The sequence below is a fragment of the Lactobacillus taiwanensis genome, assembly GCF_017894345.1.
Lineage (GTDB): Bacteria > Bacillota > Bacilli > Lactobacillales > Lactobacillaceae > Lactobacillus > Lactobacillus taiwanensis.
The window spans coordinates 692,057-749,727 of sequence record NZ_CP059276.1 but is presented as its reverse complement, the minus strand read 5'-3'; the positions used below and the strand labels follow the sequence as shown (position 1 = coordinate 749,727).

Genomic DNA, 57,671 nt, shown 5'->3' with positions numbered 1-57,671 from the left:
CCTCCTAAATTTCTTGACTTAAATAATATAGCATAAAGAAAAATATGTGTAAAGTGTTTTTCCTTAACAGCTAAAAATTATTTTGAACGATAGCGTTTGATATTTTTCATGCGCTTCTTTTTATTCTTCTTAAAGCGTTTATTCATTGAACGCATAGCCATTTTACCCATTGGTGAATTCATCCCTGGTAAGTTAGCCAATTCACCCATATCTCCCTTAGTCATCTTTTGCATCATTTCTTTTGATTGCTTAAATTGCTTAATCATACGATTAACTTCAGCAATTGATCTACCGGATCCAGCTGCAATTCTGCGTCTTCTGGATGGATTAAGAATATCAGGATTTTCACGCTCTTCTGGCGTCATTGAGTAAACAATCGCCTTAATATGAGCGATTTGCTTTTCAGGAATTTGAATATTCTTTAAGGCAGGATTATTTCCTAAACCTGGGATCATTTTAATAATCTGATCTAATGGTCCCATCTTTTGCACTTGATCCATTTGATCAATAAAATCATTAAAATCAAATGTATTTTCACGCATTTTCTCAGCCATCTTTTCGGCTTCTTTGGCATCATAATCTTGCTGTGCCTTTTCAATCAAGGTCAACATATCACCCATGCCTAAGATACGTGAAGCCATACGATCAGGGTGGAAGGTTAAAAGATCAGTTAATTTTTCTCCCTGACCAGTAAAGATGATTGGCAACCCAGTCACAGCGCGAATAGAAAGGGCTGCACCACCACGAGTATCCCCATCTAGCTTGGTTAAAATAATTCCAGTTAAATCTAAATCTTTGTTAAACCCTTCAGCAACTTGAGTAGCAGCTTGACCTGTCATAGCGTCTACAACAAGTAAAGTATTGTCTGGATGAGCGACCTCAGTTACACGCTTTAATTCATCCATCAATTGCTCATCAATTTCAAGACGACCAGCTGTATCGATTAAAACATAGTCATTTTTATTTTTGTCTGCTTCTTCAAGACCATGCTTAACAATTTCAGCAACATCTTGATTATCTTCACTATAAACAGGTACATCTAATTGTTGCCCAATTTGTTTTAATTGATCGACAGCTGCTGGACGATAAATGTCTCCCGCAATTAATAAAGGACGAGCCTTTTCGTTCTTCATCAAATAATTTGCAAGCTTACCAACCGTAGTAGTTTTACCAGTACCTTGTAAACCAACCATCATAATAATTGTTGGAATATGTGGAGACTTATTAAGAGAAACGGCTTCTTCTCCCATCATTTTTGTTAGTTCATCATCAACAATTTTAATGATTTGTTGTCCGGGATTTAAGCTATCTTGAACTTCCTTACCCAGAGCTTCTTTTTTAATCTTTTTAATAAAGTCTTTTACAACTTTAAAGTTAACATCTGCCTCTAATAAAGCTAAACGAATTTCACGGCTGGCGTCATTGATATCAGCCTCAGAAATTTTTCCTTTACCTGTTAAATTTTTTAATGCTTTTTGAAGTCTTTCACTCAAATTTTCAAAAGCCATGCTATTCTACTCCCATTTGTCTTAATAATTTTAAAAGTTCAATCTGAGCTCGATTAATTTTGCCATTTTCAAGGGCATATACAGCTTCAGTAATTTTTTCTTCTATTCTAGAATAATCACGCTTCATATGAAGTTTATCTTCATATTTTTCTAAAGCCTTGCTGCTACGTTTTAAGTTGTCGTAAACAGCCTGACGAGAGACATGGTGATTATCAGCAATTTCACCTAAAGAAAGATCATTATAATAATAATCTTCAAAATAATCTTGTTGTCCCTTAGTCAACAAAGAACCATAATAGGCAAATAAATCGCCTAATCTTTCGTTTCTTTCAAGTTCATCCATTTTTGTCTCACCTTGAACAAGTATAGCAAAAAAATCGCATTTCTAAAATGATAGGTCTGTACTTAATTATCTTTTAGAGTTGATTTTTTATAAAAAGAAGGTTAGGCAAACAAGTCGCCTAACCTTCTCTTTTTCTATAATCTATTTAAATTATAAGTTTGGATCCATCTTAAATGTTAACTTAGACATCTTAATTGCGTCTGTAAACATCTGACCCATTAATTCTTCACTGTCTCTCTGAGTATGAGCAACAGTCTTTTGATTTTCTTGAGTCAAGTAATCAGTTAATTTTTCTCCACTCAAATCTTTAGCGTTTTCGATAACTTCTTCAACACGTCCACGGTAGTATCTATTTAATTCTTCTAGGTACTTAGTATTAAGTTGAACAAATTGAGGATAATGACTTTCAACTAAAGCAGCAAGAGACTTGTAATACCACCAAGCATCTTCCTTATTATAAGTCATTGAAGTATTGTTAAATGAAGGATCCGTATCATTCATATTTGCAAAGAATGGAATGTAAGGGGTAAATGTTGGACCACCGATACATAACCACATAATACCTGCCATTTCTTCAGGAACATCACTTCTAATTTGTAAGATATGTGAGTTTTGAGTTCTATTTAAACCAATTGGACGATAGCGATGCTTTTCTTCTTCAGTTCCATGTCCAAATGGATCAAATGGCGTATCTTGATAGTGAGAACCAAGAGCATATTCAATATCTTCCTTAGCTAACTTCTTAGAAGCTTTTCTAATGAAAGGAATATCTGGATCTTCAGGCTCTTGTTCAATTTCTGGATTGAAAAGCTTTTGAATATACCATTGACGACTGGTATTGTAGTGACGATCTTGTTCAGTATAAGTTCCAAAAATATGACGGAAATTCCAACCTTCATGATCTGGATTCAAGTGATGTTCTTCAACAAATTCTTGAATTCCTTCACTCCACATAAAGTTATCTTGATCATCAAAGTTCACTTCTTGAATAGCTACGCGGTTACCAGTTGCAGCATAACAATCATCTGGAATACGTTGGGCAACCCAGTGGTGACCAGTAACAATTTCCATGTACCAAATTTCATCCTTATCACCGAATAAAACTGAGTTTCCTGCTGGAGAACCATATTTCTTAATTAAAGCACCAAGACGCTTAACACCATCTCTTGCAGAATCAATGTATGGTAAAACGACGGTTTGCATACAATCTTCATCCAAACCATCTTTAACCAATGGATCAAAGGCTAAAGTTCTTTCATTACCATAAGTTGATTCAGTACATGACATGGCAACATTCTTTTGGTTAATACCACTTTCGTCATAATAACCAAGTTTCTTATAGTCAACATTGGGAACAGCTGGTACTCTTTGAGCATCTTCTGGCAAATCCATTTCAAATTTATTAAGCCAAGATTTAATCTTACGTCCTTTTTCACCGTGAGCAGCCGGTTCAATGATGAACTTTTGAGGTGTAATTGCGCCAGCAGTATCATCATTACGTGAAATCATTACTGAGCCATCGATTGAGGCCTTTTTACCAACTAAAATAGTTGTACATGCACTTAAATGCTTCATATTTACTCCTTCTATAATTACTCGTAATTTTACCTACTATTAGATTATTCCTTGGAAGAGACCAATTGCAAATTTTTCTGCATCAAAGTCAGCTAAATCGTCAACCTTTTCTCCTAAACCGACTAATTTAACTGGTAAGTCCATTTCATTTCTAATTGCTAAAACTACTCCACCCTTAGAAGATCCGTCAAGTTTAGTTAAAACTAAACCAGTAAGTTTTGTTGTTTTATCAAAATCTTTAGCTTGAAGCAATGCATTTTGACCAGTTGAACCATCTAAAACTAAAAGTACTTCGTTTGGTTGATCGGGCAAGATTTTCTTTATCGTACGCTTTATCTTATCAAGCTCGCTCATCAAATTTACTTTATTTTGAAGTCGCCCAGCAGTATCAACTAATAAAAAGTCAATGCCATCTTCTTTAGCTTTTTTAACACCATCATAAACCACAGAAGCTGGATCAGCTTTTTCAGGACCCGTAATAACTTCAACGCCATCACGCTTGCCCCACTCTACTAATTGTTCAACAGCCCCCGCTCTGAAAGTATCAGCTGCTACCATCATAACGGATTTTCCTGAATCTTTAATTCTTTTAGCCAATTTACCGATTGTAGTAGTCTTACCTGCTCCATTGACTCCTACAAACAAATAGACGTTAGGTTTAGCTTCAGTATCATCTGCCAATTTAGCATCTTTACCTTCTCCGCCTTTATCGTAAATATCAACTAACTTTTCGACAATAACTTGTTTTAAGGCATCATGACTTTTGGCATTTTGTAATTTTGCCTCATCCCTCAAAGAATCAGTTAATTCTTCAGCAGTTTCAAAACCTACATCAGACTCAATTAGCAAATCTTCCAAATCATCAAAGAAATCTTCATCAACCGTTCTAAATTTAGCAAAGAATGCATTTAAACGAGCACCAAATGAATGATTGGTTTTTTCTAATCCTTTATCATATCTTTCTTGTTCGTCTTCTTCTGGTGCTTCTTCCTCAGTTACTTCTGCCGTAACACTTTCTTGATCATCTTGATCTTCAACTTCTGAATCAGATCCTTCTTCTATATCCTCTTCTTGTTCTTCAAATTCTTCTTCTGACTGATCTTCTACTTCTTCAGCGGGCTTTTCAGCTTCATTTTGTGTTTTTTCAAATGCACTACCGGCATCACTCCAACCAGGCGTTTCTTCTGATTCGGTATTTTCTTCGTCAGATTGATCTTCAGTTTCTGAATCGGGTATCTCTTCTGAATTTTTTTCAACATTTTCTGCTTCAGAAGGCTCTTTTGATTCTTGAGTCTCTTCATTTGATTTTTCAGTTAGTTCTTTTTCTTTATTCTCTTCTTGTTCTTCATCTTTATGACCAAAAAGAGATTTTTTAATTTTATCAAATAATCCCACTACTATTTCACTTCTTTCTTAATCTCATTTAATGATACTGACAGCACTTTCGAAATTCCAGATTCCTGCATTACAATTCCATACAAATTATCTGCTTTCTGCATCGTACCACGACGGTGAGTAATCACAATAAATTGAGTCTTCATATCATAATGATTTAAAAATTGAGCAAAACGATCAACATTGGTTTCATCCAAGGCCGCTTCTACTTCATCTAGAATACAGAAAGGCACTGGATTAACTTGCAACATTGCAAATAATAAAGTAATTGCAGTCAAAGCTCTTTCACCACCAGAAAGAAGTGTTAATTTTTGTGATTTCTTACCAGGTGGCTGAGCGATAATTTCAATTCCTGTTTCAAGTAAATTCTTGGGATCAGTAAGTTCTAATCTTGCATGTCCACCATCAAACATAATTGGGAAAATTTTAGCAAAGCTTTTTTCAATTTGATGGAACGTTGCACTGAAACGACTCTTTACTTCATCATCTAATTTCGACATTGATTCTTCAATATCTTTTCTTGCATTAAGCAAGTCTGTTTGTTGACCATTCAAGAAATCATAGCGTGTTTTTACATCTTCATATTCTTCAATAGAATTTAAGTTTACTTCACCAATATCTGCTAAAGACATCTTATGTAGATGAACTTCGCGCTCTAGCTTCCTACGTAAGTCTGTTGTATTTTGACCCTTAGATAATTGCAAAGCAGCTTCAAAGGTAAGGGAATACTCTTCACTTAAAGTTTTAAGTTTTTGATTAATTTGAGACTTCAGCTCTCCTAATTTAGCTGAATATTCTTCTTGCTCAGCAGCTGTATTCTTACGCAAATTATAGTTTCTTGTGGCAACTTGATCTAGATTATTTATCTGCGCATCAAATTTTCCTAAATCTTGATTTATTTCAGCAAGAGCCTTTTGCATTTGCTTTCTCTTTTCAGACAATCGAGAAACTTGTTCTTCAATCTCAGTTTCACTTTGTCCATTTTGAGACAATGTAAGGGCCTTAATTTTATTATCAATATCCTTTAAACGAGCATTAGTATTAGTTAATTGTTCCTCTAGCTCAGCCTTTTTTGCAGTAATATTTTCAAGCTTATTCTTAACAACAGCCAAATCAGAATTTAAGTTACTCAATTCATTTTGTAGCTTTTGATAAGCCTCATCAAAATCACTAAGATCATGTTTTAATTGATACATTTGTGTTCTCTGTTTTTGGGCTAATTCTTCAAGTTCTACTTTTTTAGCTTGTTGCTTTTCAAGGCGAGTTGATAGTTCTGCTTCTTCTTGCTTTTTTTCTAGTTGCGCTTTTTGTTGTAAATCATTTAATTGAGTTAAACGTTTTACTTCTTTCTCTTCATTTTCATACTTAATAGCTTGCTCGCTAATTTGTTGATTTAATGAGGTTAAATTACTCTTCTTAGTTTCTAGTTCTGCCTGCAATTCATTTAAGACTTGATTTAACTCATTCAAAATCTCTTGTAATTTAACAAACTTTTCTTTGCTTGCCTTAATTTGAGCAGTCAGCTTATCAATTTCTGCATTTGTTGCAAGTGGTGAATTATTTCTAGTATTTCTAGTTCCCCCAGTCATACTTCCGCCAGGACTGATAATATCACCATCTAAAGTCACAATTCGATAGTGACGACCAATTCTACGTTGCACGCGCAAAGCAGTATCAATTGTATCAACTACCAAAACATTTCCTAAAAGATAAGAAATAGCATTGGAAATATCGATATCCGTCTTTGCAGTAACGAGGTTTGCTGCTACGTCCTTAAATCCATCAATGCTTCGAAGAGACTTAATTGTTGAAGCAGCAATTTCATTATGTCGCAATCCATCTAAAGGTAAAAAAGTAGCTCTACCAGTACGAGTTTGCTTTAACAAATTAATCGCATCCCTAGCACTATTTTGATCAATCGTTACTAAATCTTGAACTCCGCCACCTAAAGCAGTTGATAATGCTGCTTCTAATTCGGCTGGGAATGAAATTAATTCACCAATAACCCCAACAATACCATGGAAATCACTTTGATGATTTAAAACATACTTAACTCCATAATAGTAACCTTCATGGCGATCTCTAATTCGCTTTAAACCTTCTACTTGAGCGGAAATTTGTTGAATATTATTACGTACTTGGAAATAGTTCTGCTCATTTTGATCTTTAAGTTTGCTCTTCTGTGCAATTTTTTGATCAAGGACTGATATTTCTTCATTTAATTTTTTACGTTTAAGTACTAAATCATGTCCTTGTTTTTTTAATTGGTCAAGAATTTGTTGAGACTCTGATAATTGCTCTTCAACCTCTTGCTGACGACTATCAGTTGACTTCTGATTACGAGTTAATTCATTTTTCAAATAAACAATTTCGTTATTATTGCTGGTTTGATCTTGTAAAGTTTGAATGTAATCAGAACGAACCTTCTCTAATTGATTATTTAACTGTTCTGGTCCCTGCTTCAATTCTTGCTTTAATTTTTTTTGTTTTTTCAAAAAATTAGCAAGTATTTTATTTTGACTAACCAAATCTTTTTCATTACTATCAAGTTGCTTCAAAAGATGTTTTTGACGTTCTTTTAATTCATCAGATTGAGCCGTATATTCCTTTTGCGTAGCAACATCATACTCACGAGATTGCTGATGCATTTGTAAATCAGTATTCAAAGCAGCAATTTTTTGCGTTAAAGCTAATAATTCTTGTTGTTTTTCATCTTTTTCTGCATGTCGCTTATTTGACTGCTTACGTTTTTCCTCTAAATCAGCTTGAGATTGTTTAACTTCATCATCAAGCTTATTTAAGATTCCTTGATTAGTAGCTGCTCTTTTAGCAACTGCTTTTTTTTCTTCATTTAAGCTTTCAATCTCTAAGCCTAGAAGCTGTTTCAACTTATGATCAAGTTGATCTTTTTGAAACTTATATTCTTTTGCTAATGAGCTTTGTTCATGAAGAGGCTCAATTCTACTCTCTAACTCCTTAACCAAGTCATTAATTCTAATTAAATTGGCATTAGTCTTATCTAACTGCTTCAAAGCAATCTCTTTTTGTTGCTTAAAATGAAGTACCCCAGCAGCTTCTTCAAAAATTCCCCGTCGTTGCTGCGGTTTAGAATTAAGAATTTCATCAACTTTACCCTGCGAAATTATTCCCAAGCTGTCAGATGACATTCCAGACTCAATAAAAAGTGTTTTGACATCTTTTAATCTAACTGGATGATGATTTAAAAGATAATCACTTTCGCCGTTACGCAAAATTTTTCTTGTAACTACAACTTCATCATCATCAGAGGCAAGTTGATGATCACGATTATCGAAAATCAGCTCAACTTCTGCATGATTCATCGGAGCACGCATTTGACTACCAGTGAAAATAACATCTTTCATATTTTCACCACGTAAAGACTTGGCAGACCCCTCACCCATTACCCAGCGAATTGCTTCTGTAATGTTACTTTTTCCACTACCATTTGGACCAACGATGCCAGTAATACCATTATTAAAGCTAATTGTCGTCTTATCAGCAAAAGACTTAAAACCATTTAAAACTAATTGTTGTAGTGGCACAGACTCACCTTTTCTTATTTATTTTTAGCTAATGCAGCTTGAGCCGCTTGCTGCTCTGCGGCTTTTTTATTACGTCCTTGTCCCTCTGAAACTTTTTCACCATTTACAAGTAGCTGAACTTTAAAAGATGGCTTTGATTCATCTTCGTCTATTACTTGATATTCAATCTTAACTGGTCCATTTACCTGCAAACGCTCCTGAAGTTCAGTTTTATAATCGGGTGAGGCATTAAAATCTCCTTCAGCAATTAATGGGTAAACTGTCAAATGTAAGAAGTGCTGTACTGCTGGCATTCCTTGATCCAAAAAAAGCGCACCATTAAAGGCTTCAAAGACATCCTCAAGAAGTGTCTTACGCTTTCTTGCCCCAGCTTTTTCTTCTCCCTTACCGAGATTAATTTCTGCTGGAAAACCACATTCGATGGCGAATTCAGAAAAACCTTCAGTTCTAACAATATTAGAACGCATTCTGGTTAACTCACCTTCATTTAATTTTGGAAAATGCCGATAAAGATAATCAGATACAGCTAGTTCAAGAACAGCATCCCCAAGAAATTCTAATTTTTCATAGTCCTTTCTACCAGGATGCTCATTAGCATACGAAGAATGCGTAAATGCATCTTCGAGTAATTTTTCATTATTAAATTTTATTCCATATTTTTCTTTTAAGTTTTGTTTAAAAGCTACTGAAACCATAGTTGCTTCCTTTCTTTAACTCTTTAATTATACCTATTTTATCCTATTAAAAAAAGATAAAGAAAAAGTGCGACCTCTTAAAATCGCACTTTAAATATTTTTATTTATTTTGTATAACCAACGTAGTACCAGTTAGGGAAACCGCCCCCATACTCCTAGCTGGTTCTGAAGAAAGTGACCAAGCACCAATGAACAATATCTACATCTTTAGAATCATGTTGAACTTTATCATAGAAAGAATTCATTTCCATTAAACGACCGCCAGTTAGCTTAACGTTTAATCCTAATTTCTTCCATTGTTAAATGTAGTTTTGAATGATCGGTTCTTGAACCTTGCTACCAGTCATGACCGCTAAATGAATAGTTAAAGGCTTTCCATTTGGTTGAACGCGGTATGTCCTTTCTTCTTGTAGCCAGCTTTATCTAACAATTCATTATCCTTTTTAATGTTATAAGTATATCCCTTAACATTCTTATCGAAGTAATCACCAAATTGCTTTGGAATTAAAGTAGAAATTCTAAATGAAAGACCTGATGAGTATCTCTTATAAACTTCGTCAACATTCATCCCATAGGCAATAGCTTGACGAAGAGCTTGATTATTCATCATAGCGTCTTTGTTCGTTACGTTTTCGCCCTTAGAGCCTTTAATATCTTGCCATTGAGAGTTACTTACTTGGGTGACATCAAATTTATTACTCTTAATTGATTGAGCAACTGAAGCTGGAGTAATTACGGAAGCTATAATTTTATCTAAGTGTGGTTTATCTTTATAGTAATGTTCGTTTGGAACCCAGGAAACTGATTGTCCACGAACCACTTTGCTTACCTTGTAAGGACCATAGAACAATGAATTCTTACGAACCTTATTGCTTGAAATAAGCTTATCAAGTGCAACATCTTTTAAGTAATGGTAAGGAGCAGCAGCTTCCCAAATATTGCTATTACCACTTTGTGTCATTCCAGGCTTCATTTCTTTAAAATGAAGTGCTACTGTACGACCATTTTCGCCATCTGGCATTTCAATCTCTGAAATAGTATCAGATTTTCCATCATGATATTCTTGCAAACCTTCAAGTTCAGCTAAGCTTGAAGTGTAAGGTTGAGAATGAGTTGCTTTATTAGTGATAATGTCATAAGTATATTCGTAGTCTTTTGCAACCAATGGCTGACCATCAGACCACTTAACTTTAGGATTAATAGTAACGGTTGCGGTTTTAGCATTCTTATCAATCTTAATATCTGGCGCTCCACCTTTTACATACTTCTAAGTATTGTTAGTTGATAATTCATCATTAAAAATATCTGTAAATGATGTATCGATAACTACAGCGACACTAACCTTACCACCATCTTTAATTGTTTTCTTAGGAGTTGACTCCTTAAAGTTAGGGTGACTACAGTTATTGCTGTTACTATTACCACAGGCTGCTAAAGTTAAGACTACACCTGAATTAATGTACCACTTAATTTGCCTTTCCTTATCGAATTTTCTCCAATAATATTGGGCAAGTTGATATATTTAATTTTAGCCCTGAAGCCGATTAAAACAAGTTGAACAAAAAACGATCGTCAAAATTGACGATCGTTTGAGAAAATTCATAAAATTATTATTTGGCAATTCCAACGTTGTACCAAAGACTGTTAGCAGCCGAAGGTTTTAATGAGTAACCAGTAATCTTACTGTTAACAGCCTTTACACTGTAACTGTTAGATACTGGAACGACATAAGCTTCATCATCCATGTATTTTTGCCATTCATGGAACTTCTTGACACGATAATTCGTATTAAATGCCTTTTCAGAATCCATTTCTTGAAGTAACTTAGTGTTCTTAGCAGTTACAAAGCGTGAGAAGTTATAAGGAGCCTTTACACTGTACAGGTCATTTGGTGATGGTTCTGATGATAATGACCATGCACCCATGAACATATCAACATCCTTAGAGTCGTTTTGAACCTTGTCGTAGAAGGAATTCATTTCCATCAAACGACCACCAGTTAACTTAACATTCAAGCCTAACTTCTTCCATTGTTGGATATAATTTTGAATGATTGGTTCTTGAGTAGAAGTACCAGTCATAGCAGCTAGCCGAATAGTTAAAGGTTTTCCATTTGGTTGAACACGGTATTTACCCTTCTTCTTGTAGCCAGCTTTATCAAGAATTTCGTTACCTTTCTTGATGTTATAGTCATATCCTTTAACATTCTTGTCGAAGTATTTACCAAATTGCTTTGGAATTAAAGTTGGGATATGGAAAGTCAATCCATTAGTATAACGTTTCGTTACAGCGGAAACATTCATACCATAAGCAATAGCTTGACGTAATGATTTATTGTTCATCTTGGAATCCTTATTCATTACGTTTTCGCCCTTAGCTGCATCCCACTTACCAACTTTAAAGCCTAAATAGTTATAACCAAGCGGAATATTTGCAATCCAGTTAACGTTATTAGTATTAGCTACATTCTTCCATTGCGAGTTAACAACCCCAGCAATATCATATTTGTGACTCTTAATAGCCTGAGAAGCTGAGTTAGGGTTCAAAACTTGAATTGTTACTTTATTTAATTTTGGTGTACCTCTCCAGTAGTACTTATTAGGTACAAATGTTACAGCTTGACCACGAACCACTTTGCTCATCTTATAAGGACCAAAGAATAGTGGATTCTTTCTTACTTGATCGGAGGATTGTAACTTATTAAATGGAACATCCTTTAAGTAGTGGTATGGAGCCGCAGCCTCCCAGAAATAACCGTTACCACTAAATTTCATACCCGGTTTCATTTCTTTAAAATGAAGTACTACAGTTCTACCATTATCACCATCAGGCATTTCAATACCAGAAATAGTGTTAGATTTTCCATCGTGATATTCGCTTAAACCAACAATATTTTGAAGTGATTCAGTATAGCGAGAAGACTTTGTTGCCTTATTAGCAATAATTTCGTAAGAATATTCAACATCCTTAGCAGTTACTTGCTTACCATCTGACCACTTTACACCCTTTTTAACAGTAATAGTGGCAGTTTTATTTTTATTATCTAATTTTAATGTAGCTGGACCCTTATCATTAATTTGATAAGTATCATTTGTATCAAATAATGCCTCATTAGCAGGTGCCATTGCATCGGTATCATTTTGAGTATCTGACAATTCATTTAAGAAAATACCGGTAAATGGTGTATCAGATTCAAGGGCTACACTAACAGTACCGCCTTTCTTGACGGCTTTCTTAGGAGTAGCTGACTTAAAGCTCTTAGTTGGGTTATCTACCTTAGAATTTGAATTATTACCACATGCTGCCAATGTTAAAGCAACACCAGAAAGTAAAGTTAAACTTCCAAATAGTTTGGCTTTCTTCATAGTTATATTCCTCCATCTATTTGGGACAAGTTGATGATTTAATAGTATCATCATCAAACTCCTAATACAACGCTTTTGCTCAATTAATTTTAATATTAATTTATTATATATAGTTGTAAATGCTGATTTCTAGCCTATATTAGAGCTTTTTAATTGCCATAAAAAACTTATTTCAGTAGAGCAAAAATTAAATTTATTCCCATTATTAAGCAAACAAAATTAATATATCAGCTGTATTTTGAGCAACATATACAAAAAAGCAACTCAATTATGAGTTGCTTTTTAATGTTCATACAATTAAATTTAATTTTCACGTTGACGAGCGTCTCCAGCTCTTTGAAGAGCACGACCAACATAGTTAATACTTAATGAGATGATTAATAATAAAATTGTTGCTGGTAACCACAACCATGGACGAGTAGTAACGTTAACTGGGTCATTAGCAAATCCAATTAAAGTACCAAGGGATGGTGTAGTGGTTGGCAATCCATATCCTAAGAAAGATAAAGTAGTTTCAATACCAATGTTACCCGCAATTGCTAATACCACCTCAATAATAATAGCAGAAGTAATGTTAGGTAAAACTTCACGGAAAATAATCGTTAAATTAGATGAACCAGAAGTTTTTGAAGCCAAAACATATTCACGCTCTCTTTGTGATAGAACGAAGGCACGGAAGTATCTAGCCGAGCCAGTCCATGCAAACATAGAAATTAACCATACTAATGTTCCTGCATTATAGTTAGGAATAACAGTAGTCAAAACAATGATAATTGGGAATTGTGGCAAAATTTGAATAAAGTCAACTATACGCATGATAATTGCATCAGTAACTCCACCGAAGTAGCCAGCAAATAATCCCACTAATAGTCCTACGCCTTCACAAATTACTGTAACAGCTAATCCAATTAGGATAGAGTTTCGTCCACCCATTATTAAGAGCTTCAAAATATCACGACCACCGTCATCAGTACCAAAGACGTGACCTGATTCGCCCCAAGCATAATATGCTTCAGCGATATTAATTTCTGTTACCTGACTCTTATTTAAGAATAATGAACCGACGAAAGTAAATAGTAAGATAGCAACGATAATACAAAATGAAACAAATGCTACCTTATCACGCCAAACCTCGCGAACAATAATCTTAAATCCAGATGGTGGTAGAGAGGTTTTAGCATTTTGATCTTTTTTCGATGTGTTTTTATCTTTAGCCATAATTTTCTACTCCTCCCTACTTAATCCGAATTCTTGGGTCAACAATACTCATGATAATATCTGACAACAAGTTACCAATTAAAGTTAACACACCAAACAACAAAATTAAAGCAGTTAAAGTACTATAGTCACGTTGTCCAATTGAATCTAGGAACAACTTACCCATCCCAGGGTAACTAAAGACTGATTCAATAACCATTGAGCCTGAAAGCAAACCAGTAATAGTGTTACCCAAAAATGCAGCGATTGGTAAGAGCGAGTTTCTTAAAATGTGTTTATTAAAGACAACATTTTCTGGAACCCCCTTACTACGAGCCGTTCTTACATAGTCTTCAACCTTATTATCAACAATACCAGTTCTTAAGTATTGAACAATTGCTGTAGTAGAGATTAAAGAACAAAGGATTGAAGGTAGAATCAAGTGATAGAACCTACTCCAGAAGTAAGCAAAAGTACCTGGGTTAACGTCTGCACTTACAGAACCAGAAATTGGGAACCAACCTAAAGTAAATCCGAATAGCCAAATACCTAAAATGTAGAAAACAAATGGAGGTACAGCATAAGTAATGTAGTTAAAAATTTGTACTCCGTGATCTTGCCATTCATCTTGGTGACGACCGGCTGTAACGCCTAATGGAATTGCAATTAAATAAGTTAAAACAACAGTCATTAAAGACAACCAAAAAGTGTTAACCGCACGGTCCCAAATCAAAGAAGTTACTGGCACCTTTTGAATATATGATTGACCTAAATCACCATGGAACATGTTTCCAAGCCAGCGAGTATATTGAACCCATACCGGATCATTCAATCCATATTCCTGTCTTAATCTTGCAATTTCCTTAGGGTCTGAATTCGGATTAATCATTCCAGTAAATGGGTCACCAGGCATCATTTTAGCCAAAATAAAGACTAGTAAACTCAAGATAAGTAACTGGGGGATCATAATCAGGATTCGACGTAAAACCGTTTTCCACATACCTATTCTCCCTCCTTCAATTCTTGTTGAATCATATCTTTAGGTAATGCAACGAAATGACGATCGCCAACTTTTTGAAGTGGTAATACACGACCATCTTTTTCATACCATTTATCTTGATCTTGCAAGAATTCTTTTTCTACGCGTTGACGGTCTTCCTTATGTTGTTCTCTATTTTCAACATCAACAACAGGAATTGCGGAAAGTAGACGTTTAGTATAAATATGCATTGGGTTCTTGTAAATTTGATCACGTTTACCAATTTCTACAAAACGTCCACGGTGCATAATAGCAATATCTTCTGACATGTGTTTTACAACACCTAAATCGTGAGAAATGAATAAGTATGCAATGTTATATTCCTGTTGAATATGCTTCATAAAGTTCAAAACTTGGGCTTGAACTGATAAGTCCAAAGCTGATGTTGGTTCGTCAGCCACGATTAATTTTGGATGAGTAGCAACGGCACGTGCAACCCCAATTCTTTGACGTTGACCACCAGAAAATTCATGTGGAAACTTGTAAATTGCATCACTAGGCATTCCAACAATATCCAAAAGTTCTTGAACTCTCTTTCTTTCTTCATCAGTAGTCAAGTTCTCGAAGTTTCTAATTGGTTCAGCAATAATGTCTTCAATACGTTTTCTAGGGTTCAAACTAGACATAGAATCCTGGAAAATCATTTGCACATCTTTATTGTAGTTAAGCTTTTTACGGTTAGATGCCTTAGTAACGTCAACACCTTTATACAAAATTTGACCGCTAGTTACTTTTTCAACACCAACAATTGCTTTACCAGTAGTTGACTTACCTGAGCCCGATTCACCAATTAAACCGTAAGTTTCCCCTTCTTTGATAGAAAGATTAATGCCATCAACGGCCTTAACATATCCAGTAACTCTATTCCAGAAGCCAGAACGAATTGGATAGTGAACTTTTAAATTTTTTATTTCGATTATTTCATCGGCCATAATTTCCTATCCTTTCTTTTCTTCATCTTGGAAATGGAAGCTTTGCCAGCAAGTACATCTTACAAAGTGTCCTGGTTCAACTTCATGAATCTTAGGATTCTCTTCATGAGCACTTGCAGGAATCCAAGGAATTCTTGCTGCAAATCTATCTCCAGTTCTCGGCATATTAACCAGTGAAGGAACTGTTCCATGAATCACATGAAGATCCTGACTTTCATCATCTGTTTGCGGCATAGAATGAAGAAGTGAACGAGTATATGGATGAAGTGGATTTTGAAAAATAGTCTTGACATCTGCTTTTTCAACAATTTGTCCAGCATACATAACTGCTACTTGATCAGCTGTTTCAGCCACAACACCCAAATCGTGAGTGATTAAGACAATTCCTGAGTGAGACTCTTTTTGAATTTCCTTAAGTAAATCTAAGATTTGTGCCTGAATAGTAACATCTAAAGCTGTAGTTGGTTCATCAGCAATAATAATTTCTGGCTTACATGCGATTGCAATCGCAATTACAACACGTTGACGTAAACCACCAGATAATTCATGTGGGTACATCTCATACATTTCTTCTGGACGAGGCATACCAACTTGGTTAAAGAGTTCAATTACACGTGCATGACGTGCCTTTTCATCCATATCTGTATGGTAGTAAAGTGTCTCAGCAACTTGATCTCCAACCTTCATTAAAGGATTAAGAGAAGCCAATGGATCTTGGAAGATCATTCCAATATTATTACCCCGAATTTTATTAAATAATGATTCGTTCAAATTAACTAAGTTCAATTCATTGTATAAGATATCTCCGGTTACTTTCGTATTTTTATGGTCATACAAACCAATAATGCTTGAAGCAATTGTACTTTTACCACAACCAGATTCACCAACAACTGCCAAAATCTCATTTCGTTTCAAAGTTAAGTTAATATCATCAGCGGCATCATAAAACTTACCATGCAAACGATATGCGGTATGCAAGTGTTCGATATCCAATAAAAGATCACTTTGCTTTTCCAAAGGCCATTCTCCTCTCAAACCTTACGACATTATTAAAAGTCAATTAGATTTTCAATTTAATGTCATTATTATAAACAAAAGATACTGCTATTTCAACAACTTTTATAAAAGTAAATGAAAAATGACAGTATCTTCTGAAATTTCAATGATTAAAATTTTAATTTTGGTGACTCTTAATGTATTCTACTGCTTCACCAACAGTTTGTAATTTTTCTGCGTCATCATCTGGAATTTCTGCTCCAAATGTATCTTCAAGATCCATTACTAACTCAACGAAATCAATTGAATCTGCATCTAAATCATTCTGAAAATTTAAGTCTTTAGTGATCTTATCACGATCAATACTAAAACGTTCTGAAATCATATCAGCGATTTTGTTAAAAATTTCCTCTTCGGTCATTTCTTTTAACCTCCAAAAAAGTTTAGTTTAATTCTAAGGCATTTTTATATTAAAGTCTAGCGAGATTTACTGAAGTATTTTTTGTATTCTCCAACTAAATCTTGGCTGAGCATTTTATCAATTTGCAATAATGTGTAGTAAATCGGACGGATATTAGATCTACCATGAGTTTTAACAACCGGAGCATTAACACCAAGTAACACAGCCCCACCATATCTTGCCGTGTCAAATCTCTTCTTTAAGGCAGTAAGCCCTGGTTTAGCTAGCAATGCACCAACTTTAGGACGCAAACCATTATTTAAAAGAGAGTCTTTAAGTAAGCGCAAAATAACGCCAGCCGTCCCCTCAATAGCTTTAAGCGTAGCATTTCCAGTAAAGCCATCGGTTACGATGATATCGGCTTTTCCTTCCATTAGATCGTTTCCTTCAACGTTACCAATAAAGTTAAGATTAGTTTCTTTAAGAAGCTTATAAGCTTCCTGGTGAAGAGGATCTCCTTTATCATCTTCTGCTCCATTGTTTAATAAAGCAACTGTTGGCTTATTAATATTTCTAACTTTTTCTGCATAAAAGTTAGCCATCTGAGCCCATTGGACCAAATATTCAGGCTTACTTTGTGCATTGGCACCAACATCGATAATATTGAATCCCTGTTCACTCTTAGCACTTGGGAGAGTTGGCATTAAAGCAGGACGCTCAACGCCTTTAATTCTACCAATAATGAAAATTCCGCACGCTAATAATGCTCCAGTATTTCCAAGTGAAAATAATGCATCAGCTTTTCCGGATTTCACGTAATTAGCCGCAACTACCATTGACGAGTCTTTTTTTCGTCTAATTGCTTTAACCGGTTCATCGCTATCGACAATAATTTCACTTGTTGCTATTATTTCTAAACGATCTTTTTTATCTTCGGGAATTAGACGCTTAATTTTTTCTTCATCCCCGAATAAAACAAATTTTGTATCCCTTAATTTCGGTTTTACTTTCAATACGGCATCTACAATGGCCTTAGGAGCATTTTCTCCGCCCATCGCATCAATTGCAATTGTTTTCATATTTACTCCGTCTAAACTTAATTATTATTCAAATCTTTCTTATATTTTAGCACTTCTTGTAAAAATGTATTTTCTGAGCTTTCCAGATTAGGATCAGCCTTAACTAAAATACGTGCTTCTTTTTGTGCAGTTACTAATGTATTATAGTCACTAACTACGTCTCCAACCTGAAATTGGGGTAAACCTGATTGAGCTTTTCCAAAAACGTCTCCTTCGCCACGTAATTTTAAATCTTCTTCTGCTAATTTAAAACCATTACTAGTCGACGTAATAATATTCATTCGCTTTTTGCCAATTTCAGTTTTAGGATCACTTATAAATACACAAAAACTTTGTGTTTGACCACGACCAATTCTTCCCCGAAGTTGATGTAATTGACTCAATCCAAAACGGTCAGCGTTAAAGATCACCATCATATTTGCATTAGGTACATCAACGCCAACTTCAATTACGCTCGTAGTAACTAGAACATCAATCTTTCCAGCAGCAAAACTATCCATAATTTTGTTTTTCTGATCGCCCTTCATTTGACCATGAAGCAAGACTACATTTTCATCCTTAAAATATTGGGCCAATCGCGCCTGTAAATCTTCAGCATTCTTTAAATCGCTTTTTTCGGATTCGCTAATTAGTGGTGTTACAACATAAATCTGAAAGCCCTTGTCTAATTGCGATCGCATTAAATCCAATACTTCTTTCAACTTACTAGAGGTTGCCCAAGAAGAAACGACTGGCTTACGTCCTTTAGGCAAGTGACGAATTTCTGAAACAGTCATATCACCATATACAGTTAAAGCTAAAGTTCGCGGAATTGGAGTTGCGGTCATCGCTAATACATCAGGTGTATCTCCTTTTGTAATCAGGGTATTTCTTTGATTAACACCAAAACGATGTTGCTCATCAATAATTATTAAGCCAAGATTTTTAAAATGGACATCCTTTTGAATTAAAGCATGCGTCCCAATGACAACATTAATTGTTCCATCAGCCAGTTCTCGGTAAATTTCTTTCTTTTCCAAATCTTTAGTATCACCTGTTAATAAGGCAACTCTAACTCCTAAAGGTCTCAACAATTCATCAACTTTAGCAAAATGTTGTTGTGCCAAAATTTCAGTTGGAACCATTAATGCAGCTTGATAACCAGCTGTTATTGCAGCATAAACTGCAAAAACTGCTACTACCGTTTTTCCGCTACCTACATCTCCTTGAAGCAATCTTCGCATTTGTCTTGGAGAATGTAAATCAGCAAAAATTTCATTAACTACCTTTTTTTGATCATTCGATAATTCAAAAGGAATAGTTTGAATCAACTCTTTTACAGCAGCTAAATCATATTTTTTAGCAACTCCCGGTACATCTTCATCTCTTTGAGATAAAAGCTGCGCTAATTGCACTTGAAAAAGAAAAAATTCTCTAAAAATTGCACTTCTACGAGCTATTTTGGCTTCGTTTCCATTTTTAGGATGATGCATCTTTTCAATCAAAACTTGATCAGAAAGCAGCCTATATTTTTCTCTCAAAGCTGCTGGAATAGTTTCTCCTACTTCATCTAGCACCTCATCTAAAGCAAGATCAATTAGCTTTTGCAGTTTACTTTGTTTTAAATGACGATTAACCGAATAAATAGGAGCAAAGCCAGAATCTTTCTTTTCAGCTACCATTTTAAAACCACTTAAGGCTTGCTTTGCTACCTGATATTTACCATAAACGGCAATCTCTTTGCCGATTTCGACTTTATCTTTTAACCAAGGTTGATTAAAAAAATTGACCATGATTATGTCATGATCAATTTTTATTTTGAAGCTGAGCCTTGTTTTTCGATAACCAAATCGGCTAACAAATGGAGCTGTTACCACTATTCCTTTTAATAAAACTTTTTGTCCGTCATCAATTTGATCAAGCGGAAGTGTCTCTAAGTCGTCATACCTAAAAGGAAAGTAAAACAGTAAATCATAAATTGTATTAATGCCCAAACTAGTTAAGGCAGCAGCAGTTTTAGCGCCTACTCCCTTTAACTTAGTCACTGGTTCAAATAACTTACTCTGCTTATTATTCATTTTTTATTCCACAGATATTAAGAAGTAATATACTGGTTGACCACCATCATGAATTTCAAATTCAAGATCATCATGATCAGCTTTAAGTTTCTTGACTACGGCATCTGCTTCTTTTCTAGTAGCGTCACTACCGTACATAATGGTAATGATCTCACTATCCTCATCTAGCATTTTTTCAATCATTGCCACTGTCGTATCAACTAAATCAGGATTATCAATCTTAATCGTACCATCCACAATACCAAGATAATCATCCTTCTTAACTTGGATATCATCAATTTTAGTATCACGAATTGCCTTAGTAACTTCACCAGATTTAACTGTATCTAAGTCTTCTGACATAGCTTCAACGTTTTCTTCTACTGATGCATCAGGATCAAAAGAAAGCATCGCAGTTAATCCTTGAGAAATAGTCTTAGTTGGCACAATTCCAACTGGAATATCACTAACTTCAGCAGCTTGTTTGGCAGCCATGATAATATTACCGTTATTTGGCAAAATAATGGCCTTTTTAGCGCCTGATTTAGTAATAGCGTCCATAATATCCTTAGTAGACGGATTCATAGTCTGACCACCAGAAATTATTCTATTTACGCCTTCACTCTTAAACAGCTCACGAATTCCATGACCAGAAGCAATGGCAATAACTGCGAAATCAACACTTTCTTCTTGTTCTTCGTTATTTTCTAAAATAGTTTCATGTTGAATACGCATATTATCAATTTTAATTTTACCTAGTTGACCAAACTTTTGACCATAAATAAAGACATCGCCAGGATGTTCTGTATGAACGTGAACCTTAGCTACTTCACCATCTGAAACAGCAAGAAGTGAATCACCAAGTTTAGAAAGATGTCCTCTAAATTGATCAAGATCAAACTTCTCTTTATTTGGAACATCTGCTGTTAAATCAACCATAATTTCTGTGCAGTAGCCGTTCTTAATATCACCAGTTGATAATTGAACTTGCGCAGCTTCAGCTTGATGGTGAGCAGCATTTATTAATTCATCCATTTCACCTTCATCAAGTTGATAGTCATTATTATCCTTTTCACCAAGTACTCCTTCTAAGAATCCTTGATAAATAAATACTAAACCTTGACCACCTGAATCAACTACACCAACTTGTTTTAAAACAGGCAATAAATCTGGGGTAGTCTTTAATGCTTTTTTAGCACCGTCAACTACAGCTCTCATTACTTCACTGATATCATCAGTTTCGTTAACCTTATTTTTACCTTCTTCAGCTGCAACTCTTGCAACAGTCAAAATTGTTCCTTCAACAGGCTTCATAACTGCCTTATAAGCTGTTGCAACACCATTTGAAAATGCATCAGCTAGATCTTGTGCAGTTAAAGTCTTTTTGCCTTCAGTAGCCTTATAAAAGCCTCTAAAGAGTTGAGAGGTAATAACACCACTGTTACCACGAGCTCCCATTAGCATTCCTTTTGAGAGACTTTCAGTTAAATCACCGACAGATTCACTAAGGTTTTCATTAACTGCCTTAGCTCCACTTTCGATGGTTAAGTTCATATTAGTTCCAGTATCACCATCAGGTACTGGGAAAACATTTAATTTATTCACAAATTCAGCATTTTTGCCCATGCGATGAGTTGCTGCACGAACCATATCTCTGAATTGATCACTATTAATTTCAGTTAAAACCACAATTAACTCCTCCAGATTGCATTATTCGTCTAGAATCTTTACACCTTGAACAATAACGTTTACAGATTTTGTTTTAATGCCTAAAAGATTTTCAAGATTGTATTTTACACTATCTTGGACATTGTGACTTACTTCCGAAATTTTTAGGCCATAACCCACAATAATATATACATCAACGACTATTTGATTATCATTAGTTTTAATTACAACACCACGTCGATAATTTTCGCGGTTTAAAATAGTATAAGCACCATCACGTAGAGCATTTTTTGAAGCCATTCCAACTACACCATAGTTAGAAGTTGCTGCTCCACCAACAATAGTAGCGATAACACTATTTGAAATATCAATTAAGCCATATTTTGTTTTAATTTTAACAGCCATCGTATTCCTCCATTAACGAAGAACAATTTTTTCTCAATTTATTTTAACACAGCATGCTTTTATATCAACAATGTTAGTTTTAAGAAATTCAAAAGACGTTATTGCACAAATACAAAAGCTGTGATAAATTAGATAAGTACTACAACACAAATAAAGGAGGGTTTAGCACAAATGGCAAAAGACATTATTACTGGCCGCAAGACGGTCTTTGGTAACAAGCGTTCAAAGGCTTTGAACTCCGTGCGGCGTTCATGGAAGCCAAACCTTCAAAAAGTTCGCATCCTTGTTGACGGTAAGCCAAAGCGTGTTTGGGTATCCGCTCGCGCTTTGAAATCCGGTAAGGTTAAACGTGCCTAATTAAGAAGTAAAAAAATAAAAGGGATCAAGATTTTTTCTTGATCCCTTTTATTTTTTATCTCGGCTATTAATTACGATTAATGTACCTGCCCTGCAACCAATTTCTATATTTTGTCCTTCCAAATACTCATTTGAGGAATACATCGTTGGTGCAGATAAATCAGTTTTAGCTAAATCATATCTTGCATTTTTGATATAAAAATTTTGTACTGGTGTAAGCGTCCCAATTCCTAAATATTTATATGCAGCATTATAAGCAATAATATGTTTACCTTCTTTAAAAAATCTTATTAGGTTTTGTTTATCTACAAATTTGATTTTTTCAGCAAAACGATTAAATGGTGGCTTTAATACTGCGTACAGATTAACTAGAAAATGATCTAGCCTCCCACCTGTTGCACCATAAATAGTTAAATTTTCAACCTGATAATCAACAAAAGCAGCATAAAACAGCATCTCCGAATCCGTAAAATCTTTAATTGGATTCGAATATCGCATATCCTGAACCTTTCTTTCTACTTTTTCTCGCTCTTCAAATGACAAAGAGTCATAATCTCCCAAAGCTACATCTGGAACTATTCCTAATTGTAATAAAAAAAGGCTTCCCCGGTCACTAGCCATAATTAGGGCGCCCTCTTTACGTGCCTTTTTGATATCAGCAGCTATTTCTTGCGGCCATTCTTCTTGTGGTCCGCCTAATAACGCAATTGCTTTCATTTGTCTTCTTTTTTCAATTTCATAACTTGATCTTTGATACTACCATTTTTAAAAATATAAGAACCCACAACAAAAATAGTAGCCCCTGCATCTCTAGAAATTTTCAAAGTTTCACGATCTATACCGCCATCTACTTCAATTGGTAAGTTCAAGTTCTCCGCTTTAATCATGTTTTTCAACTCAACCAAACGTTCAACAGATTTTTCTTCGAATTTTTGCCCACCAAATCCTGGCTTTACAGTCATTAAAAGAACCTGATCCAAATCTTTTAAAAACGGTCTTACCTTCTGAACTGGAGTTGAAGGATTAATTGCCATTCCTCTGCGAACATTATGATCTTTTAAATATTTTAACCAATAATTTGGATTATCAGTAGCTTCATAATGAAACTCCAAAAGATCGCATCCTGCTTCAACAAAAAGAGGCAATGTAATTTCTAAATTATTACTCATTAAATGAATTTCAGCCTCTGTTAATGGAAAAGAACGTTTAAAATCCTTTACTAATTCTGGACCATAGGACAAATTAGGCACAAAATATCCATCCATAATATCAATATGAAATCTATCAATTCCACTTTCTATAGCGGCTTTAATATCACGACTTAAATGCATATTATCTGCATTTAAAATTGATGGTGCTATCATTGGTTCACCTATTTCTTCAAATACTCTGGCATTCTATTATCAGCTATTTCTTGTCTAATCTTTAAATAAGAATCATAACGACTTTTGGCTATTTTTCCTTCTTCAACCAACTTTTTAACCTCGCAACCTGGCTCTTTTAAATGTTGGCAGCGTCTAAACTTACATTTAGTACTTGCTTCTTTAAGATCATAGAAATAATTTCCTAATTCATCAACTTTTATCTTAAAAAGATCAATCGCTGAAAAACCAGGTGTATCTGCAATAAAGCCTTCACCATACTTAAATAACTTTACTTGTCTAGTTGTGTGTTTTCCACGGTTTAAAGCTGTTGAAATTGCTCCTGTTTCTTGATTGGCTTCACTTTCTAATTTATTTAAAAGTGTTGACTTACCAGCGCCAGATTGACCAGCTAAAGTCCAAATTCGATCTTTTTGAATCAGCTTTGGCAGTTCTTGCTCTAATCTTTCTGCATCCTCGAAAACCAGATAGCCAATTTTTTGATAATACATTAGTTCCTGACGAATCTTCTTCATTTTTTCAGAAGACGCAATATCAGATTTTGACAAATAAATAACTACACCAACATTTTTCCAAGCAAAAAAAGTTAAATATCGATCTAAAAGCTCAAGTGAAAAATCCGGTTCAACTGCTGAGATAACTAATAATACTTTAGAAACATTGGCAACTGCAGGCCGGCCAATTTCATTTATTCGTGGAAGAAGTTCTACTAAATAGTTCATTCCTTTATCATCTAGTTGAACTACTACTCTATCTCCCACCAATGGCTTTTGCTTACGATCTCTAAAAACTCCACGTGCTCTAGTTCTCACTACTTCATTATTAATTTCAACATCATAGTAGCCAGAAATCGCTCCAATAATGGTTCCTTGTGCTTTTTTCATTATTTATTAACGTCCTCATCTAAAATCGTATTACCATTTCTCAAGATCTTAATATGACCATTTTTTTTGCTTAGTTTAAATGGAACTGTAAAGCTTTGTTCAGAAGTTATATTCATATCACGATAAATATTATTAATTGAATGATCATCATCAGAAACATAGACTTGAATATGATCTGGTGTCTTTTGCGAATCGCTTTGACTAGAACTAGGTGGATAACTAATTGTATACGACTTAGTAACAGTAGTAGTTGTAGTAGTATTACTTGACGTACTCTTTTCATCGTGTTTATTAGCTTTAGCTACGACAATAGTCAAAGTATCTCCAGAACTTACATCTGTTCCAGCTTGCGGTGATTGACGTAAAACCTTTCCATCATTTTTTTCATCGGAACTTTCTTCTTCAACTTTTAAGGAAAGATTATGCTCACGAGCGTAATCTTGTGCATCCTTTAAAGAATAACCCACAATATCTCTCAACTTTATTGTATGTCTTCTGGATCGGCTACTACTCGCTGGTGCGTGTCCCTTTGATACCAGTAACGTCACAGTTGTCTTATCAGGATTAATCTGTTGACCAGGTTCAACATCTTGTCCATTAACCTGATTCTTAGGACTGCCAGAATATTCTTCTGTTTTGGTAACCGTAAAACCTAGTTTAACCAGTTGTTTTTTTGCAATACTATAAGGCATCCCAATTACATTAGGCATTTCTATAAGATGGACACCTTTAGAAATTACAATGTTAACTTTTTGTCCATCTTTTATTTGGGAGCCAGATGGTGGTTCCGTTCTAATTACTTCGCCTTTGGGAACTGTGTCAGAATATTCATAACTAATCTTTCCAATTTTCAAACCCGAAGATTTTAAAGAACTTTTTGCTTGTATTTGAGACATTTTATTAAGATTAGGAATATCTACCATATCTTTTCTGCCAAGGGCAAAAAATAGAATTATCATAATTACACAAAAAGCTATTACTGCTCCAAGCCACCACCATGTATGACCCTTTAGATTCTCTAAAAGACCTTTTTTCTCTTCTTGAGGCTCTTCTTGCTTCTTAACTTCATGATCTTTATTATGAACGCTTCCTTCTAAAGGAGGAATAACAATTGTCTCGTCTGCTGACGGATCATGTTGCGGCTTAAAAACAGGCTCATCTTTACGTTTAGGATCTAAAGAAGTATCCAAGTCCTCTTTCATTTCTATTACAGATTTATAGCGATCTCTTGGATCTTTTGCAGTAGCTTTAAATACTACGTTTTCAAGAGCTTGAGGAATTGCTGGATTTTTATCTCTTAAAGATGGTGTCTTTTCTTGAAAATGCTTTAAAGCAACTGTTACGGCATTTTCACCAGTAAAAGGAACACTTCCAGTTAAGAGTTTATATAGAATTATTCCTAAAGAATAGATATCTGACTGCTTTGTAGCCATACTGCCCCGAGCTTGTTCAGGTGACATATAATGTACCGAGCCCATTGCAGTATTAGTTTGAGTCATCGTACTTTGATTAAGTGCAATCGCAATACCAAAATCAACGATCTTAATATTGCCCTTCTTATCCATTAAAATATTTTGTGGCTTTAAGTCGCGATGGATCACATTATGCTTATGTGCCAATGCCACAGCACTCAAAATTTGATCCATAATATCGATAACTTTAGGTAAAGGAATTGGACTATTATGTTGAATATATTTTTCTAAGTCAGGTCCATCAACATAATCCATTACCAGATAATGCCGGTCTCCCTCAGTTCCTACATCAAGAATAGAAACTATATGCGGATGACTTAATTCACTAGTAGAAAGTGCCTCTCTTTGGAAACGTTGAATAGTCTGAGGATCCTTCTGCAAATCTAACCTTAATACTTTAACAGCAACTTTTCTTTGCAAAATAATATCTTCGGCTAGATAAACATTAGCCATCCCGCCTTCACCTAAAACAGAGATAATTTTATAGCGACCACCAAGTAAATGGCCCTTTTCCATTGCTATTTGTCACCCTCCTTTTCTACATAGGTAAGTAAGCAAACAGTAATATTATCTCCGCCACCTAAACGATTAGCTTCGTTAATCAATTTATTGCAGCGTTCTTTTAAACTTAAATTTTTAGTCGCAAGAATTTGTTGAATTTGCGGATCAGTCAATGAGTTAGTTAAGCCATCAGTACATAGAAGAAAAATATCCCCCGCATGTACTTCTAATACATCATATTCTGGATTTACTGTACTTGATACACCTAAAGTCTCAGTAATGATATTTTTTTGAGGATGATTTCTAGCTTGTTGTTCAGTAATTTGTCCCATTTTAACTAGTTCATGAACTAAAGAATGATCTTCAGTAATTTGTTTAAATTCATTTCCACCATATAAATAGCATCGTGAATCCCCTAAATGAGCAATTAAAATTTTCTCCGTAAACGCAATTGCTAAAACTATTGTAGTTCCCATTCCATTTAGGTCTGCAAAGCGATCAGCCGTATTTAAGATAGTTTCGTTTTCTAACCTCAATTGAACTGTTAACCACTTTTGAGCTAATTCAGGATCAGTAAAATCTGTTTTTTCAAAATTGTGACCCAAATGACTAACTGCCATAGTTGATGCCACATCACCACCTTGATGACCGCCCATTCCATCACAAACGATCCCCATAATAATATTATTTTGATTTTTAAATACTTTTACAAAGTCCTGATTAGTTTCTCGGACTCTACCAATACTTGAAGCAAATGCTGTCTTAATCAAAATTACTTACCCTCGTTTTTTTAATTTTGCAATAAAAAATCCGTCACTGCCGTCTTCACTTGGAAAAATACGTACCATCTGCTGTTTTGGAAGCTTTCCTACTTGAACAGGTACTAATTCAAAATCAGGATGTAATTTCAAAAACTGCTTAATTACTCCTTCATCTTCTTCATAGCTAATCGTACAGGTTGAGTAAACTAATTCTCCGCTTGTACGTAACAAGCCACTAATATTTTCCAAGATAGCTAGCTGAATCTTAGCTAAATTTTTAATATCATTTAACGATTTTTCATATCTAATTTCTGGCTTGCGTCTAATCAATCCAAGTCCAGAACATGGTGCATCTACTAAAACTTTATCAAACTGCTCTTCAGCAAAATATTCCTTTGCCTTTCTTGCATCTAATGCTTTTGTCTTTACTTTATCACTAACATGCAATCTTTTAGCAGCATTTTTAACAAGTTTTAGTTTATTTTCATGAATATCTAAAGCTACAACGTTACCTGTGGTTAATTTTTCTGCAATTTGAACTGTTTTTCCGCCTGGAGCACTGCATGCATCCAAAACATGTTCATTGCCTTTAAAATTGAAGGCATCAACTGCAAGCGAAGCCGCAGCATCCTGAATAGTAATCTTACCAGTTTCAAATAAATCACTCTTAGCCACTCCACCCTTATTTAGGTTTAAATTATGAGTTGTTAAACTTGATTCTTTATAATCAAAGCCATCTTTTCTTAGATCCTCTTTGATTTTTTCAAAACTATTTTCTCCTACAGTCATTCTAATTGAATTAGATGCTGGCTGGTTACTTCTAATCAAAATTTCTTTGGTTTTATTTTTACCAAAATTATTTAATAAATATTCAACTAACCATTTAGGAAAACTTTCTTTGATGCTTAAATAATTAACTAAGTCATTTTCAGCTGGTAAGATTTTCCCTTGACGTTCAAGTGCTCTCAAAATTCCGTTAACTAATTTATAACTACCACTATTTTTCTTGCCATATTTTTTAGCTAATTTATTTGCTTCATCAAAAATTGCGTTCGTTGGTACTTTCTCTAAGAAAAAATACTGATATGCAGACATTAAAAGAAGCGGTTTTAAAAACTTATCACGTAAGTTTGTCTTAATAAGTGGGGTTAATTGATACTCTAAAAATAATTTATATTGAATTGTTCCATAAACCATTCTTGTAGCTAAAGCTTTATCAGCTGCCTTTAAATCATGTTTTTCTAATTCATTATTTAAAGCAATATTAGAATAGCTCTTTTGATTAAAAACTTTAATTAGAGTATCTAAAGCAACTGTTCTTGCGTTACTCATCAATTATCTTATCTCCACTTGTAAAATGACTGCCTTGTCCGTTCAAATAATCTTTGATATTCATCTTTTTCTTACCAGTTGGTTGAACTTCTAATAGTTCTAATTCAGTTCCATCAGCCATACTAATTACAAATTTCTTTTTATTTGTAACTAAAGTTCCAGCTGGAAAACTAGTTTTCTCAGCTAAAGGCATAGCTTTCCATACCTTAAATCTCTTTCCATCAAGCATAAAGTATGCACCTGGATCAGGATTAAGGGCACGAATTAAATTATTAGCTTCTTCAGCTGTCATTGATAATTTAATTTGTTCTTGTTCTTTAGAAATATTCGGTGAAAAAACAACTTTATCTGTATCTTGAACAGTACGAGTAATTGTTCCATTAATAAATTTAGGTAAAGTTTCTAAAAGTAAATCTCTTCCTAAAACACTTAATTTATCAAATAATGTACCACTTGTATCATCATCTTCAATTGGCAAAGCTTTTTGAGCAAAGATATCACCCGCATCCATCTTCTTTACCATTTCCATAATTGTAATTCCAGTTTCTTTATCACCGTTTAAAACTGAATATTGAATAGGCGCACCACCACGGTATTTTGGAAGTAATGATCCATGAACATTAACAGGAGCAATTTTTGCAGATTTTAAAAATTTGGTTGGCAAAAATTGACCATATGCCGCAGTAACGATAAAATCGGGCTTAATTTCCATTAATTCAGTAAGCTCAACTGATCCAGATAATTTAGCTGGTTGATAAACAGGCAGATCATTCTTCAATGCTGTTTCTTTAACTGCAGATTGATGGACTATTTGCTTACGTCCTACTCGCTTATCAGGTTGAGTAACAACTGCTTTAATATCATATCTCTTATCAATCAATCCTTGTAAAACTACGCTCCCAAAATTTGGAGTTCCTAAAAATATAACTGATGACATAGATTCAACTTCTTTCTTATTACATTATTCTTTCTGGTTCATTATCAATATAAATATTTAACCCACGTTTTTGTGCTAATTGCGCGTCATCTTGAATCTGATGCAACAAATTATGCAATTTAGGTTCATATTTATATTTTACCAAGATTTGATAATAATATTGATTTTTTATTCTTGCTATACTGCTGGGAGTTGGTCCTAAAATAATAGTTGGTGCATGCAACTCGCGCATTAACATTCTTTTTATCACAAAAGCTTCCTTTGCAGCTGATTGTTCATTTTTTGAAGTAATTGTAATTAATGTTGTATAGAAAAATGGTGGATAATTCCCCTGAAATCTAACCTGCATTTCTTTTTGATAAAAAGCTTCATAATCCTGATTTTGTGCTAATTTAATTGCATAGTTCTCTGGGTTATAAGTTTGGATCATTACTCTACCAGTTTTATCTGCCCTACCTGCTCTTCCTGAAACTTGCGTTAACAAATCAAAAGTTTTTTCAGAAGAATTAAAATCAGGTAAAGACAAAGCTGTATCTGCATTGATTACGCCAACTAAAGTAACATTTGGAAAATCAAGTCCCTTAGCAATCATTTGTGTACCAAGTAATATATCAGCTTTGTGCTCTCCAAAACTGTCTAGAATCTTCTTATAGCTACCCTTGCGTCTAGTAGTATCAACATCCATCCTTAAAATTCTAGCCTCAGGAATCAATGTTTCAAGCTCTTCCTGAACCTTCTGCGTACCAGTTCCTAAAAATCTTATCTTTTCACTTTGACAACTTGGACATTTTTTAGGAATAGCTTCTTTATGACCACAATAATGACACTGCATCTGCTGAGTATCTTTGTGAAGAGTTAACGAAATATCGCAATTTGGGCATTTTAAGACAAAACCACAATTTCGACAAAGCATAAAACTAGCAAAACCACGTCGGTTAAGAAGCAAAATAACCTGTTCTTTTTTAGCAATTTTTTCTTTAATTGCATCAACTAAAGGAACAGACAAATCAAATTGACCACCTGCAAATTCAACTGTTTTCAAATCAATCAAGTCCACTTTAGGAAGAGACTTTTGATTAGCACGTTTTGTTAAGAGAAGCAGTTCATACCTCCCCTTTTGAGCTCGTGCTCGACTGGCCAAAGACGGCGTTGCACTTCCTAAAACTACAGGACAATGATGAAATTTACTACGAAGTAAGGCTACATCCCTTGCATGATAGCGAGGAGTATCGTTTTGCTTATATGAAGATTCATGCTCTTCATCAATCACGATTAAGCCAATATTTTGTAGTGGGGCAAAAATTGCACTTCGAGCTCCCACCACAACTTGAGCTTCTCCGCGTCTTATTCTGCGCCATTCATCATATTTTTCTCCCTCAGATAAACCGCTATGCAAAACTGCTACATTATTTTCAAAACGTTCTTTTACTTGCTTAACCATTTGCGGTGTTAAAGAAATTTCAGGAACCAACATCAGGGCATTCCTCTTCTGCTTAAGCGCAATACTAATTGCATGAAGATAAACCTCGGTCTTACCGCTACCAGTAATTCCCTCAAGTAGGAATGTCTTGGCCTCTTTTTCCTTAATACTAGTTCCAATTGAATTTAAGGCATGTAATTGTTCAGAATTTAATTCAACTGAAGCTTTTTCTACATTATTAGATGAAAAATCCTTTAGCGGGTCCCGATATATTTCTTGTTCCTTTTTGGCAAACCAGCCTTTTTCCGTAGCAGTTCGTAAAACTGAACTAGAAATATTTAACTCGTTTTCTATATCTGGCCCTAGTTTAGGATAATTATCATAATCCTCAATGATATTTGTTAAAAGCAACTGCTGTTTCTTAGCTGTAGACCGGATATTTTGTAATAAAGTCTGATATTCTTTTTTAGTTTTAGTTAAAAGGTAAATAGCTGCCTTTTTCTTCTTCGCTTTATTTTCAACAAGATATTCTATTTGGGCCTGACCATCTTTAATAAGTTTTTTAATTTCTACAATAGTCTTAAGATTAGACAATTCATCTAAATCAACCACTTCTTCTTTAAACATTGGTAAGCTTTTTGCTTCTTCTGTAATTGGAACTAAAATTTTACGATAATTTGCCCTCATTACACGTGGAAGCATTGATTGAAGAATAGTGATTCGATAGGCAAAAATTTTATCAGCTAAAGTTTTAGATAAAGCGACTAATTCTGGAGTTAAGGGTGGTAATTCATCAACAACTACGAGCAAATCTTTTAATTTCCCTGAATATGACGTTGTCTCACTAATCCCCACTACAAACCCTTGCACCTTTCTTCTTCCAAAAGGCACAATAACTCTTGAACCAACAGCTACGTCCGTTAACTCGTTTGGAATGTGATATTCAAATATTCTATCAGTTTGTTTTGCTGCTACATCTACAATTACTTGCGCAATCAATCTTATCACCTACTAAAAAACCTTCATTGATTAACAATGAAGGAAAAATTTCTAGCCAATATCTTCACGATGTTCAGGATCAATTGTAACCTTACCAGCAGCAATTTCTTCAAGTGCTTTGCCAACTGCTTTATCAGATTTATAATGCTTTAAAGCTAATGGAGCACCTGCTTGAATTTCATGAGCTCTTTTAGCTGCTAAAACTGAAAGAGAATAACGGGAATTTACTCGAGATAGTAATTTATCAATAGATGGGTATGTAATTTTCATCTGTTAATCCTCCTTAACCATATTTCGATAATCATTAATTACTCGCGACACACGTACATGTTCTGCTTCAACAATTGACTTAATATGATCAACTGCATTAGCAACAGTATCGTTAACTACAGCATAATCATAATCTTCCATCATCAAAATTTCTTTACGTGCTTGTTTCATTCTCATCGCAATCACTTTGTCAGAATCAGTTCCGCGATTAACAATTCGATGTTTCAATTCATGTAAATCTGGTGGTGTTAAAAAGATAAAAACACCATCTGGCATTAATTTACGAACTTGCTTTGCCCCATTGACATCGATTTCAAGCAAAACATCTTTACCTTCGCTTAACATCTTTTGTACAGGTGCTAAAGGCGTACCATAATGATTACCTACATATTCATTATATTCCAAAAGTTCATTACCTTTAATTGCTTCTTGAAAACGATCTTCCGAAACAAAGTAATAATCTTTTCCATCAACTTCACCTGGGCGAGGCTTACGCGTCGTCATCGAAACAGAATATTCAAATGAAAAAGCCTTTTGCTTAACCATTGCACTCTTTACGGTCCCTTTACCAACACCAGAAGGACCAGATAAAACTAATAATAAACCTTGATGTGCCATTTTCGCTCCTAAAAATTATAGTAACAAGAATATATTGCACTAAAAAGAGAGTAATTTCAAGAGTTTCGCAAAGAGATGATAAATTCTCCTTGCAATCCAAAACGTTTGTTCGTATAATACATAGTGCAAACGCAAGTTCGAAATATTGAGATAATATAGAGGAATGAGATATGAATTTACTAAAGTCACTTAATAATTATAGCAGACTGATCTATAATTATTTTTTTACCTACAATATTGATAAACTTACCACTTTTGCGCAAGATCCAGGTAAAATTATCCGCATTTTGGAGCATGCTTTATTTCATAAAGAATTTATATTACTTACTTATCAAAATGGCAAAACAGAAATTGGTCAATTAATTAAACGAACATCTGCTGGACGATTCGTCTTAGACAGTTACGATAATAATATTATTCGCATTATCGATTTAAATGATATCTTTAATGTAGAAGCAGCATAAAAAATAAAGGACTTTTCATGTAATGCAATTTTTACTATTTGCATTATTTCGAAAAGTCCTTTTATTTTAATTTTTAAAACTCTCCATCAAATCAGCAGCGTTCCTCTTAGCTGCATCAGTCACATCAGATCCTGCCATCATTTGAGCAATTGCAGTAATTGCTTCTTCTTGAGTTAACGGACCCACCTGTGTATAGGTTGCACCGTCTTTAACTTGTTTAACGACAGAGTATCGTTGATCTCCCGCAGCTGCTACTTGCGGTGAGTGAGTAATAGTAATAACCTGTTTTTCTTGACCAATTGCATGCATCTTTTTTCCAATAGCCGCTGAAACTCGTCCAGAAACTCCAGTGTCAATTTCGTCAAAAATCATTGTTCCTACTGGCTCTACACGGCTAAAGATTGCCTTCAAAGCTAGAATTAATCTCGACTGCTCTCCCCCAGAGACAATTTTTACTAATGGCATTAATGCTTCACCGGGGTTTGGCGCAATCATAAAAATTACTTGATCAGTTCCAAGTTGAGTGAAAGAATTAGTTTCATTAATTCTAATTGAAAAACGAGCTTTTTCCATATATAAATCAGCTAATTCTTTTTTTATCTTTGCTTCAAGGTCGCGGGCAATTTTTTCTCTTTCTTGGTGTAGTCTTTGAGCCTTCTGACTAAGAGATTTTTCAACAATTGCCAATTCCTTTTGAATTTTTTCTTCGTCTAAGTCTCCAGTTTCAAATTTGCTCAATTCTTCCTTAACTTTTTGAGCAAACTTAAATACGTCCTCTAAACTTGGCCCATACTTTTTCTTAAGCGTATTTAAAGTATCTAAGCGACTAGAAACATACTGATAACGTTCCTCATCAAAGTCCATCTGATCCATTAAAGTAGATAGCTCACTACGAGCATCATTTAACGAATAGACACCATCATTAAAACTAGTAGCGAAGTTTTCAAATTTTTTACCATAGTTACTTAAATCTTCGGCCGCATTTTGTGCATCCCCAAGTAAAGTTGCTAGACCATGTTCGTCATCATCATATAATTGCATAAAATAATTAGCTGTATCAGCAATCTTTTGATAATTATTTAATTCGTTAAATTCTTCTTCTAATTTTTCGTCTTCTTTTGGATCAGTTAAATCAGCGCTCTCAAGCTCATTATTTTGAAATTCTAAAATATCCTGTTTTTGAGCTATTTCTTGTGCATCTTCCTTGAGCTTACGTAGTTGGGAAGTGAGATGACGCCACTTTTTATAGTCAGTTTCATAACTTTTTAGCTCTTCTTTAAATTCAGGTTTAGCATAATTGTCAATTAAATCAATTTGTCGATCTGGATCCATTAAAATTTGCTGATCATTTTGTCCATGAATATCGACTAAATTTCTACCAATTTCACGCAAAACATTAATAGTAGTTAACTGACCATTAATTCTAACTACATTTCTTCCTTTATGAGTTAATTCTCGACTAATTATTAGCTGATCATCTTCAAAGGGTAGACCATATTTTTCACATAAATTTTCAATAATTGCTTTTTGATCACTTAGGACAAATAAACCAGTAATAACTGCTTTCTCTTCGCCTGAGCGAATCATTTCACTTTGTGCTCTGCTTCCTAATAATAATGAAACTGCGTCAATTATAATAGATTTACCAGCACCAGTTTCACCAATTAGAACAGTCATTTTTTCTTGAAAACGAACTTTTAAAGTCTTAATAATCGCAAAGTTTTTAATATCTAATTCAACTAACATCTATCTCACCTAAAGACCATTAACTGCACGTTGAACTACATCGACTGGATTGCCTTGCCACAAATCTTGTCCTGGATTAGTTATATCTTTACCTAAGTGGATTAAAAATTCAATATTTCCCTTACCACCTTTAATTGGAGAATAATCTACTCCTAAAATATTGAATCCAATCTTCTGAGCCACTTGCATAGTATGCCTGATTACATTTGCATGAACTTCATGATCATGCACAATTCCGTGCTTACCAACATTTTCAGGACCTGCTTCAAATTGAGGCTTAATTAGGCAAACAGCATCACATTTATCTTTTAAAATTTTATACATTGGTGGCATGATTAAATCTAAAGAAATAAAAGATACGTCCGTCATGGCAAAGTCAGGCAAACCATCAGTAAAATCAGATGGTTTACTATAGCGAAAATTTTGTTTTTCCATTACTACAACCTGCGGGTTATCACGTAATTTCCAAGCAAGCTGATTATAGCCAACATCAAGAGCATAAACCAGCTTAGCTCCATTTTGTAAGGCGACATCGGTAAAACCACCAGTTGAAGCACCAATATCAAGACAGATCTTATCCTTTAAATCAATATCAAAAACTTGTAGTGCTTTCTCTAATTTAAAACCACCACGAGAAACATATTTTTTCCCATCATCTTTAATATGAAAGACTTCATCTTCTGGAAATTTTTCTCCACTTTTATCAATTCTTTGATGATTGTGGTCATTAACTAATCCTGCCATAATAGCTCTTTGAGCTTGACTACGAGAATTAAAAAGACCTTGTTCAAACAACAGAACATCTGCGCGTTTCTTGACCATTTACTATAATACCTTCTGATATAAATTAAAGAACTCACCTAATAAAGGTTCATTAAAAATTGCTATAGCTTCTTTCCCAGCTTTTATCATTTCCGCAAGTTTTTTTCTACTATCTTCAAGTCCAAGCAGAGTTAGAGTATTATTTTTCCCTTCATCTGCATCTTTATGTGTGGCTTTTCCGGCTTCCTTAGCTGTTTCTACCACATCGATTAAATCATCGTAGATTTGATATGATCGACCAAATTCTTTACTAAACTTATCTAGTTTAGTAATTTCGTCATCATTTGCACCTGCGTAAACTGCAGCCATTTTAACACTGGCTTCAATTAAACAACCAGTCTTCAACCATTCCATTTGATTAATTACTTTAGCATTGTTTTTAACTGAATCATTATTTGTCGAATCAATATCTAGATATTGACCACCGACCATTCCATTTGGGCCAATGGCTTGTGAAATAATAATTGCCAAGGCAGCTGAATTACTTCCTTCCGCGATCCATTGAATTCCTAAAGGAAGGAGCGCATCTCCAGCCAAAATTGCTTCTGCTTCTCCCCATTTTTTATGAGAGGTAAGCTCTCCGCGACGATAATCATCATTATCCATTGCCGGTAAATCATCATGAATGAGAGAATAAGTATGAATCAATTCAATCCCACATGCAATTCTTAATTCCGATTCTCCAATTCCATGCCCTAATGTTTCAAGAGTTGCTAAAAAGAGCAATGGACGTAGTCTTTTTCCGCCAGCCATCACTGAATAGGACATAATTTTGCTAAAAACAGGATTATCAACTTCACTTACTAAATGACTTTTTAAAAAATTATCAATTTGAGGTACATATTTTGTCTGAAACTCTGTTAACTTCATTTTTATTCTTCCTCAGGAGCAGCGGCATTTTGGGGATCTAATGTCTTTTCGTTTCCGTCTTTATCAACGAGTTTAGCAACTGTTTGTTCAGCATCATTTAGCTTCTTTTCTAGTTCTCGACTTAATTTAACCCCAGCTTGAAATTCACTTAGGGCATCTTCAAGTGGAACGTTACCACTTTCAAGTTTGTTTACAATTTCTTGCAATTCATTTAATTGCTCTTCAAAATTATTTTTCTTAGTTGCCATCTTTTTCTCTCCGAATACTTTCTACATTTACTTGTACTTGACCATCTTTAAAATGCAATTTTAATTTTTCATCAACCTGAAGTTTATTAACTGAAGTAACAGTATTACCTTCCTGATCAGTTGTATAAACATAACCCCGACTAATCGTTTTTAACGGACTAATATCATCTAATTGCTGCATTGTTTGATTTAACTTGCTTCTTTGATCTTTAAGACATGCAGTCATTGCGGAAATAAGGTTCGCATTGATAAAAGTCCGTTCTCGTTCAAGTTGTTGTAATCTTCGACTAGGACTTAAAGCTTTTAAACGCTCTTGCAATAAGCGTAGAGCAGATTGATCATGCTGCAAGCGATTGAGCATTGCTTGATTCAAACGATGTGCAAGCATATCAACTTGTTGGGTTTGCTGATCATATATTCTAGTTGGTTCCCTTAAAACTGCCGCATTTTTTAATCGATCTAAAATTTGTCGTTTAGCATGAATATTAGCTTGCATTGCAGCATAAAGTCTGGCACGTAATTGAACAATTTGTGTTAACACATCCGATAAATTTGGTGTTGCATACTCAGCTGCTGCTGTTGGGGTAGCTGCCCTAGTATCGGCAACTAAATCTGCCAAGGTAGTATCAGTTTCATGTCCAACAGAACTAATAACCGGCATTTGCATTGCATAAATTTGCCTTACAACTTTTTCTTCATTAAACGGCCAAAGATCTTCTAATGATCCTCCTCCACGCCCAATAATTACTACATCATATTTATCGCCTTGCGCTTGAATTTGTTGCAAGGAAGCAACAATGGTATCTGCTGCTTCATCGCCCTGCACTTTTGCGGGATATAAATCAATTTCTGCATGGGGAAAACGCCGATTAGCAGTAACCATAATATCATGGATAACTGCACCAGAAGCACTAGTTACAACAGCAATTCGGTCTGGAAATAAGGGCAAGCGTTTTTTATGTTCTTCATTAAACAAGCCTTCTTTTGCAAGTTTTTCTTGCAGCTGTCGCAATTGTTCATAAAGAGCTCCTAAACCCGCTGGCTCCATCGTTTGAGCATAGAATTGATATGAACCTTGTGGACCATAAACATCCACATAACCACTTACATAAACTTTCATACCTTCTTCAGGCTTAAATTTTAATTTTTCAAAAAATGAGCGAAACATCACTATATTAATCTTAGATTTTTCGTCCTTTAATGAAAAATATTGATGAGAATTCATTCGAAAGCGAAAATTAGATAATTCTCCCTGCAAAAAAACCTTGTGCAAATAAGGATCATTCTTAAATTTTTGTGAAATATAAAAATTTAAATCACTAACAGAAAGATAAATTGGGTTATCTGCCATGTTGTTTCCTCGTTAAAATCACTGCTTGTTTCATTAAACTCGCAACTGTTAATGGACCAACACCGCCCGGTACTGGAGTAATAGCATCGGCTTTTGGAGCAACTGTATCAAAATCCACATCCCCCATCAATTTACCGTTTTCTCGATTCATGCCCACATCGATTATTACGGCACCATCTTTTACCATATTTTCAGTTACTAAATGTGCTTTCCCAACATCAGAAATAATGACATCAGCATTTTTAGTTAAAGTAGCTAAATCTTTAGTTTTAGAATGGGCAATTGTAACTGTTGCATCACGCCCCAAAAGAACTGCAGCTAATGGTTTTCCAACAATAACACTACGACCTATAATAACTGTATTTTTACCAGCCATTTCAATCCCATAGTAATCAATTAAAGTCAAAATACTGCGAACGGTTGCTGGAATAATATCACTTTGGCCTTCCCAAAGACGACCTAAATTAAGTGGAGAAAATCCATCTGCATCCTTTTCTGGAGCAATTGTTTCAAAAATAGCTCTTGGATCAATTTGAGGTGGAACTGGTAGTTGAACCATAATTCCATTAATATTTGGATCTTGATTAAGTTCTTTGATTTTTCCTAGAAGTTCAGCTTGAGAGGTATCAGCAGGGAAATGTAGTCCCACCTCATTAATGCCAACTTTTTTAGCCAAATTTCTTTTAACTCGCAAATAAATCTTACTTGCAGGATCATCTCCAACTTCTATTACGCATAAAGTCGGATTTATTCCGTCATTTTTTAAATTTTTTATTTCTTTTGTTAGATTTTCTGTAATTTTATTTGCAGGAGTTTTTCCCTCTAGTAATTTTTTCACCTAATCACCTCATAAAAAAAGTCGGCTCAACGAGCCGACTCATTAGTTAGTCCTTCTTAATGAAATTGGCCAAGAGACCATTAATAAACTTTTTAGATTCTTTAGAGCTAAATTCATCACATAAATTTAACGCTTCATTCAAAGCAGCTACTGGATCAATTACTTTGCTATTTTGCATTTCATAAAGAGCTACTTCAAGAATTGCCAAATCGATTTCGTTAATTCTATTAAGACGCCAACCCTTTTTTAAATATTTGCTTAATTGCTCATCAAGCGCTTCTTTATTTGCTAAAATACCTTCTACTAATTCAGCTGAATAAGCAGGGAAGTCTTTAAGTTCTAATGCTTTTAAAGCTTTTTGAGAAACCTCTTTTGCATCAGTTAGTTTGCCTTGATTAGCCAAATAAATTGCTTGCATAGCAATTTTTCTCATCTCATGCTGTGTCATTTAGTCTTTAGCCTCGTCCTCTTTATCATCTGGGAAAAGTGCTTCTGTATCAGTTTTTGCTTCAGCATCAGTATCGTCCGTTTCTGAAACTAAACCAACTACATGAACATTAATTTGAGTTAAATCTAAATCTGTCATTTGCTTTAATTGCAAAGTTAAGTTTTTTTGCAGTTCGACGCACACTTTAGGCACATTTACACCATAGTCAAGATAAGCAAAAACATCAGCAGTTAACTTATCATCTTCAACACTTAAGGAAACGCCTTTACCTTGGTTAGAACGACCAAAAAGAGTATTAATGCCAGTTTTTAGCGTCCCACGCATTTCGCTGACGCCATCGACTTTTCTGGCAGCAATTCCTAGAATAACTTCTAAAACACCAAGATCAACTCGGGTTTCATCGCCTTTGTCATTGCTTGATAAAAGAATCGTTGAATTATCAGCCATATTTTTTACCTCAAAAATTATTTATTTGCACGAGAAACGTAAGTACCGTCGGCAGTATTAATAGTTAATACATCACCTTGGTTAATAAAGAATGGTACGTTAACTACTAATCCAGTTTCCATAGTTGCAGGCTTACCACCACCAGAAGATGTGTCACCTTTAATATTAGGCTCAGTTTCGGCAACTTCAAGATCAACGGTATTTGGTAAATCAACACCTAAAGTTTCACCATCGTGCATAATTACGTTAACTACCATGTTTTCTTTTAAGAACTTAGATTCTCTTTCAACTTGAGCTTCTGGAATTTCAAGTTGTTCATAAGTAGTTGTATCCATAAATACAAAACTTGTACCATCATTGTATAAGTATTGCATTGCCTTAGTTTGAATATCAGCAGTATTAACCTTAGCAGTTGAACGGAAAGTATATTCTTGAACTGCACCAGTTCTTAAACTCTTAAGCTTTGAACGAACAAAGGCACTACCTTTACCTGGCTTAACGTGTTGGAATTCAACAATACGCCATAAGTCATTGTTATATTCAATAGTTAATCCATTTTTAAATTCATTAACTGAGATCATTGTCATAGTAAAATTACCTCATTTCTACACTTACTTATCTTACCAATCTTATCCATTGTTTCGCAACATTAACCGCACAATTACAAAAAATTATAAAATTAAAAGCTCATCTTTTGGTAAATTCGACATTACGTAAGGATGATTGTCTTTAATCAATACATCATCTTCAATTCTAACACCACCACGATCTGGCAAATAAATTCCAGGTTCAACAGTAATGGCCATATTATTTTTCATAACTTCTTTACCGTAAGGCATTGCTGGAGTACAAAGTTCATGTACCTCTAATCCAATTCCATGACCTATCCCATGACCGAAATATTCTCCATAGCCCTGTTCTTTAATATAATTTCTACCAGCTTGATCAACATCTTTGCCAGTATTTCCAGCGATTGCAGCTGCGATTCCACGCTTTTGCGCTTCAAGTACAATATAATATATTTTTTCTAACTCAGGTTCTACCTGTCCTAAAGCTACAGTTCTAGTGATATCAGCTGTATAGCCATGATAAAAACTACCAAAGTCAATTACGATTAATTCACCTGACTCAATTTTCTTATCGCTAGCTACTCCATGTGCCCAACTTCCACGGTATCCAGACGCAACAATTGTTTCAAATGACGGACCATCCCCACCATTCATCTTAAATAAGTAGTCTAATTTTGCGCCGATAGCTCGCTCACTAACACCTGGCTTAATCAAGGGCAAAATTTCTTTAAAGCTCTGCGCAGAGATATCAATTGCCTTTTGCAAAGTTACTAGTTCAAGTTCATCTTTTACATTACGAACTTTTTCTACTAATTCAGCACTTAAAATAAAATTAAGGTCAGGGCAAGACAACTTTAGAGCTTCAAACTGTGTTGCCGAAATAAATTCACCTTCAACTAAAACATTTTTTACATCTAACTGTTTCAATTGCTTAGCAATTTCTTGCACCACGTCCATTGTTTGCATAACTACTTTCATCTCGCCAGGGGCTTGATGACGAATCTGATCTTTAAAACGTGAATCGGATAATAAAACTCGATCTCCATTGGCAGTTAAAATAAGTTCTGCTTCTTCGCCAGAAAAATTAGTCAAGAAACGATAATTAGCCTGATTAAAAATAACCAATGCATCAGCTTGTTCTTCTTTAATCAACTTAGTAGTTTTATTAATTCGATTATTAATTAAAGTTAGCAACTCTTGGTCTGAAGACATATGTCCTACCTCCTGAGTAGATAAAAAAAGACTGAACGTTCCTTAGGGACGTCCAGTCTGCAAAAAAGAATTATTTTGCTTCTTCAACTGGGTAAACAGAAACTTGTTTACGATCTCTGCCCAAACGTTCGAATTTAACAACGCCACTAGTTAAAGCAAACAAAGTGTCGTCGCCACCGATACCAACGTTCTTACCTGGGTGGATCTTAGTACCGCGTTGACGGAAAATGATTGAACCTGCGTTGATCTTTTGACCATCAGCACGCTTTGCGCCTAAACGACGACCAGCTGAGTTACGACCGTTAGCAGTTGAACCACCACCCTTGTGGTGGGCAAATAATTTAAGTGCTTCAAGATTATTAATCATCATTTGTTTCACCCCTTAATTAAGCTTCAATGCTTTCGATAGTTACTTTAGTGTAAGGTTGACGGTGACCGTACTTAGTGTGTGAGTGCTTCTTAGGCTTGTACTTGAAAGTAACAACTTTCTTTTCCTTACCTTGCTTTTCAACTTTAGCAACAACTTTAGCACCTTCAACTACTGGAGTACCAATCTTAGTTGACTTACCATCGTTTACAAGAATAACTTCATCAAAAGTTACTTCGTCGCCAGGCTTAACTTCAAGCTTTTCAACAAAAACGCTGTCGCCTTTAGCAACCTTGTATTGCTTACCACCGGTTTTAATAACTGCGTACATTTGTACACCTCCGAAAAAATACTTAGACTCGCCGTGTGAGGTGGAATTAACGTTAATTCTCTTCTAACCCCATAAACGTGCGGTTGCAGATGTGAGGTTTCCACAAATACAACTCTTACAGTATACTCTCATCCCTCTTTTAAAGCAATTCAATATCAAAATTTCTAAAAAAATAATAGAATAAATCTAGTAGGTGTTTTTAAAAAGAGGAGAAAAATTATGCTTAAACTTTATGGTTATAAACGTTGTTCAACTTCAAAAAAAGCTCAGAAATGGCTAGATGATCACCAGATTGCTTATCAGTATCAAGATTTAGTAGAAAAGCCACCTAAACAAGAAGACTTGCTTAAGTGGCTAACTAAGTTTCAAGATCGTGGATTGAGATACTTTTTTAATACTTCGGGACAAGTATATCGCCAGATGCAACTAAAAGATAAAATCGGGGAAATGTCTATTGAAGAGGCCAGCAAACTACTTTCTCAAAACGGCAAATTAATCAAAAGACCTTTAGTCACTGATGGTGAAAATTTAACTTGTGGCTTTAAAGAAGACCTGTACAAAAATACATGGCTATAGTCCCCATTGGCCACCATGAACTCTGGCTACCGTATCAGTAATAATAAATGCTTGGGGATCAATATCGTGAATTTTACTGATCAAAGGGCCATATTCACGGGTATCAACTACTAATAATAGTTGCTTTTTGTCGTCATCACTATAGCCACCAACAACATCGTAAATTGTTAAACCGTTGTAATTATCAAGCAGCATGGATTTTAATTCATCAAAATGTTCATTGCTCATAATTCTTACTTGATATTTGCGGTCAAAGCCGGCTTCTGCATAATTCATCGTCATTGCTGTCACTACTTGAGAAAGGGCGGCTAATAAAAAGGCGTTCCAACCATCCACAAATATATTAAGAAAAATGATAATCATATCAATCGCAAGCAAGCCAACGGCTGGATTAATATAAAAATATTTCTTTAAAATCATTGGTGGAATTGTCGTTCCACCACTTGATGCATTAACGCGATAAAGCAATGACACTCCCAGCCCCATTAAAGCTCCACCATAAATCACTGCTAGCAATTGATTATTAGTGATTTTAAAACTAGGCGTAATTTCCATTAAAACAGGAAGCAATAAACTACCTAAGGCAACGTTTTTCGTTGTCTTTTTTCCTAAAAAAATTGCTGCAAGAATGAGCATTAAAATATTAACAATTAAAACTGTAATTGAACGATTAATACCCCATACCGCATCAACTAAAATTGAAATACCAGTTGAGCCACCAGCTGCGATATTAATTGGACCATAGAAGAAATTAATAGAAATGGCGATAATTTCTAAGCCAGCTAAAAAGACTAGCCAACGCATCCAAGATTTCTTTTTGATGTTTTTTGTCATTTCATCATCCTTCCTAAAAATAAGTTATTAACATTTTATCTAATTTTTATACAACCTGTCAGTTTTATCGCTCATTTCTAATTATTTTTTAACATTTTATATTCTAATTGCTGATTTCCTTCATAAGCTGGCATCCCATTTTCGGCTCTATACAAAGCACGTTCAAATGCTTGATATCCTTTGCTAGAGCTAACGGCAAATTTTACATGATATTTACTTGCAAACTCTCTAATATTCCAGGTACTATCATGAGCCGCAAAAGCAGTCACTAAAATTACAATATCTAAATCTTTAATTTGATTTTCAATTACCTTTTTCTTTCCTTCAAACGCATCGATTGGAATTGCAATACCATTGTAGCGATTGACAATACCTTCTAAAACTGCTTCGTTTTGATTGTCTCCAATCGCAATACCAACTCTTTGATAATGCAAATTCATATCTAATTGTGCCAGTTTCTGCGTGTTTTCCCGACTTGACTTTTCTTTTTTAGTTTTAGAAATTCGCTTTGGTTGCTCAGTTTCATAGATCCATCGAATTTGAACAGCACTAGCTGGATCTTTTTTGAGTCTTACGTCACCGGTATACCAAGCCAAGTCAACAATTGAACCATCTTCTAGATGCACACTTCCATTTTGATAATAACTAGAATCAAGGGCAACAATCACTGGCTTATGATTAATTGTTAACCTTTCTCCGTGAATATTACGCGAAACGCTTAGATTTCCAGGGCTTCCTTGTACTACACCATACTTAAAATCTTCTATTTTGTCATAATCACGACTGCGCAATTTTCTATAGCCGACAACTCGTAAAACTTCAGCTTCATTTAATCCCTCTGATACAGTTATAGCTTCAACAATATCGCCACTCTTTAGGTTTAAATCGTGTATTTGACTTTCATTAACTTCAAAAACCACTTCTCCATTATCATTGATTAGATCTGCACCCTTTAATGCACGAATAACTGTATAACGTCTTCCCTTTCGATAGTCACGTACTTTTTCTTTTTTAGGCTTTAATGCCTCTTCAAAAATTTTTCTATTTACTGCACTACTTGTTTCCTCAGATGATTGAACTGCTTGATCCAGCTGTCCTAATTGTTTTCCAAAATTGGCAGTAATATTTTGATCAAAAGTTAATTTATGTAGTGCACCTAAAGCTGTCTTTTTAGCATCTTTATTGCCAGGATACTCAATTAATTTAGTTATTCCTTGCAAAAAAGTATTTATTTGAGCAATAGCTTTGGGATCAAGTTCACCATCAGCTCCACTTTCACTGCTTTCTCCTGTCATTCCTAAGACCAACTTAATTGCATTCAAGCTATTTTTAAGACTCTTTTCGTCGCCTTCTGTACTATTTAATATTCTTTTTAAATTATTTCGATAATCGAACATTTTAACCACTTTCTTACTTACTTTTTATCTATTATTATAGCGATTTAATAATATTCAATTCAAAATTTCTTTATCACTTTTATCAATAAAGTGATATATTAAAAGTAAAAAAGAAAAAGTGAGGAAAAATCATGACTAAGTACACTGTTACATTATCTGAAGAAGATTACCAAATGTTAAAAGATTGTCATTCAAAGAATCCTTCAATTATGAAGGCTTTAGAAGAAGCTAAAAAAGAAGATTAAGCTAAATAAAAAAATCGTGATTAGTTAAATTGCTAATCACGATTTTTTTATTTATTTTTTGGACGCTCTTCGACTAAAAAGTAACATTCCAATTACAGTACCTATAATTAGGTCAATAATTACTGGAATAATCATAAACTTTCCTGAATTGATCAAAACCATATCAACAGCTGCCCAAATTATTCCAACCAGGATTCCTTTATACAGATACTCCCACTTAAACTTAAATTTGGGTTGATCTATACTCAGCCAAACACCAGCTAAAATAAAACCTAAAAATAAGCTTATAACGATAAGAATTACAAACAGACTAATTACTCTAGCAATCGATAAGGTGCGTAGGTTTGAAAAATCAGCTGGACTTTTAAAGCTAAAAAATAATAAATAAACAAACCATACTGTACTAAAACTTAGTCCTAGCTTTATTAGGTGATTAATAGAAAACTTTTTCAATCTTTAAGCCCTCCATTCGCCGCCTTGACCATAAGTATGCTTGTCAAGTTCATTAATAATTACATGAATATGTTCTTTTGGAGCACCGGTATTCTTATGAACAGCTTCAGTGATATCTTTCATCATTTGAGTAAGTTGTTCATCGCTTCTACCCTTAATTAGTTCTACATGTACAAATGGCATTTAAAATTCCTCCTTTTTATCTTTAATCAAAATTATAACAAATCTATTTTAATTAAGCAGTTCTTCTTAAAATTCTTCTTGCGCCATCACGGACTGCAAAGTATAAGATCGGGGTACAAATTGCTGTCGAAATCGAATTTATGACTGTTGCTGGCAAACTAACAAAAGAGCTCACCAAAGCCACATTTAAGCTAGTTCCTACCATTAAAGCCTCTACAATTGAAACACAATAGGTAGTAAAAATTTTCGTAATTCCAGCAATAATTCCCAAAATAATAATATTTTTCTTGCTGTCTTTATAATGCATCCCTTTATATACAGCCATTAAGACGCTCGCTACAACAACTACTTCTAACATAGTCAATCAAGATGTGGCAGCATAACCATTAAGCAAATCAAATCCACCCAGGCCAATAATTCCAGCTAGCATACCATTTCGATAACCTAAATATAAAATAGCCACTGCAGTTAACGTATTACCAAAGTGGATAAATGATCTCCCAACTAAAGCTGGTACAGGAATTCTTAAAATCCATACTCCTAAATAGATTATTGCTGCAAATAAACCCGTCATAATAATTGAAACCAGTGAGTTTTCCTTTGTTCGCATTCCTATCTTTCCTCTTCTGTTACTTTTTTCATAAGCCAAGCTAAGGCTCCTGCATAATTGGGACCTAAACGTTTATCTTGATTTACATCTGTCACCTTAATAGATAACTTAATAAAATCAGCTGCTATCTGCGAACTTTCTTTTAAATTATATTCAGCTAAAACTGCAGCTAACAAGCTGCTTGCAAACATATCTCCAGTTCCAAAAAAGGAACGAGCAATTTTTTTGTTTTCTAATATAAAGTTGAGCCTATCACTTACCCCAACTATTGCAATTTTTTTACCTGTTGGGATACCTGTAATTATAGCACCATCTAATTCAAATCTTTCTTTTAAATTTAAAGCAATATCATTTATCTCTTCAATTGAAAAATCTCTATACTCTTTCTTTAACAATAAACATGCTTCAGTCAAATTAGGTGTTAAAATCGTAGCTTTTTTTGCAAGCAAACGCATTTTTGATACATATTGCTGATCTAAACCACTATACAATTTACCCGAGTCTGCCATTGCTGGGTCAAGTAAAATCAACTTACTTTTTTTAAATTTAGAGATATGTTCAACCCAAAAATCGATTGCTTCTTTTCCCAAATAACCAAGATACAAATTTTCAAAAGTAATATTTTCTTCTTGCCAGTGAGTAATGATTTTTTCTATTTCCCTATTTAAGTTTAAAAATGTATTATTACCAAACCCACCAGTATGCGTAGATAAAATTGTTGTTGGCAATACATCTGGTTGATAACCACAAGCACCTAAAATTGGCAAAGCAACGCTTAACGAAACTTGCCCCACGCGAGAAAGATCTTGGCTGATCAAAAGTTTTTCGTTCATTTTGCCTTTCTTTCTAATCTTATCCGCTTCTTTTTAATAGTATAGCGTTTTGAATTCAATCTAATTTGTAGCAATTTATTATGCCAGTAGGTTAAGGCTACCCTAATCGCCAAACGATTATACCAACGATAGTCATGCTTCAGATAATTATACGCATCCTTAAGATCATACAAATGGTCACTAGTCACAAATTGATTTCGACTCCAATGCCAGTCGTCAGCCCCTTTTTTTCGAATTCTAATTTTCTCAACACGACCAACACTTAGTCTTGCATGTCCATTAATATATTTACTTCGCGCAACTGTGAGATAGTTTCCAATCATTGTCTGCTTCCAAAATTGATTGTTTCTTTTTTCTATAAAAAGAGCATGTCTAAGTACTTTACTTAAGCAATACCATTCTTTTTCTCCACTTGGAAGTTCAATTAAACACCAAATATATTCTTGTCTCTTTCGCAACTTTTCCCCAACTTTTATTCTTAACTTTTTTATTTATATACCAATAAATCAACTTCAACATGAAATGACTCATTTCCTGGCATTTTTTCCGATTCTCCTTGCCTGATCATGAATTCTACATAAGTCATTAAAATCGAATTCTTGGTATTTTCTAATTTTCATCTTACTCATAAAAACTAAAAAGCTCCTCCGCCGCTTCCACCGCCAAAGCCCCCAGATGAACCACCAGAGAACCCACCGGATCCACCTGAAGTTGACGAATTAAGACTGGCTCCTGAATTAAAGCTTGAATTAAAATTACTTGCAAATCCGTCTTGTCCTGAACTATAAAATGGTCCCCAGAACAAGATATTTGCATCATCTATTTCGTCAGCAAATTCTAGCTTCAACTGTTTTAATACTTTCTTGGATACACCTAGAGCCACTGCATATGGCATTATTTCTTCCCACAAAGCAAGTTCTCCAACCTCACGCATCTTGAAGTTGCCAATTTCATCAAGCATTTTCTTAAAGCCGCGTACTCGGTTAGTTGTTTCTGCACCTTTAGCAGTGTATGGTGACAACTTTTTACCACTATAAATAGTAACGATAATCGCTAATGCAAACAGAATTAAAGTTGCCGTAAAAGAAATTGCGTCTTGATTAAGAAAAATTGCTGCAATTATTCCAACACCACTTAGTATCAGTAAGATAATCATTAAAGCAATATTGGTCTCTTTTTTATTTTCGAGTTTTTTATCAAAAAAGCCAGCACTATTTGCTTCTTGCATTTTTTCTTTTTGCCATTTAGTAAAAAGCTTATTTAGCTTCGAAGAATGATGTTTCTTTAGCTCATAGCTTGTGAAAGCTTGCCCATTGCCCACATTATTAAATAAATAATTTAATAACGGACTCGAATTTATTAATTCTTTATCAATTAAAGAAATCTCATAGTACGTTTTTCTTCTTACTTTAAATGGTTCAATCTCTATTTGCTTCTTAACAGCTAGTTGCATTAAATAGGCAGTTAAAGCTTTTGAACTTGGTTTATCATCAGTGTCTAAGATCGCTGCCATAACTGGTGAAACAGCAGGAATATCATAGTTTCTAGGTAATTGTTTTTCTTTTTGAGGCCTAACGCCTGATTTTTTTAAAGTTAGACTTCTAATAATAGCTAGTAGAGATAACAATCCCGATATTATCAAAGCACCTAATCCTAGTATTTTGGTTCTATGCCGCTTTTCATTAGCCTTACGGGCCAGATTTGCTTCTTGATTTTGAACATAATTTTTATGTTTCTCATTTTTAATATTTTTATTTTGATAAGTTACCGATGTAGGAAAAATAGTGTGTACTTCAATTCCTTCATCTCCTGCAACATTAGTTCCAGTCAAAATAATATTTCCTTTTGCTGGATTAACAGTAATCTGACCTGATAAATCTCCATGCGCCCATGCTTTTAAATCTTTAACTGGACCAGGAAAAACTATGCCTACTCTTACATTATCTAAATCAGTATCCCAACCATTACCAATTATTTTAAAGTTAAGTTCCGCTGTATCTTTCCAATTAATAATTGCATTGGTAATTTCATAAGTATAAATAATAGTAAATTTATCACCATCATTTACATTATGCCAAACCTTAAATCGATAACCATGATTACTATGGCTTAATTTATACGTATTATTTTGATTACTATCACTTCGCACAATATTAGTTGAATTATTTCCAGTTAAAATTCTAACTTGCGGATTTTTTAATTCTTGATTATCTGCTAAATTTTGCCGATAAAAAACTCCATGTGCACTATCATCAAATTTATAGGTTATTCTTCTTTCCATTGAAAGTGATCCATTAGGATTAACACGTGCTGTCACATCAACAGTTGTAATATCATAATTAACATCAGCAAAAGTAGGTGAGATAAAGACAATAAAAGCGACTAATATTGTTACCATTCCCAATATTAAGTGAAAAATTTTCTTCATAAAAGCCTCATAAACAAAGTCAGTTTTGGCTTAATTATAACTTAACATGCAAAAAAAGCGCTAGATTTTCTCTAGCGCTTTTGGAAATGTACCAGCCAATAATGTAATTATTAAACCAGTAATAATTGTTGGCTTTTCATTCATTAATTTAATTAAAAATGGACTAATTAATAAACCAATTACAATTCCAATATTTGGAATCGTCGACAGCATTTCTACTGCTGCCTTATCTACTCCTGGAAAGGCATGATACATTAATGGCAAAGCGGATGCTTTTCTTTCATTTTACTTTCCTCCCACTTCATTTCTGCTAATCTTTGACAAGATGCTTTCTAAAGAATTCAGCTTCTTCGTCATTGGCTTCTTTTGCCAATTCATCTTTTTGATTAATTAAGAAAACATAATATTTTCCTCTCTTATTGAATTCACTTTCATGATAATTAAAAATGAGTCTAAAAAAATAGGTCAATTATTGGCGCAAATTGACCTATTTTATTAATTCTTTCTTTATTTTAGATGCGCTTTTGCTATATAACTTCTCAAAAGCACGATCCATAGTTCCAATGCTAGAAAAGCCGTTATCAATTGCAACTTGTGCAAGGTTCTTTTTCTGCTTTTTCAATTCTTGATAAACATGTTCAGCCCTAACATTATTGAGATATGTCTCGACTATTAGTTCCATTTCTTTCTTAAAAAAGCGTGCTAAATATTCTTTTGAAATATTGTATTTATTTGCAATGAGAGCCAAATTGAGTTCTTCTTGATAATGATTATTTACATACTGAGTAATATATGGTAGTAGATTAATAATATAAGCTTTCCGTGCACTAACCTGTTTCTGCTCCTCTTTATCTTCAGTTTTACCATATTCAACATAACTCAATTCACCTGCTTGAAAATGTGCTCCGTTTAAAAGTTGTCAATTAACAATTATGCCTCACCAACTCTAGTTTCCAAGGTAATAGAAGCACAGTTTTGCATATTCTTTAAACTGCCAAGCCAGTTCTCAGCTAAAACACTAGCTTTACCATCATTGATTACAGCAATTGGAATATCATATTTTTGGTATCTTTCTGCAAAGTCAATCCCATCAAGAAATGGTAATGCACCACCAAAATGAATTTTAGTATGCGTAATTTTTTCTGGAGCACAAAAGGCTAGCTCCTTAACACATTTTTTACATATTTTTCTACAATTTGATCAATATTTTTCAAAAATTGATCTTTTTATGGGATGTTTTTATCTTTCCTTATTCAATAATATTTCCTGCATTATCAAGTTCTGCATATTTTACATTTGTTCCACCAATATCGATGCTCAAATAATTCTTTTTCATTATTATCCTCTCTCTTAATGTTTAGCGCTTACAAAAGATATTTTATGGTGTATTTAATTTTGATACAAGTCGATTATTGATATTTTTTAGGTTAGATATTGATATAAAAAAAGAGATCTTTCGATCTCTTCCTTAATTTCTACAATCCAAGATGTACCCAAGGCTTCAAATCAACAGCTGGCTCTTCCCAAAGTTTAACTAAGTCTTCAGACAAGTATTTCTTATCAACAACTACGTCATAAACATATTCTTCAAACCATTTTTGACTCATTTCATAGAATCCCTTATGACCATATTTATCGCCCCAAGAATTTTCTACTTTCCACTTACGAATTTCGCCATTATCTTCATCAACACCAACTAAAGTCATATCATGAGTAGCAGATCCTTCGCCAGTAGCTAAACGATCAGCCTTACTCATTTGTGTATCTACACCATATAAGTCATCAGTCTTATATAATTCAGTATCAAGAAAGCCAGTTTTACGTTCCATTTGCTTTAAAACGTCATTTCCAAAAATAACTGCTTTTCCATCTTTTAATTGTGCTGCAGCTGCTCTTGCCAAAACTTCAATTGGTACGTTCAGACCAGTAATTGGTTGGCCTCCAACAACATTATCGTATAAATCTTGATGATAACGTTTGTTGTAATCATAATTAGGTGAGTTTAATAGAACAACATAGTCATCCCAATTAAAATCTTTTAAATATTTTTCTGCAAATTGACGTGGAGTTAAATCTTTTTCTAAATGATATTTCTTGTCATCATCACGATATTCTAAATCAAATTTCTTTGGAGGCTCACCTAAAGCTACTGCCGCCATTCGATAAACTTCATTTAAGAATTCTTTCTTAGCTTTTTCAGCTTCTTCAAGTTTACCTTCTTGGACTAACTTACGTAATACTAAAGCATCTTTTCTTTCCTTACGTGCTAAAGAATCAATTAAAGCTGTAGTGTTGTTTGATGTAGCATTTTCTGGCATTGCATATGATGGGACAACACCATATTTTTTAACTAAATTAATTGCCATTTGCCACAAACCGCCATCTTGACCAGCAAAATTAAGCCACGTTTCTACTTCACGATCGTCAACTGGCTTATCTGCCAAACGAATCATACTATCATAAAAGGCATTTGCTCTTTCGATCTTATCCCAGAAAAAATTATATGCTTGTGAAAAAGTAAAATCTTTAACATGATATTTTTTACCAAAATGGTGACGTAAAACATTTAAACTAGCGAATTCCCAGCAACGACCCGAATGCTTTTGATCAGTTACTCCACCAATATCAAGTTCAGTTGAAAAAGTATGATTTAAACGCTTTGAAACCTCATCATTAAATGAAGCTTCAAATAACCCATTTTGACGAGCAGCACGAGATGCTACTTTATTTTTATTGTCTTTATTAAAATCTGTAGAGAAAGCTGTTAATTCTTGTTCTGATAAAGCACCCATTTTATTTTCTCCTTTTAATCATATGATTTCATTCAATTATTTTTAATTTTACATTAATATTAAAAATAAGCAAGTTATCTAGAAAAAAAGACTAAGTATTTTATCAATACTCAGTCTTTCTTAATTTATTCAAATTACAGGCAGAATAACTTTTAATTATTCAAAAATTTCGTCAATATCTAATACTACTACATATGCATTAGGAGTATCAGTTCCAGAAACGATTTTCTTAGCATATTCGTCATCTTCGTGAACGTGTGGTGTAGCCAAAACTTGTACGGCAGTATGAGAAGGAACATCTGCTGCAACTAATGCTACTTTAGAACCATTTTTAATATTTTCAAAAGCTGCGCCTTTTGTTTTTTCAAGATATTGCATATGACTTGGATCTAATACAGTCATTGAACCTTTAGGACCAACTTGTGGATTACCGTTTTCATCAACAGTAGCAATGTAAACTAAATTATTCTTAAAAAGATCTGCTTGTTTGTCAGTTAATTTGTTTGTATCTAATTTTTTCATAGTATATAGTTCCTTTCTATTACTAATCATTCATAAGTATAAGCCTATTTAATAAAAAAATCTTCTTTTTTGCTTACATTTTCATAATATTTCCATCAAATCAAATAACGTTATTTTATAAATCACAGCAAACAAATTTTATATACACTCTTTTTTCTTTACATACAGCATTATTATAAATAACAACTTTTTTTGCAAAACTAATATATATTTATAAATCTTTTCTTAATTTTTTTGCATTTACTAAATTGTAATTTATCAGGCAATCATAAAATATTATTTATATTAAAAATAAGAAAAATATAATTTATTATTGACTTATTTTCAAATCGGCGTATTATTATGAACACAAACATTATTATCAAACAGCTTTGATAAGGAAAAGTAATTAAGAAACGTCCCTTCAGAGAATTTCTGGTTGGTGTGAAGAAATAGGTAGGCTCTTAATGAAAATCACCTTTGAGCGTAAACTACGATTTAGAGTAGTTTAAGGGACAGCCCTTTATAGCGACGGCGTATCGTTCTTTTGTATTGAACCGTACGTTATTTAAAGACTAGTTTTCTAGTAAAAATAGGTGGTACAGCGACAAGACGCCCTATTGGATCAAGTGATCTAATGGGGCGTCTTTTTGTTTTCTTAATCATGCTGTTATTGGATTTTTGACGAAAGGAGAATTTTATATGAAAGTGTCAAAATCCAAACTGCTGTATGTAGCTATCGCAAGCTCTTTTACAATTTTATCAACTGCTTGTGGTGCTAAGAAAAATGATTCGAGCAATCAGACCATTAAGTTTTCACAGACTGTTCCTCATAAGCCGATTAAAAAGGGAGGAACCTTAACCTATGCCTTAGAAAACGAATCACCGTTTACTGGAATTTTCTCTGCTGAAATTGCAGATACTAGTCCTGATTCTGAAGCAGCTGCTCCTGGTGATGAACCATTGTTTGATATTAACGATCATTATCAAATCACTAATAAGGGAGCGGCAAGCTTAAAGCTGAACCATAGTAACAACACTGCTGAAATCAGAGTTAAAAAGAAAGTCCGCTGGTCAGATGGAAAGCCAGTAGTTGCTAAAGATTTAGAATATGCTTACGAAATTTTAGCTAATCCTAAAGTCCAAACAACTCAATATACTTCTTCTCTTGAAAATATTAAGGGAATGGCAGACTACCATTCAGGGAAAGCCAAAAACATTTCAGGAATCGAAATGCCAGATGGTCCTAACGGGAAGGTCTTAATACTTCATTTTAAAGAATTAAAACCAGCAATGATGAATTCAGCTAATGGTTTTTACTGGGAACATGCTGCTCCTTATCATTACTTAAAGCATGTTCCGTTCGAAAAACTAGTTTCTAGCGACCAAATTAGAAAACATCCCCTATACTTTGGTCCTTATAAAATGGACAAAACCGTTCAAGGACAATCAACTAGTTGGTCAAGAAATCCGTATTACTGGCGCGGAGAACCAAATTTTGACCATATCTATATGTCAAACATTACTAATTCTAATGTTTCACAAGCAATTAAAAGCAGAAAATTCGATGTTGCAGGTGTCTTAAGTTCTCAATGGGAACAAGTAAAAAATACTAAAGACGTTAACTTCATTGGTAAAAAGACTTCTAATTATGACTACTTAGCCTTCAAAGTTGGCAAATGGGATGCAAAACTAGGTAAAAACGTAGAAAATCCTCATGCTAAAATGAATAATCCCGCTTTAAGAAAAGCAATGGCATATGCCATGAATGTTGATGTCATCAATAAACGTTTCTACCATGGATTAGATTTCAAAATCAACTCCCTAATCCCTTCACAATTTACTCCTTATTATGATAAAAATATTCCAGCTTACTCATATAATTTAGATAAAGCAAATAAATTACTAGACAAGGCTGGTTATAAAAAAGCACCTGGTGCACTTTACCGGAGTCAACCAAATGGCAAACCATTAGTAATTAACTTAGCTGTTCGGGGATCTGGTGAAAACAGTGAAGCTATCTGGCGTAATTATATTCAACAATGGAAAAAAGCTGGTTTAAATGTTAAGTTTCTTGGAGGTCGTCCGATGGAGTTCAATCGCTGGGTAGCTGCTGTTAAATCAAGCGACCCCAAGATTGATGTGCTTGAAGGTAGCTGGGAGGCTTCGGGTGATCCTTCTCCAAGCGTCTTCTATGGTGAAAAAATGCCGTATAATTTTGCACGTTTTGTTTCTCCCACTAATACTAAGTTGTTAGATGAAATTGACTCGGCAAAATCTTTTAATAAACAATACCGTGTTCAAAAATTCCATGAATGGCAAAGATGGATGTATAACAAAGCTTATGTAATTCCAACTAGCGGTGCTTACTCAGTGACAGCGGTTAATAGTAAAGTAACTGGTTGGTCATTAAAGCCGTCTGTCAATGTTTGGTATGAAGCAGGTTTTAGTAAATAAATATCATTAATGTACTTATAAAAATAAAAACAATATCGACTTGTCCTAAAAAAGGAAGCTTCACTCATCTGACGCTTCCTTTTTTTATTCATCAATTTTTACATAGCGACCACGTTCATCAACAACACCCTTGAAATGATACATTTTACCGTCTTGAGTTTGAAAATCCCCTAAATCGATCTCACCGTACGCTTTATCAGAATTAGTAATTTTCACATCATTAAAGGAATGCTCAAAAAATTTCCTAGCAATCTTACTTTTGACTCTGACATCTCTTGATCGTTCAAAAGCAGCAGCTAGAGTAAAACCTTTATCAAGTTGTTCTTTAATAAAAACAATTAAGTATAAAGTCGATAAATTATATCTTCGTACTCCACTTTTATCATCGGCAACTGGTTTAATATAGCCTTTTTCTTCCCAATACCTTAATTGTCTTTGCGAAACCCCAACTACTTTACTGACTTCGCCAATTCCCACCTCAACATTTTGAAAAACATTATGCAATATCTTTTTTGATTCCATTGTTCAATCCCTACCTCGTAATCTTATTATAGTTTAATAGCTTATGTTAATTTTGACAACACATACGTAATATTTTGTTACTTCTATGTAAAATTATTTGACAAGTATTTTATTTAAGAATATAGTTTTTATAGTTTGTAAGATTTTTTAACATATGGAAAGGAATTTTTAAATGGATAAACAACCAACCGATATTCATGGTAAAACCTATAACCGAAATTTATTGGTTTTAGTTTTAATTATTGGCTCTTTTTGCACGGTCTTAAACGGAACTTTACTCTCTACAGCACTACCTTCAATTATGCGTTCCTTTCATATCAGTACTGCAACTGCCGAATGGCTTTCAACTGCCTTTTTGTTAGTTAACGGTGTGATGATTCCAATCTCAGCCTGGTTGATTAATCGTTTTGGCTCAAGAAAAATGTATTTGACAGCAATGTCCGTTTTCTTTATTGGAACAGTTATAGCAGCTATTGCACCAAATTTTGGAACTCTACTTACTGGGAGAATTATTCAAGGCCTTGGCGTAGGGGGCACGATGCCACTCCTTCAAACAATTATGTTATCTATTTTTCCTGCTAATAAGCGTGGAGCTGCCATGGGAACAGTTGGAATTGTCATTGGTCTTGCACCTGCTATCGGTCCAACTTTGTCTGGATGGATTGTTGATAATCTTTCCTGGCACTATTTATTTAGTATTATCGCTCCAATTGCAGGCGTTGTTATTATCTTTGCTTTCTTTTTAATTAAGGATGTACTTCCAACTAAGAAAGAAAAGATTGATATTTGGTCAGTAACATCTTCCACTGTTGGCTTTGGTAGTTTGCTTTATGGTTTTTCAGAAGCAGGAAATAAAGGCTGGACTAATCCAGAAATTTTAAGTTTTATTGGTGTAGGCATTGTTTTCGTTATTCTTTTTGGTATACGTCAATTAAAAATGAAAGATCCTTTTTTAGATATCACTGTGTTCAAACATTTTGAATTTTCTTTAGCAGCCG

At 34.3% G+C, this 57,671-nt stretch carries 53 protein-coding genes, 5 pseudogenes and 2 other annotated features (1 of these 60 cut by a window edge); of the genes and pseudogenes, 5 read left to right on the top strand and 53 right to left on the bottom strand.

All coding sequences use genetic code 11. The features are described 5' to 3' along the window. Positions 1–77: 77 nt before the first annotated feature. From ffh to H1A07_RS03500, 17 genes and pseudogenes are all read right to left on the bottom strand, one after another. Complete coding sequence (gene ffh / locus H1A07_RS03580; protein WP_210145370.1) at positions 78–1,508, bottom strand: signal recognition particle protein; 1,431 nt, start codon at positions 1,506–1,508, stop codon at positions 78–80. Position 1,509: 1 nt separating this feature from the next. Continuing rightward, the gene (gene ylxM, locus H1A07_RS03575; RefSeq protein WP_094497209.1) at positions 1,510–1,851 is read right to left on the bottom strand and encodes a YlxM family DNA-binding protein; all 342 of its coding nucleotides are present in this window, start codon (positions 1,849–1,851) and stop codon (positions 1,510–1,512) included. A 150-nt stretch (positions 1,852–2,001) separates the two neighbouring features. Continuing rightward, the gene (locus H1A07_RS03570) at positions 2,002–3,426 is read right to left on the bottom strand and encodes a C69 family dipeptidase (RefSeq protein WP_210145369.1); all 1,425 of its coding nucleotides are present in this window, start codon (positions 3,424–3,426) and stop codon (positions 2,002–2,004) included. 39 nt (positions 3,427–3,465) lie between these two features. After that, positions 3,466–4,821 carry a signal recognition particle-docking protein FtsY gene (gene ftsY, locus H1A07_RS03565; RefSeq protein WP_210145368.1) on the bottom strand — a complete coding sequence of 452 codons (1,356 nt, stop codon included), beginning with the start codon at positions 4,819–4,821 and terminating at the stop codon, positions 3,466–3,468. A gap of 2 nt (positions 4,822–4,823) precedes the next feature. After that, complete coding sequence (gene smc, locus H1A07_RS03560) at positions 4,824–8,384, bottom strand: chromosome segregation protein SMC (RefSeq protein ID WP_210145367.1); 3,561 nt, start codon at positions 8,382–8,384, stop codon at positions 4,824–4,826. A gap of 14 nt (positions 8,385–8,398) precedes the next feature. Further along, positions 8,399–9,079 carry a ribonuclease III gene (gene rnc, locus H1A07_RS03555; RefSeq protein ID WP_210145366.1) on the bottom strand — a complete coding sequence of 227 codons (681 nt, stop codon included), beginning with the start codon at positions 9,077–9,079 and terminating at the stop codon, positions 8,399–8,401. Positions 9,080–9,236: 157 nt separating this feature from the next. After that, a pseudogene (locus H1A07_RS03550) lies at positions 9,237–10,550 on the bottom strand (ABC transporter substrate-binding protein); the annotation flags it as partial. Positions 10,551–10,689: 139 nt separating this feature from the next. Further along, a complete protein-coding gene (locus H1A07_RS03545) occupies positions 10,690–12,444 on the bottom strand; it encodes an oligopeptide ABC transporter substrate-binding protein (RefSeq protein ID WP_210145365.1) in 1,755 nt (584 codons plus the stop codon). Positions 12,445–12,747: 303 nt separating this feature from the next. Beyond that, positions 12,748–13,662: an ABC transporter permease gene (locus tag H1A07_RS03540; RefSeq protein WP_094523421.1), complete on the bottom strand. Its 915-nt coding sequence runs from the start codon at positions 13,660–13,662 to the stop codon at positions 12,748–12,750. Between the two features lie 16 nt (positions 13,663–13,678). Next, positions 13,679–14,641: an oligopeptide ABC transporter permease gene (gene opp4B / locus H1A07_RS03535; RefSeq protein ID WP_057718897.1), complete on the bottom strand. Its 963-nt coding sequence runs from the start codon at positions 14,639–14,641 to the stop codon at positions 13,679–13,681. A gap of 2 nt (positions 14,642–14,643) precedes the next feature. Next, entirely contained in the window at positions 14,644–15,612 is a 969-nt protein-coding gene (locus H1A07_RS03530) for an ABC transporter ATP-binding protein (RefSeq protein WP_094499056.1), read from the bottom strand. 6 nt (positions 15,613–15,618) lie between these two features. Continuing rightward, complete coding sequence (locus H1A07_RS03525) at positions 15,619–16,629, bottom strand: ABC transporter ATP-binding protein (protein WP_057718899.1); 1,011 nt, start codon at positions 16,627–16,629, stop codon at positions 15,619–15,621. A 157-nt stretch (positions 16,630–16,786) separates the two neighbouring features. Beyond that, the gene (gene acpP, locus H1A07_RS03520) at positions 16,787–17,029 is read right to left on the bottom strand and encodes an acyl carrier protein (RefSeq protein ID WP_004895326.1); all 243 of its coding nucleotides are present in this window, start codon (positions 17,027–17,029) and stop codon (positions 16,787–16,789) included. 56 nt (positions 17,030–17,085) lie between these two features. Continuing rightward, positions 17,086–18,087: a phosphate acyltransferase PlsX gene (gene plsX / locus H1A07_RS03515; RefSeq protein WP_094499058.1), complete on the bottom strand. Its 1,002-nt coding sequence runs from the start codon at positions 18,085–18,087 to the stop codon at positions 17,086–17,088. Between the two features lie 17 nt (positions 18,088–18,104). Next, positions 18,105–20,144, bottom strand: coding sequence for an ATP-dependent DNA helicase RecG (gene recG / locus H1A07_RS03510; RefSeq protein WP_210145364.1), 2,040 nt, complete (start codon positions 20,142–20,144; stop codon positions 18,105–18,107). Between the two features lie 3 nt (positions 20,145–20,147). After that, entirely contained in the window at positions 20,148–21,812 is a 1,665-nt protein-coding gene (locus H1A07_RS03505; protein ID WP_210145363.1) for a DAK2 domain-containing protein, read from the bottom strand. Between the two features lie 21 nt (positions 21,813–21,833). After that, positions 21,834–22,196 carry an Asp23/Gls24 family envelope stress response protein gene (locus H1A07_RS03500; RefSeq protein ID WP_057718903.1) on the bottom strand — a complete coding sequence of 121 codons (363 nt, stop codon included), beginning with the start codon at positions 22,194–22,196 and terminating at the stop codon, positions 21,834–21,836. Between the two features lie 171 nt (positions 22,197–22,367). Between H1A07_RS03500 and rpmB the strand changes: the two genes are divergently transcribed. Beyond that, positions 22,368–22,553 carry a 50S ribosomal protein L28 gene (gene rpmB / locus H1A07_RS03495; RefSeq protein WP_003647522.1) on the top strand — a complete coding sequence of 62 codons (186 nt, stop codon included), beginning with the start codon at positions 22,368–22,370 and terminating at the stop codon, positions 22,551–22,553. Between the two features lie 48 nt (positions 22,554–22,601). On the opposite strand, the gene H1A07_RS03490 is transcribed toward rpmB, so the two are convergent. From H1A07_RS03490 to gmk, 10 genes are read right to left on the bottom strand one after another with little or no spacing between them, the layout of a single operon-like run. Continuing rightward, the gene (locus tag H1A07_RS03490; RefSeq protein WP_094499062.1) at positions 22,602–23,270 is read right to left on the bottom strand and encodes a thiamine diphosphokinase; all 669 of its coding nucleotides are present in this window, start codon (positions 23,268–23,270) and stop codon (positions 22,602–22,604) included. Further along, positions 23,267–23,917, bottom strand: a complete 651-nt coding sequence (gene rpe, locus H1A07_RS03485) for a ribulose-phosphate 3-epimerase (protein WP_210145362.1) — start codon at positions 23,915–23,917, stop codon at positions 23,267–23,269. The genes H1A07_RS03490 and rpe overlap by 4 nt, the downstream gene beginning before the upstream one ends. Before the next feature lie 8 nt (positions 23,918–23,925). After that, positions 23,926–24,819, bottom strand: coding sequence for a ribosome small subunit-dependent GTPase A (gene rsgA, locus H1A07_RS03480; RefSeq protein WP_094503222.1), 894 nt, complete (start codon positions 24,817–24,819; stop codon positions 23,926–23,928). Beyond that, the gene (gene pknB, locus H1A07_RS03475; protein ID WP_210145361.1) at positions 24,819–26,807 is read right to left on the bottom strand and encodes a Stk1 family PASTA domain-containing Ser/Thr kinase; all 1,989 of its coding nucleotides are present in this window, start codon (positions 26,805–26,807) and stop codon (positions 24,819–24,821) included. Before pknB ends, rsgA begins: the two co-directional genes overlap by 1 nt. Before the next feature lie 2 nt (positions 26,808–26,809). Continuing rightward, positions 26,810–27,562 carry a Stp1/IreP family PP2C-type Ser/Thr phosphatase gene (locus tag H1A07_RS03470; RefSeq protein WP_057718908.1) on the bottom strand — a complete coding sequence of 251 codons (753 nt, stop codon included), beginning with the start codon at positions 27,560–27,562 and terminating at the stop codon, positions 26,810–26,812. A 6-nt stretch (positions 27,563–27,568) separates the two neighbouring features. Next, positions 27,569–28,885: a 16S rRNA (cytosine(967)-C(5))-methyltransferase RsmB gene (rsmB, locus tag H1A07_RS03465; RefSeq protein ID WP_210145360.1), complete on the bottom strand. Its 1,317-nt coding sequence runs from the start codon at positions 28,883–28,885 to the stop codon at positions 27,569–27,571. Then, positions 28,878–29,822: a methionyl-tRNA formyltransferase gene (gene fmt, locus H1A07_RS03460; protein ID WP_210145359.1), complete on the bottom strand. Its 945-nt coding sequence runs from the start codon at positions 29,820–29,822 to the stop codon at positions 28,878–28,880. The genes rsmB and fmt overlap by 8 nt, the downstream gene beginning before the upstream one ends. 19 nt (positions 29,823–29,841) lie before the next feature. Then, entirely contained in the window at positions 29,842–32,241 is a 2,400-nt protein-coding gene (priA, locus tag H1A07_RS03455) for a primosomal protein N' (RefSeq protein ID WP_210145358.1), read from the bottom strand. 51 nt (positions 32,242–32,292) lie between these two features. Beyond that, positions 32,293–32,511 (bottom strand): DNA-directed RNA polymerase subunit omega, encoded by a 219-nt coding sequence (gene rpoZ / locus H1A07_RS03450; RefSeq protein WP_003647530.1) that lies wholly within the window; start codon positions 32,509–32,511, stop codon positions 32,293–32,295. A gap of 3 nt (positions 32,512–32,514) precedes the next feature. Continuing rightward, entirely contained in the window at positions 32,515–33,129 is a 615-nt protein-coding gene (gene gmk / locus H1A07_RS03445) for a guanylate kinase (RefSeq protein ID WP_094499071.1), read from the bottom strand. Between the two features lie 170 nt (positions 33,130–33,299). Between gmk and H1A07_RS03440 the strand changes: the two genes are divergently transcribed. Next, positions 33,300–33,593 carry a hypothetical protein gene (locus tag H1A07_RS03440; RefSeq protein ID WP_057718913.1) on the top strand — a complete coding sequence of 98 codons (294 nt, stop codon included), beginning with the start codon at positions 33,300–33,302 and terminating at the stop codon, positions 33,591–33,593. A gap of 66 nt (positions 33,594–33,659) precedes the next feature. On the opposite strand, the gene recN is transcribed toward H1A07_RS03440, so the two are convergent. From recN to rplU, 12 genes are all read right to left on the bottom strand, one after another. After that, entirely contained in the window at positions 33,660–35,339 is a 1,680-nt protein-coding gene (recN, locus tag H1A07_RS03435) for a DNA repair protein RecN (protein ID WP_210145357.1), read from the bottom strand. Positions 35,340–35,348: 9 nt separating this feature from the next. Beyond that, positions 35,349–36,161 carry a TlyA family RNA methyltransferase gene (locus H1A07_RS03430; protein WP_057718915.1) on the bottom strand — a complete coding sequence of 271 codons (813 nt, stop codon included), beginning with the start codon at positions 36,159–36,161 and terminating at the stop codon, positions 35,349–35,351. A gap of 3 nt (positions 36,162–36,164) precedes the next feature. Then, entirely contained in the window at positions 36,165–37,031 is an 867-nt protein-coding gene (locus H1A07_RS03425) for a polyprenyl synthetase family protein (protein WP_210145356.1), read from the bottom strand. 2 nt (positions 37,032–37,033) lie between these two features. Beyond that, positions 37,034–37,279: an exodeoxyribonuclease VII small subunit gene (locus tag H1A07_RS03420; RefSeq protein WP_057718917.1), complete on the bottom strand. Its 246-nt coding sequence runs from the start codon at positions 37,277–37,279 to the stop codon at positions 37,034–37,036. Continuing rightward, positions 37,269–38,630, bottom strand: a complete 1,362-nt coding sequence (xseA, locus tag H1A07_RS03415; RefSeq protein ID WP_210145355.1) for an exodeoxyribonuclease VII large subunit — start codon at positions 38,628–38,630, stop codon at positions 37,269–37,271. The genes H1A07_RS03420 and xseA overlap by 11 nt, the downstream gene beginning before the upstream one ends. After that, positions 38,620–39,468, bottom strand: coding sequence for a bifunctional methylenetetrahydrofolate dehydrogenase/methenyltetrahydrofolate cyclohydrolase (locus tag H1A07_RS03410; protein WP_057718919.1), 849 nt, complete (start codon positions 39,466–39,468; stop codon positions 38,620–38,622). The genes xseA and H1A07_RS03410 overlap by 11 nt, the downstream gene beginning before the upstream one ends. Positions 39,469–39,514: 46 nt before the next feature. Then, entirely contained in the window at positions 39,515–39,916 is a 402-nt protein-coding gene (nusB, locus tag H1A07_RS03405) for a transcription antitermination factor NusB (RefSeq protein WP_057718920.1), read from the bottom strand. Beyond that, a complete protein-coding gene (locus H1A07_RS03400) occupies positions 39,917–40,363 on the bottom strand; it encodes an Asp23/Gls24 family envelope stress response protein (RefSeq protein WP_057718921.1) in 447 nt (148 codons plus the stop codon). Between the two features lie 17 nt (positions 40,364–40,380). Continuing rightward, positions 40,381–40,950: an elongation factor P gene (efp, locus tag H1A07_RS03395; protein WP_003647540.1), complete on the bottom strand. Its 570-nt coding sequence runs from the start codon at positions 40,948–40,950 to the stop codon at positions 40,381–40,383. Between the two features lie 84 nt (positions 40,951–41,034). Further along, the gene (locus tag H1A07_RS03390) at positions 41,035–42,144 is read right to left on the bottom strand and encodes an aminopeptidase P family protein (protein ID WP_210145354.1); all 1,110 of its coding nucleotides are present in this window, start codon (positions 42,142–42,144) and stop codon (positions 41,035–41,037) included. A 70-nt stretch (positions 42,145–42,214) separates the two neighbouring features. Continuing rightward, the gene (rpmA, locus tag H1A07_RS03385; RefSeq protein ID WP_003647542.1) at positions 42,215–42,514 is read right to left on the bottom strand and encodes a 50S ribosomal protein L27; all 300 of its coding nucleotides are present in this window, start codon (positions 42,512–42,514) and stop codon (positions 42,215–42,217) included. Between the two features lie 16 nt (positions 42,515–42,530). After that, positions 42,531–42,842 carry a 50S ribosomal protein L21 gene (rplU, locus tag H1A07_RS03380; protein WP_003647543.1) on the bottom strand — a complete coding sequence of 104 codons (312 nt, stop codon included), beginning with the start codon at positions 42,840–42,842 and terminating at the stop codon, positions 42,531–42,533. Positions 42,843–42,856: 14 nt separating this feature from the next. Then, positions 42,857–42,937 (bottom strand) — a sequence feature (ribosomal protein L21 leader region). Positions 42,938–43,061: 124 nt separating this feature from the next. Between rplU and H1A07_RS03375 the strand changes: the two genes are divergently transcribed. Continuing rightward, the gene (locus H1A07_RS03375) at positions 43,062–43,418 is read left to right on the top strand and encodes an arsenate reductase family protein (protein WP_210145353.1); all 357 of its coding nucleotides are present in this window, start codon (positions 43,062–43,064) and stop codon (positions 43,416–43,418) included. On the opposite strand, the gene H1A07_RS03370 is transcribed toward H1A07_RS03375, so the two are convergent. The 13 genes and pseudogenes from H1A07_RS03370 to H1A07_RS03310 form a co-directional block, all read right to left on the bottom strand. After that, positions 43,413–44,252 carry a YitT family protein gene (locus H1A07_RS03370; RefSeq protein ID WP_210145352.1) on the bottom strand — a complete coding sequence of 280 codons (840 nt, stop codon included), beginning with the start codon at positions 44,250–44,252 and terminating at the stop codon, positions 43,413–43,415. The genes H1A07_RS03375 and H1A07_RS03370 overlap by 6 nt on opposite strands. A 77-nt stretch (positions 44,253–44,329) precedes the next feature. Then, positions 44,330–45,649, bottom strand: a complete 1,320-nt coding sequence (locus H1A07_RS03365; protein ID WP_210145488.1) for a DUF2325 domain-containing protein — start codon at positions 45,647–45,649, stop codon at positions 44,330–44,332. A gap of 296 nt (positions 45,650–45,945) precedes the next feature. Beyond that, entirely contained in the window at positions 45,946–46,347 is a 402-nt protein-coding gene (locus H1A07_RS03360; RefSeq protein WP_210145351.1) for a hypothetical protein, read from the bottom strand. 3 nt (positions 46,348–46,350) lie between these two features. Continuing rightward, complete coding sequence (locus H1A07_RS03355) at positions 46,351–46,530, bottom strand: 2-hydroxymuconate tautomerase (protein ID WP_003647546.1); 180 nt, start codon at positions 46,528–46,530, stop codon at positions 46,351–46,353. A 52-nt stretch (positions 46,531–46,582) separates the two neighbouring features. Further along, positions 46,583–47,140: pseudogene (locus tag H1A07_RS03350) on the bottom strand (ECF transporter S component). Between the two features lie 2 nt (positions 47,141–47,142). After that, positions 47,143–47,973 (bottom strand): PfkB family carbohydrate kinase, encoded by an 831-nt coding sequence (locus H1A07_RS03345; protein ID WP_210145350.1) that lies wholly within the window; start codon positions 47,971–47,973, stop codon positions 47,143–47,145. Then, positions 47,970–48,431 carry a DUF7679 family protein gene (locus H1A07_RS03340; protein ID WP_210145349.1) on the bottom strand — a complete coding sequence of 154 codons (462 nt, stop codon included), beginning with the start codon at positions 48,429–48,431 and terminating at the stop codon, positions 47,970–47,972. Before H1A07_RS03340 ends, H1A07_RS03345 begins: the two co-directional genes overlap by 4 nt. Before the next feature lie 176 nt (positions 48,432–48,607). Then, positions 48,608–50,401 carry a DUF2207 domain-containing protein gene (locus H1A07_RS03335; protein WP_210145348.1) on the bottom strand — a complete coding sequence of 598 codons (1,794 nt, stop codon included), beginning with the start codon at positions 50,399–50,401 and terminating at the stop codon, positions 48,608–48,610. Positions 50,402–50,482: 81 nt separating this feature from the next. Further along, a pseudogene (locus tag H1A07_RS03330) lies at positions 50,483–50,674 on the bottom strand (MFS transporter); the annotation flags it as partial. Positions 50,675–50,711: 37 nt separating this feature from the next. Further along, positions 50,712–50,804 (bottom strand): annotated as a pseudogene (locus H1A07_RS03325) (alpha/beta hydrolase); the annotation flags it as partial. An 84-nt stretch (positions 50,805–50,888) separates the two neighbouring features. Next, positions 50,889–51,737, bottom strand: a pseudogene (locus tag H1A07_RS10525) (ROK family protein). 139 nt (positions 51,738–51,876) lie between these two features. After that, a complete protein-coding gene (locus H1A07_RS03315; RefSeq protein WP_153939189.1) occupies positions 51,877–53,193 on the bottom strand; it encodes a C1 family peptidase in 1,317 nt (438 codons plus the stop codon). Between the two features lie 156 nt (positions 53,194–53,349). After that, positions 53,350–53,715: a pyridoxamine 5'-phosphate oxidase family protein gene (locus tag H1A07_RS03310; protein ID WP_057718931.1), complete on the bottom strand. Its 366-nt coding sequence runs from the start codon at positions 53,713–53,715 to the stop codon at positions 53,350–53,352. Between the two features lie 362 nt (positions 53,716–54,077). Beyond that, positions 54,078–54,317, top strand: a binding site (T-box leader). Positions 54,318–54,396: 79 nt separating this feature from the next. On the opposite strand from H1A07_RS03310, the gene H1A07_RS03305 reads away from it, so the two are divergent. Beyond that, positions 54,397–56,151 (top strand): oligopeptide ABC transporter substrate-binding protein, encoded by a 1,755-nt coding sequence (locus H1A07_RS03305; RefSeq protein ID WP_210145346.1) that lies wholly within the window; start codon positions 54,397–54,399, stop codon positions 56,149–56,151. 84 nt (positions 56,152–56,235) lie between these two features. Here the strand turns inward: H1A07_RS03305 and H1A07_RS03300 are convergent, their stop codons facing one another. Then, the gene (locus H1A07_RS03300) at positions 56,236–56,673 is read right to left on the bottom strand and encodes a MerR family transcriptional regulator (RefSeq protein WP_057718933.1); all 438 of its coding nucleotides are present in this window, start codon (positions 56,671–56,673) and stop codon (positions 56,236–56,238) included. 172 nt (positions 56,674–56,845) lie between these two features. Here H1A07_RS03300 and H1A07_RS03295 point away from each other — a divergent pair, with 172 nt between their 5' ends. After that, positions 56,846–57,671, top strand: partial view of an MDR family MFS transporter gene (locus tag H1A07_RS03295; protein WP_210145345.1) — the 5' portion only. It continues 647 nt past the right edge of the window; only the first 826 of its 1,473 coding nucleotides appear in the window; its start codon is at positions 56,846–56,848; the stop codon falls past the right edge of the window.

Excerpts from the sequence above, each read along its gene's own strand:
- ffh (WP_210145370.1), bottom strand. The coding sequence starts at position 1,508 with ATGGCTTTTGAAAATTTGAGTGAAAGACTTCAAAAAGCATTAAAAAAT.
- ylxM (WP_094497209.1), bottom strand. The coding sequence starts at position 1,851 with ATGGATGAACTTGAAAGAAACGAAAGATTAGGCGATTTATTTGCCTAT.
- H1A07_RS03570 (WP_210145369.1), bottom strand. The coding sequence starts at position 3,426 with ATGAAGCATTTAAGTGCATGTACAACTATTTTAGTTGGTAAAAAGGCC.
- rnc (WP_210145366.1), bottom strand. The coding sequence starts at position 9,079 with ATGGTTTCAGTAGCTTTTAAACAAAACTTAAAAGAAAAATATGGAATA.
- H1A07_RS03545 (WP_210145365.1), bottom strand. The coding sequence starts at position 12,444 with ATGAAGAAAGCCAAACTATTTGGAAGTTTAACTTTACTTTCTGGTGTT.
- H1A07_RS03540 (WP_094523421.1), bottom strand. The coding sequence starts at position 13,662 with ATGGCTAAAGATAAAAACACATCGAAAAAAGATCAAAATGCTAAAACC.
- opp4B (WP_057718897.1), bottom strand. The coding sequence starts at position 14,641 with ATGTGGAAAACGGTTTTACGTCGAATCCTGATTATGATCCCCCAGTTA.
- H1A07_RS03530 (WP_094499056.1), bottom strand. The coding sequence starts at position 15,612 with ATGGCCGATGAAATAATCGAAATAAAAAATTTAAAAGTTCACTATCCA.
- acpP (WP_004895326.1), bottom strand. The coding sequence starts at position 17,029 with ATGACCGAAGAGGAAATTTTTAACAAAATCGCTGATATGATTTCAGAA.
- plsX (WP_094499058.1), bottom strand. The coding sequence starts at position 18,087 with ATGAAAACAATTGCAATTGATGCGATGGGCGGAGAAAATGCTCCTAAG.
- recG (WP_210145364.1), bottom strand. The coding sequence starts at position 20,144 with ATGAATAATAAGCAGAGTAAGTTATTTGAACCAGTGACTAAGTTAAAG.
- H1A07_RS03500 (WP_057718903.1), bottom strand. The coding sequence starts at position 22,196 with ATGGCTGTTAAAATTAAAACAAAATATGGCTTAATTGATATTTCAAAT.
- rpmB (WP_003647522.1), top strand. The coding sequence starts at position 22,368 with ATGGCAAAAGACATTATTACTGGCCGCAAGACGGTCTTTGGTAACAAG.
- H1A07_RS03490 (WP_094499062.1), bottom strand. The coding sequence starts at position 23,270 with ATGAAAGCAATTGCGTTATTAGGCGGACCACAAGAAGAATGGCCGCAA.
- rpe (WP_210145362.1), bottom strand. The coding sequence starts at position 23,917 with ATGATAGCACCATCAATTTTAAATGCAGATAATATGCATTTAAGTCGT.
- rsgA (WP_094503222.1), bottom strand. The coding sequence starts at position 24,819 with ATGAAAAAAGCACAAGGAACCATTATTGGAGCGATTTCTGGCTACTAT.
- pknB (WP_210145361.1), bottom strand. The coding sequence starts at position 26,807 with ATGGAAAAGGGCCATTTACTTGGTGGTCGCTATAAAATTATCTCTGTT.
- rsmB (WP_210145360.1), bottom strand. The coding sequence starts at position 28,885 with ATGAGTAACGCAAGAACAGTTGCTTTAGATACTCTAATTAAAGTTTTT.
- fmt (WP_210145359.1), bottom strand. The coding sequence starts at position 29,822 with ATGTCATCAGTTATATTTTTAGGAACTCCAAATTTTGGGAGCGTAGTT.
- rpoZ (WP_003647530.1), bottom strand. The coding sequence starts at position 32,511 with ATGAAAATTACATACCCATCTATTGATAAATTACTATCTCGAGTAAAT.
- gmk (WP_094499071.1), bottom strand. The coding sequence starts at position 33,129 with ATGGCACATCAAGGTTTATTATTAGTTTTATCTGGTCCTTCTGGTGTT.
- H1A07_RS03440 (WP_057718913.1), top strand. The coding sequence starts at position 33,300 with ATGAATTTACTAAAGTCACTTAATAATTATAGCAGACTGATCTATAAT.
- recN (WP_210145357.1), bottom strand. The coding sequence starts at position 35,339 with ATGTTAGTTGAATTAGATATTAAAAACTTTGCGATTATTAAGACTTTA.
- H1A07_RS03430 (WP_057718915.1), bottom strand. The coding sequence starts at position 36,161 with ATGGTCAAGAAACGCGCAGATGTTCTGTTGTTTGAACAAGGTCTTTTT.
- H1A07_RS03425 (WP_210145356.1), bottom strand. The coding sequence starts at position 37,031 with ATGAAGTTAACAGAGTTTCAGACAAAATATGTACCTCAAATTGATAAT.
- H1A07_RS03420 (WP_057718917.1), bottom strand. The coding sequence starts at position 37,279 with ATGGCAACTAAGAAAAATAATTTTGAAGAGCAATTAAATGAATTGCAA.
- xseA (WP_210145355.1), bottom strand. The coding sequence starts at position 38,630 with ATGGCAGATAACCCAATTTATCTTTCTGTTAGTGATTTAAATTTTTAT.
- nusB (WP_057718920.1), bottom strand. The coding sequence starts at position 39,916 with ATGACACAGCATGAGATGAGAAAAATTGCTATGCAAGCAATTTATTTG.
- H1A07_RS03400 (WP_057718921.1), bottom strand. The coding sequence starts at position 40,363 with ATGGCTGATAATTCAACGATTCTTTTATCAAGCAATGACAAAGGCGAT.
- efp (WP_003647540.1), bottom strand. The coding sequence starts at position 40,950 with ATGACAATGATCTCAGTTAATGAATTTAAAAATGGATTAACTATTGAA.
- H1A07_RS03390 (WP_210145354.1), bottom strand. The coding sequence starts at position 42,144 with ATGTCTTCAGACCAAGAGTTGCTAACTTTAATTAATAATCGAATTAAT.
- rpmA (WP_003647542.1), bottom strand. The coding sequence starts at position 42,514 with ATGATGATTAATAATCTTGAAGCACTTAAATTATTTGCCCACCACAAG.
- rplU (WP_003647543.1), bottom strand. The coding sequence starts at position 42,842 with ATGTACGCAGTTATTAAAACCGGTGGTAAGCAATACAAGGTTGCTAAA.
- H1A07_RS03375 (WP_210145353.1), top strand. The coding sequence starts at position 43,062 with ATGCTTAAACTTTATGGTTATAAACGTTGTTCAACTTCAAAAAAAGCT.
- H1A07_RS03370 (WP_210145352.1), bottom strand. The coding sequence starts at position 44,252 with ATGACAAAAAACATCAAAAAGAAATCTTGGATGCGTTGGCTAGTCTTT.
- H1A07_RS03365 (WP_210145488.1), bottom strand. The coding sequence starts at position 45,649 with ATGTTCGATTATCGAAATAATTTAAAAAGAATATTAAATAGTACAGAA.
- H1A07_RS03355 (WP_003647546.1), bottom strand. The coding sequence starts at position 46,530 with ATGCCATTTGTACATGTAGAACTAATTAAGGGTAGAAGCGATGAACAA.
- H1A07_RS03345 (WP_210145350.1), bottom strand. The coding sequence starts at position 47,973 with ATGAACGAAAAACTTTTGATCAGCCAAGATCTTTCTCGCGTGGGGCAA.
- H1A07_RS03335 (WP_210145348.1), bottom strand. The coding sequence starts at position 50,401 with ATGAAGAAAATTTTTCACTTAATATTGGGAATGGTAACAATATTAGTC.
- H1A07_RS03315 (WP_153939189.1), bottom strand. The coding sequence starts at position 53,193 with ATGGGTGCTTTATCAGAACAAGAATTAACAGCTTTCTCTACAGATTTT.
- H1A07_RS03310 (WP_057718931.1), bottom strand. The coding sequence starts at position 53,715 with ATGAAAAAATTAGATACAAACAAATTAACTGACAAACAAGCAGATCTT.
- H1A07_RS03305 (WP_210145346.1), top strand. The coding sequence starts at position 54,397 with ATGAAAGTGTCAAAATCCAAACTGCTGTATGTAGCTATCGCAAGCTCT.
- H1A07_RS03300 (WP_057718933.1), bottom strand. The coding sequence starts at position 56,673 with ATGGAATCAAAAAAGATATTGCATAATGTTTTTCAAAATGTTGAGGTG.